We start from the raw sequence: 46716 nt of genomic DNA on the forward strand, positions 1-46716 counted from the left end.
CTGTTGGCCCGAGGAGGCTCGCCTGCCCGCCCCGTGGAAGCGTCTGCCTAGAGCACAAATCAGTGGTATCATACTAGAACCTACTCCTTCGAGAATACTGAATTCATGGCTTACTAATCTATATACATTCTTATTTTGTAAGAAAGCACAAATGATTTTATGCTCTTAATAGAAAAGGATTTATCAAACTGTATCTACTTTTGTTAACGGGTCGCTTTGAACGGAAAACGTACTATACTATGACCTTAAAATGAAAGAGATGGAGCGAAGTTTGGTCACTTCGCTCCATCTCTTTCTTACCGGCAATCTTGCATCAGGTTTGCGTCCGAAGCGCTCCTTCAACCTAGTGTTTTTAAAAAATGAGCAGCAAGTTTATACTTTTCATCTACTTAGAACTTTTCGCTCACTCAGATCAGATTTCCGCTCACTCAGAACAGTTTTTCGCTCACTCAAGACAATTTTTCGCTCACTCAAGACTACTTTCCGCTCACTCAATAGATAATAACCATTTATTACTAATTAAAATGCGTATACTTGCTAAAACAGCCGTTCCCATTATAGTCCACGGGCGGTCCGTGAGTCTCCTCGTCGCAGACGACTTGTTTTAGAATGTTAGTCTCTTTGCACTAAAACACCATACCCACAGGGTTCATGGCATCCTAGATTTATATGGTTTCTTAATTTTTTAAATAAGCGCACAAAAGCGTGAGGCATATGCCTCACGCTTTTTATTGTACCTCTCATACACTGAAATCAAAAAGAACATATCATTTACATTCAGGGCATTTTCCATATATCTCAAATTTGTGATTATCAATTTGATATGCAGGTAATTTTTCGTCTAACATATCCATTGGGCATAAATGAATTTCTTTGATTTTTCCACAAACCATACAGATGAAATGATGATGATGATGATCAGTTTCACATTGCATTCTAAAATGACGTTCCCCTGACAATTCAGTTTCATCTAATATATCTAACTCAACAAATGTACTTAAGTTTCGATAAATCGTGTCATAACTCATTCCAGGATAATCCCTCTGCATCACATCTAATAAATCTCGTGCTGTTAAATAACGATCATTATTATTAAATAATTCTAGTATTTGCTCTCGTTTACCCGTTTTTTTATACCCTTTTTCTTTTAGAAGGTCCCAAGCCTTTGTAATATTCATACAAGACTTCCCCTTTCTCTTTTTATTACGGCGCTTAACCAAATCTTTTTAACTAATAATACGATTAATAAAATTATAATAGATGTTACTACAATTGTACCACCTGGTGCAATATCTAAATAAAAAGCACTTACAAGACCAATAATTACTGCTGCTTCACCAAACAAAACTGATAAATAAATAGCTTGTTTAAAACCTTTAGCTAAACGCATACTTGCGGCTACTGGTAATGTCATTAATGAGGATACAAGAAGAATTCCAACGATTCGCATACTTGCAGCAATAACAAGAGCTGTGACAATCATAAATAAAAGATGTACCCATTTTGCGGGAAGTCCAGAAGCTTTAGCGTACTCCTCATCAAATGAAAGCAAGAACAACTCTTTGTAAAATAACAGTAAAAAAACTACAACTATAATAGCAATTACGATAACAATAAATAAATCTTGACGACTAACAGCTGACACAGAGCCGAATAAGTAACCAAATATATCTGAGCTAAAGCCATTTGCTAGCGATATAAAGATTGCACTAAATCCTATGCCTGCCGACATAATGATGGCAATAGCTAATTCTTCATAATGTTTGTACAACCTTCGAAATTTTTCAACTAGGACCGAACCGCTTACTGCTGCAATAATTCCTATATATAAAGGATTTAATAAAGCAAGAAAAGGGACGGACTGACTTAAAAATAAACTTCCTGCAATTCCTGCTAAAGTAACATGGCTAAGGGCATCAGCAATTAGTGACAGTCTTCTCACAATGATAAACACGCCAAGAAGAGGCGCAATAAGACCAATTATAAGTCCTGAAGCAAATGCATTTTGTAAAAATTGATAATTCAATATCGCTTCAATCATCTATTTCCCTCTTTTGTTAATGAATTTTTCTCACAGAATGGCCATACCATGCCTTTCTATCCTCATCGCTCAATTGTTGAAAGTCTTGTTTAAAACCATGAAAATGAATTGTTTGATTTAGACATGCCACATGACTAATTCTATCGGATACTGTATCTACGTCATGTGTTACAAGTATCAACGTGATATTTTGCTCACGATTTAATTTGGCTAGCATATCATAAAAAGATTGAACATGCTGATGATCAATCCCTACTGTAGGTTCGTCTAACACGAGACATTTAGGTTTACTGACTAAAGCTCTCGCAATAAAAATACGTTGCTGTTGCCCTCCTGAAAGCTCTCCTATTGAATGTTTCGAAAAACTTTCCATTCCAACTGATGTTAATGCGTCTACCACTAGATTTTTGGAGTTTTTAGGTAACTTTTTTAATAATCCGGTTTTCTTTACTAAACCACTTGCAACTACTTCATAAACAGTGGCTGGGAAACCTGAATTAAACGCATTTGACTTTTGAGAAACATAGCCTATCCATTCCTTTTGCTTAAAGTCACGACCCTTTTGACCGAATAAATGGACAGATCCTGACGTGGGTTTTAGTAAACCTAATATTATTTTTAACAAGGTTGATTTCCCAGATCCATTTGGTCCTAAAATAGCTAGAAAATCCCCTTGTTTAACCTGTAAAGAAATGTTTTTTAACACGACTGTTTGATCGTATTGAAATGATACTTGTTGAAGGTCTATATCGTATGTAGATTTCAAATTACCACCTCTTTCTAATACATAATCATTACGATTTACAAATGATTATTATAACTGAGAATTATATAAAAGTAAAATTTATTATCTTGAAAGGATGAAAAAATGGAAATATGGGAACTTATTCAAGCAACGAAAGAAAAATCAGATAAAGAAATTGCGAAAATGACACAGGCACTTCCAGTTCAACTAACACCTGAAGAAGTTAAATTAGTGCGGCCTATCTTCGATAAAGCTTCAATTCAATGGTTGCTCTTTGGGCCCCCAGCACATGTCAAAAAACAACTGACAGGGGTACTAGGAGCAGAACGTACTGAAACACTTTATAAGCATTTAGGATTATAAGAAAAGAGCATTTATAACATTAGACAATAAAAGACTCAAACAGATAACTGCTTGAGTCTTTTTAAATGTTATAATCGTAAATTATCAATTTTTTCAGGTTGAAACTCTTGTGCTTTGAACATTTCAATTTCGTGTAAATATGGTGGTTTTTTATTCTTTGCATCCAGTCCTACATAAGGTGTTTCCAATATTTTAGGAACATTAATTAATTGAGGATGATGTACAATTTTATTTAAACCTTTAAAACCTATTGCACCAAAACCAATATTTTCATGACGATCTTTTGCGGCTCCACGAACATTTTTACTATCATTGATATGAAGAACTTTTAAACGATCAATGCCAATCAAATGATCAAATTGGTTTAATACACCATCAAAATCCTCGACGATATTGTATCCTGCATCATGGGTATGACATGTATCAAAACAGACAGAAAGTCGCGCATTATTCTTAACACCATTTATAATCTGAGCAAGTTCTTCAAATGATCGTCCACATTCAGTTCCTTTGCCCGCCATTGTTTCTAATGCAATTTGAACTGGGAAATCATGTGATAACACTTCATTTAAACCTTCGATAATTTTTTCAATACCTTTATCTGCACCTGCTCCAACATGTGCACCCGGGTGTAAAACAATTTGTTTTGCACCCAATGCTGCAGTTCGTTCAATTTCTTTTTGTAGGAATTCAACGCCGAGTGCAAATGTTGCAGGTTTAAGTGAATTACCGATATTAATGATATACGGAGCATGAACAATGATGTCAGACATTCCATGTTCTTTCATATGAGCTTGTCCAGCATCGATGTTAAGATCTTCAATCGGTTTTCGTCGCGTATTTTGAGGAGCGCCTGTATAAATCATAAAGGTAGTAGCTCCATAAGACGCAGCTTCTTCACTAGCAGCAAGCAACATGTTCTTTCCACTCATTGACACATGTGAACCTAATAACATACCGAAAATCCCCTTACTTCTTACGGTTTTTAATACGACGTTCTCTTTTTTTAACCTTATCCATTTCCCATCTCATATTACGTTTATAACCCGGTTTAACTTTTTTAGGTTTTCTTACCATTGCTTTTGCTTTAATGTCAATCTCGCTGCTTTCACTCTTCTTACGATTTTTACGTTCGTGGCGTTCCTTAAGTTCTGACCACTCACCGTCTTTGATATCCACATGAACAAATGGAATTCCCATTTTTTCAATTCGAATAATCGCGTCTTCATCGGTTGGTTCATATAATGTAATAGCTGTGCCTTTTAATCCTGCTCTACCAGTACGACCAACACGATGAATAAAGAATTCCAAGTCGTCTGGAAGCTCAAAGTTAATCACGTGACTAACTCCTTGAATATCAATTCCTCTTGATGCAAGATCAGTAGCAACAATATATTGATATTCAAGATCACGAACTTGTTTCATCATACGTGTACGTTCACGTGGCGCTAAATCACCGTGAATACGTCCAACACGGTAACCAGCCTCAGCTAAATAATTAGCAACGTCATCTGCATTCTTACGAGTGTTTGTAAAAATAATAGCTAAGTATGGATTGATACCTTCCATAACTTCTACTAAACGTTTCTTTTTAGATTTACTACGAACAGGTACTAAATTAAAGACGATTCCTTCTGCTGTAGGACGCTTTTCTCCGATATGAATATGAACTGGTGCTACCATATATTTCTTTAAGAATGGCTGTAAACTTTCCGGAATAGTAGCAGAAAAGACGTACATTTCAAGCGTAGATGGCATTTTACCAGCAAATGCATCAATTTCTTCAATAAAGCCTAGGTCAAAAGCAAGGTCTGCTTCATCTACTACTAATATAGGTGCAGTATGAACAAGTAGGGCATTTTCTTTCACTAAGTCACGAATACGGCCAGGTGTTCCCACAATAATATGTGGTTGTGTTTTTAATTTATCAATCGCGCGTTGTTTATCAGTACCACCAATAAATAATTTGGATTGAATTTCAGTACCCTCAATTAGCTTGTTTAACTCTTCGAAAATCTGTGATGCAAGTTCGCGAGTTGGTGAAGTAATGATCGCTTGTAATTCAGGTTTTTCTGTTGTTAATCTCTCTATAATCGGAATTAGAAAACTATGCGTTTTCCCAGTACCTGTGTGCGCTTGGCCTATCGCACTTTTTCCTTTTAGAATTAGAGGAATCATTTCTTTTTGAATCGGTGTTGGTTTTGTAAAACCTAATTTACTAATAGCTTTTTGTAAAAAAGGTTGAAAATCATAATCTGCATATTTGGACATATTTGCCCCTCCTAACATCTTTCGTTCCATCATAACTTGTCTATTTGTTAAAGACCATTATCTTATCATAATTGTAGTGTGCCCTGTGCGTCAAATAACTATTTATTTAGAAAGGAAAATTCTATGCGTTATCAATCTTTTTATCCTTTTTCACAATCACAAATTCCAAATATGCCACAACGACAAGGTCCACCACTAGCACAACGACAATTACCACCACAAGCTCCACCACAAGCACCACCGACAAAAGGATTCTTAAGTAGCCTTTTCGGATCGAAAAATTCAAGTCCTCCACCTGCACCAGCACCAGTTCCTAACCAATATAGGGGAGCTCCTCAACAGATGCCTTTCGGTTTTCGAAATACCGGCATGCCACCAGCGCCTAATCAATTCCCTGGAGCTCCCTCTAACTTACCCTTAGGACAAGAAAATCTGGAGGCAGGAGCACCAAAACCTAACCGCATGGACCATTATTTACAAACCGCTGATCGCTTTTTATCAACCGCCGAACAAATAACACCTATGGTCCAGAGAGTCTCACCAATGTTTCAAAATATTCCTGCACTGTGGAAAATTTATAAAGGTTTTAAAAGTATGCCCAATGCAACGGCAGGTAGTAACGTAGCTAGCACGGCTACTGTCGCTGCCGCTGCTACTACTACTTCTGTTGTTCCTCCTACTACCGTTCCTTCTGGGGCATCAATTCCTAGTGCAAGTGGTAAATCTATACCCCGAATATTTCAACCGCCTCTTTGATTTTTGAATTCGGCACTCCACTCAGTTATACTAGAGGAGTAATAACTTATGAGAGGAGTGCTACATATGCAAGTACTCAAAATTTCCCCACGTGGTTATTGTTACGGCGTCGTTGATGCAATGATTATCGCACGTAATGCAGCCATGGACACATCTTTACCACGTCCAATTTATATATTAGGAATGATTGTTCATAATAAACACGTTACTGATGCCTTTGAGCAAGATGGCATTATTACCTTAGATGGTGATAACAGAAGAGAAATTTTAGAAAAAGTAAAGGGCGGTACAGTTATTTTCACGGCCCACGGAGTTTCACCTGAAATTCGTGAATTAGCTAGACAAAGAGGGTTTGTATCTATTGATGCTACATGTCCAGACGTTACGGTTACACACGATTTAATTAGTGAAAAGACCGCTGAAGGATACCAAGTTATTTATATCGGTAAAAAAGGACATCCTGAACCTGAAGGGGCAGTTGGCGTAGCTCCAAACGATGTTCACCTTGTTCAGTCAGTTGAAGACGTCGAGAAGTTGACTATTCAATCAGATAAATTAATTGTGACGAATCAAACCACAATGAGTCAATGGGATGTTGGTACTCTTATGGAAAAATTAAAACAAAAGTATCCACACATTGAAGTGCACAAAGAAATTTGTTTAGCGACTCAAGTTCGTCAAGAAGCTGTTGCGGAACAAGCTGGTGCTTCACAGTTGTTAATAGTAGTTGGGGACCCAATGAGCAATAATTCAAATAGACTCACACAAGTGTCAGAAGAAATAGCAAACACCCCATCTTACCGCATTTCGGATTTATCTGAGCTAAAATTAGAGTGGTTAGATGGAATTGATCGAATTGCGGTGACTGCAGGCGCTTCAACTCCAACACCTTTGGTAAAGGAAGTAGTTCATTTCTTAGAGAAGTTCGATCCTCTAGACCCAAATACACATAGTCTTGAACGAACAGTTACTCTTGATAAGATTTTACCTAAAATTAAAAAACTAAACCCTGTTAATCGAATTGAACCATATTCAATTTCATAAAGCAAAAAGAGGCTATCCAAAATTGGGTAGCCTCTTTTTTAAAAAATAAGAAATTATTCAAGTATAGGGTGCCATATACCTCGTGTTTCTGGTGTTTTTAGTTTATGTAGACTAACATTCTTAAATGGAATTTCTTTCATGTGAAGTTAATTCCGGGCAAACTATACCCGAATTTTTTTATTTGTTGGTAGGATTTGTCTTTTCTCAAAACTATACAAATCGAAATGGTTCTGTCGAAATACTTGAAGGAATAAATGAGCAAGCAAATTTCTTCTCTTTGCATAATCTATTCATTTTATCTGAAACACCCGTTTTCATAATCGATTCAACATGATGACCTGGATCAATAACGGATAACCCGAGAGCTTGAGCGTCTTGGGCTACATGGAAATATAAATCACCAGTCACTAAAACATCTGCACCTTCACGTTTTGCATTATTAATGTACTTGTTACCGTCACCACCGAGCACTGCTACTTTTCGAATGTTTGTTGTTGCATCACCTACCACTCGAACAAATGGCACCTTTAGTTGTTCTTTAACTTTATTTGCAAACGCATCAAGTGTCATTTCTTGTTTTAATATTCCTATGCGACCAATTCCTTGTTGTAGAGTTTTCGACTCTAGCGGCCATAAGTCAAAAGCCACTTCTTCATAAGGATGATGAGAATACATAGTCTTTAGGATTTTCGTTTTCCTAGAAGAAGGAAACACTACTTCTATTTTCTCCTCTTCCACTTCCTCTAAGAGATTTAAACTACCAATAACAGGATTAGAACCTTCTACAGGCTTAAACCGTCCAGTTCCTGAAGATGTAAAACTACAGCTCTCGTAATTACCAATGTGACCAGCACCTACCATTGCTAATTGCTCACGCAAACTCATTGCATGAGATTTAGGTACAAATATCGATAACTTCATCAACGCCTCTGAATAGGTTTCATCCAGGACCTTAATTTGTTGTAATTCAAGTGCTTCAGCTAATAAATCATTTACGCCGCCAGGAGCAACATCTAAATTTGTATGGGCTACGTAAACAGCGATATTATGTTTCATACAAAGCGAAAGCATGGCTCCTGTAGGTGTATCAGTCCGAAGGTTTACAAGAGGTCTATATATGGGAGGGTGATGAGCCATAATTAATTGACAGTTCTGATCGATGGCTTCTTGTACAACTGCTAATGTAACGTCAAGTGTTACAAGCACATTTTGGACTTGTCCATTTAATTGACCAATTTGCAAACCGATTGGATCATCTTTTAAAGCAAAAGACCTTGGCGACCAGGATTCAAATAGTTGAATAAGTTCATGTCCATTTGCTATTTTCATTTACTAATCGCCTCCTTAACAATCTTTAATTTCTCCTCAATTTCTTCTTTTTTCATTTGTACTTCCCTTGAAGACTGGGCAATACGAATTGCGCCCAATATTCGATTCCATTCAGCCGATTCTTTTGACCATTTCAAATAAAATGCTTCATTTCGAGCTTCCATTAAAAATGGACCTAGCAAAGTTTGAGCCTCTGATAACTTCATCTCTCCTCTTTCTAGCACAAGAATTTCGTAAATTTTATCCTCCTCTAAAAGAATTTCTTCGGCTATAAGGTTCCAGCCATTCGTCATGGCCCACTCACGAATTGCTTTCGCATGAATATTAGGCTGTAAAATCAATCGATTAACAGTTTTTAATTTTTCGAAACCCTGGTCTAAAATAGTAGTGATTAACGGTCCACCCATTCCTGCAATTGTTACTGTATCGACTAAATCATCCTGGGCAATTGCCGACAATCCGTTTGCAAGGCGGACTTCTATTTTATCATCTAATTGTTCTTCAAGAACCTGTCTCTGAGCGGATTCATAGGGACCTTTCGCAACCTCACCGGCAACTGCTTTTTTAGCAATTTGATGGTGAATTAAGTAACAAGGTAAATAAGCATGATCACTCCCAATATCTGCGACAATAGAACCTAATTGAACATATGATGCGACACGTGTTAAACGGTCTGAGAGACGTTGTGCGTTCAACGAAAACCTCTCCTTTCTTCTATATCAAAATTATATACACGAAAAGTAGGAATTGCCACTATTGCTCGCCCCCTATAGAAGAAGAGCTTTACTAAAAAAGGGCAATAAGAAAAACCCCTTATCCATTTTTAGGATAAGGGGTACGAATCACTATTTCAATGATAAAATATAATCTGCCATTTCATCCAAATGATCGCCCTCTACCAAACCACCAGGCATTCCTGCACCTTGTCCGTTAGCGAGAATATCAACAATCTCTTCTTTTGAAAGGTCAGTGCCTATTAATGATGGAGCATTAGCTTGACCACCTAAATCCCCACCATGACATTGGATACATTTCCCTTGTGCAACAGCTTCTGGATCAAATGCTTCAGCAGTATCTTCGCCTTCTGCACCTTCTGCACCTTCTTCATGTCCGGCTGCAATTTCTGCTTTTTGATCAACACCTTGAATTGATAAAAAGAAAATTAGACCAAGACCAAATACCATTATTAATAAGTAAGGAATTATTGGATTTTTTTGCATTATATTACCTCCTTCTTTTCGTTCATTCTATTTAAAAATAGAATAAGTCAACATTGTTATTGTACTGTATTCTATCACAAACGAAAAGTCTTTAAACAGTTGATTCACACATTGTGCCAAATTCGACAAATTCACATGGTTAGCAACCGATTAGACGAGCAATGACCATACGTTGAATTTCAGAAGTACCTTCCCCAATTTCGAGCAATTTGGCATCCCTCATATAACGTTCTACTTCATACTCTTTCATATAACCATAACCACCATGTATTTGAACCGCTTGATCAGCAACTTCCATGGCAATTTCTGATGCATACAACTTACACATTGAAGCTTCTTTAGTAAATGGTCTGCCTTGATCTTTCAACCAAGCAGCTTTGTAAACCATTGTACGAGCTAATTCAATTTTCATAGCCATATCTGCTAATTTAAATTGAGTTACTTGGAAATCAGATAATGGTTTACCAAATTGCTTTCGTTCTTTTGAATAACGGAGTGCTTTATCAAATGCTCCTTGAGCTATACCAACAGCCATAGCACCAATTCCAATTCGCCCGCCGTCCAGCGTCACTAAAAATTGACGGAAACCCTCTCCACGTTTACCTAATAAATTTGCTTTTGGTACTCGCACATTCTCAAGTACTAACTCTGTCGTATTAGAAGAATGTAAACCCATTTTTTCGTAGTTATCAATAACTGTAAATCCTTCAGCATCTGTAGGAACAATAATTGCACTAATTTCTTTCTTTCCATCCTTCATACCAGTAATTGCTGTAATAGCCAAATGCTTAGCGTGGCTTGCATTGGTTATATATACTTTGTTTCCATTAATAATAAAATCATCGCCATCTTCTACTGCTCGTGTTTGTGTACCACCTGCGTCAGAACCAGCATTCGGTTCAGTTAAACCAAAAGCTCCGAAAGACTCACCCGTACAAATAGGTGTTAAATATTTATGTTTTTGCTCTTCTGTTCCAAACAAGTTTAGTGGAGCCCCACCAAGTGATATATGTGCTGAATATGTAATGCCTGTAGATGCACAAACACGACTTAGTTCTTCTGTAACGATTGCAAAACTAATAGTATCTGCTCCTGCTCCTCCGTACTCCTCTGAAAACGGTAAACCCATCATCCCCATGTCGGCTACCTGTTTAAAGATTTCTTTAGGAAAAGCTTTTGTTCGATCACGGTCTATTGCACCTGGTGCAACAACTTTATCCGAAAACTCCCTCATTGTCTTACGAATCATTTGATGTTCTTGTGTTAAATCAAAATTCACTACAATCAACCCCTTTTGTTTTTAAAACGCTTTCTTTTTTATTATATCGGAAATAATCTAATATCCCAACTATTATTCTCTCATGATTTAAATTGAGTGAACCCTACTATAGTTAAAAATTCTAGTTTATTGGTTAAATATCGATGATTCTATGTTCTATTTCGGTAACTATATGATTTCTCTCTTTCTATTGATATTCTAGCAGTTCTATATCCGTCCAGTTTACGGACAGGTTATAGTCTTTGGACTTTAACAAATCAAAGCTTATGTCGCTATCACAAGGTTTTTCAGCAGCACCGATATGACAGGACACGATATTAAAATGAAGTAAAGACCAACTCGGTTGTATTAATTGAGATGGAAGAGTTTTTGATTTACAAGGAGGTTATTAAAATAAACGGTTCTTTCATGTCGGAATTATATTTCTTGATAATTTTATTTATTTTCTATCATTTCGGTTTATTCCTGTTCACCAAATCTCTCCAATAAACAACACAAAAACCCCCCGACATAAAATGTTGGGGGGTTAATATTATTCTAAAAAGTCTTTCAATCGTTTACTTCTAGATGGGTGACGCAATTTGCGTAAAGCTTTGGCTTCTATCTGACGAATACGTTCCCGAGTTACGCCAAAGACTTTTCCTACTTCTTCTAGCGTGCGTGTACGACCGTCATCAAGCCCAAAACGTAATCGCAATACATTTTCTTCTCGATCAGTTAACGTATCTAAAACGTCTTCCAACTGCTCTTTTAATAGTTCGTATGCAGCATGATCAGACGGTGATTGCGCTTCCGAGTCTTCAATGAAGTCTCCAAGATGAGAATCATCTTCTTCACCAATTGGCGTTTCAAGTGAAACTGGTTCTTGGGCAATCTTTAAAATTTCGCGTACTTTTTCTGCGAGCAACTCCATTTCTTCTCCAATTTCTTCTGGAGAAGGTTCACGACCTAAGTCTTGTAGCAACTGTCGTTGGACTCGAATTAGTTTGTTAATTGTCTCAACCATATGAACAGGAATTCGAATCGTACGAGCTTGGTCAGCAATCGCACGTGTTATTGCTTGGCGAATCCACCAAGTAGCGTATGTACTAAATTTAAATCCTTTACGGAAATCAAATTTTTCTACCGCTTTAATAAGACCCATATTACCTTCTTGAATTAAATCTAGGAATAACATACCACGTCCAACATATCGTTTTGCAATACTTACAACAAGTCGTAAGTTCGCTTCAGCTAAACGTTTTTTGGCTTCTTCATCGCCTAGTTCAATACGCTGTGCAAGGCCAATTTCTTCCTTTGCAGAGAGCAAGTCAACACGGCCAATTTCTTTCAAATACATACGCACTGGATCGTTAATTTTAACTCCTGGAGGTACGCTTAAATCGTTTAGATCAAATGAATCTTCATCTTGACCTTTTTTCATCATTTTTTCTAGATCTTCTTCATCACCATCTTTACGTCCTAGTTCGATGCCTTGTGCTTCTATCTGTTCGATAAACTCCTCGATTTGATCAGATTCCAATACATATGGAGATAGCTTTTCAGCTATTTCTGTAAAGGATAATTCACCCGCTTTTTTACCTGATTCGAGTAGAAATTTTTTGGCATCTTCAAATGTAACTTCTATTTCAACTTCTTTTGAACGTTCAGACTTGTCCGACATAAGTCTTCCTCCTTCTAAAACCAATCAAATTACATCGCTGATAACGATTTCTTCAATTCAATTATTTGTTTTGCAAGCATTAAAGCACGTGTCATATCTAAAGACTTTTCTGCTTCTCGAGATTCGTGCATTTTCTCTTGAATCTGAATCTCTATTCGGTGTTTATCTATTTGTCGCAAGCAGTCAGAGACTTCTTCACTTGCATGTTCTGGATCTCGTTCTGTTAACGTTGCTGCCATTACCAGCTTGCGTAAATCTATGTCCTCTAAAATTTCTAGAAAACGATGTTTATCTCCCTGAGGATATGTGTCGTAGAAACCTATGAGTCGAACAAAAATCGCTTCATATGAATCGTGGATGAATATGTGAAGGCCATGTTCTTGATGTAAACGATCGACAATATCAACTTCATTTAACATATGAGCGAGCAACAACTTTTCAGCCTGATCTATAGCTTGTCTCATTTTACGACTTACAGTCATATTTTGAGTAACTGGCGGTGTATTAGGTTGTTGTCTCGTGTTTTGTTTAATGGATCTACCTTCAATTTTTCGGAATTGTTGAATAATCGCCTCTGAAGAAATATTGGTTTCTTTTGATAATTGTCGAATGTATAAGTCTTGTTCAACAGGTGAAGTATTCCCCACAAAGTGCTCTAATACTTCTTGTACATATTGCAAAGTATCATTTTCGAATTGAAAATTCTTATTGCGTCGCGCTACCATCATCATAAAAGCCAAGTAAGCTTGAGGACGATTAATGATCTGTTTCTCAAAGGCTTCTGCACCATTTTGTTGAATAAAATCATCTGGATCCATTTGATTAGGTAAAATTGCAACTTCTGTTTTTATTTTGTTTTTTACTAAAAGCTGTGCAGCACGTTTAGCAGCTTCTAAACCAGCAGCGTCACCATCGTAACAAAGAGTGACGTTATCTGTTAAACGTTTTAACTTATGAATATGTTCCATTGTTAGTGAAGTTCCCATTGTTGCTACAGTATTCATGATGCCCGCTTTTGCGGCAGCTATAACATCCATAAAACCTTCCATGACAATGACTTTTTGCTTTTTACGAATAATCGGGCGCGAAACATCCAAATGATACAAAACTTTACTCTTTTGAAAGATAAGTGATTCCGGACTATTCATATATTTAGCATCTTGTGATTCTGTGTTTAAAACACGTCCTGAAAATGCAATTACATGACCTGCTTCATCATGAACAGGAAACATAATTCGTTCTCTAAATCGATCGAAGTACTCATTTTTATTTTCTTTTTGAATTACTAAACCACATTGTGCCATTTCAACTAAATTAAAACCTTTTCGTTCAAGCAAATTTGTTAAGGCATCCCACTTAGGAAGTGACCACCCAATTCTATATTGTTCAATAAGCTCTCGCGAAAACCCTCTTTCTTCTAAATAAAAGAGAGCTTTTTCCCCTTCTTCCGTGTTAAGGAGTAAGTGGTGGTAATAATTCATAGCAAATGTATGTGCTTCTTTCATACGCACTTCATCTTTAGAAACTTTTGGAGATTCACTAGTTTGTGGTTCAATATCAATATCGATTCCTACTCGAGAACCTAACTTACTAACAGCTTCTTGAAAAGATAGATTGTCTATATCCATTACAAAAGTGATAGCGTTCCCACCAGCTCCGCATCCAAAGCAATGAAATATTTGTTTGTCTTGTGAAACAGAAAACGATGGTGTTTGTTCGCCATGAAATGGGCAAAGGCCAAACCAGTTTCGTCCACGTTTAGTTAACTGAACATATTCGCTAATAACATCAACTACATCATTACTTGTTCGTATTTGTTCAATTGTTTGTTCTGGAATTCGTTGCATATGTCATCACCATCTTTACAGGCTATATATTAAATTCGAGATGGATGAAGAAAATCCTGCAAGTTTCGACAAAAAAATTTTAAAAACCAGTTTGCACACAAATTAGTGCAGACAAATGTTTTTTCAAACACTGATATCCGATAATCCACACTTCTTTCTTAAGTGTGGAAACTTGCGAATTGCACTCTTATTAAATATTTTTACCACAAATTTTCATTATAAAACATTTTACTGAAAAAATCTATAAAATATTAGTGTTCTAAAAGAAAAAACCTTCCCAACAAGGGATGGTTTTTACTGGATTTTATTTAATATCACGTTTGCAGTTTCTTCAACAGCCCGATTGGTCACGTCAATGACCTGACAACCAATCATAGCGACTACTTTTTCAAAATGTTTAATTTCTTTTTGAATACGATCTAATTTCGCATAACTGGCATCATCATTTAACCCTAGAGCAATTAAACGTTCTTTTCGTATAAAATTTAATTTATCTGGTGAAATGACAAGACCAAAGCATTTGGAGGGTTCTACTCTAAATAATTCTTCTGGTGGCTCTACTTCAGGTACAAGAGGTACATTTGCCACTTTAAATCGTTTGTGTGCTAAATACTGTGACAAAGGAGTCTTTGATGTTCGAGATACGCCTATTAATACGATATCTGCAAGGAGCAAACCTCTTGGATCTCGACCATCATCATATTTCACAGCAAACTCAATTGCCTCAATTTTCTTGAAATAATCTTCATCGAGTTTACGAACCAAACCTGGCTCTTCAAATGGAACTTCGCCCAAACAATCTTCTAGAGTATCCATTAAAGGACCCATTAAATCAATTGATTTTACACCTTGAGTTGCGCAGTCGATTTGTAAACTAACACGCATTTCTTTTTTTACTAGTGTGTATAAAATCATAGCTTCCTGAATTTTAGCTAAATGGACAATTTCTTTAATGTGATCTAAAGTTTCAATATGTGGAAAGCGTTTTAAAGAAGTATTTTGTAAACCAGGTCTAAACTGGCTGACCGCTGCTTTCGCAACTAATTCTCCTGTTTCTCCTACTGAATCAGAAACAATAAATATATGCAATGTTTTCATCGTTTTTCATCACCTCATAAATCATGATTTTCAGCTAAGGATAGAAAGGCACCTGTTATGTTAGTTTTAGTTATTCTTCCTATCACTTCATATCCGTCTGGATGTTCTTTTACGATTGGAAGTGCATCTATTTGTTTGTCAATTAATTTCTTCGCAGCATGAAGTAGGGAATCATGTTTAAAGCAAGACGTAATATTTGGCATTCGAGTCATTATAATATGAACTGGAATTTTATTTAAATCTTGTTGACCTAAGCTTGTGCGAAGTAAATCTTTTCGGGATAAAACACCTGATAAGTATGCTCTTTTATCAACAACGAATAAAGTTCCTACATCTTCTAAAAACATTTGACAAATGGCATCATATACCATCATATTTTCATCTATTACAATAGGTATTGACTGGAAGTCTCTTACTTTCATATTCATCATGCTATCGGTGACAGCTTGACCAGTTTTTTTGCCTGAATAAAAGTATCCTACCCTTGGCCTAGCATCCAAAAAGCCAGCCATGGTTAATATCGCTAAATCCGGTCGAAGTGTAGATCTCGTTAAATGTAATCGTTCTGCAATTTGTTCTCCTGTTATTGGACCATTTTCTTTTACAATGCCCAAAATTTCCTCTTGACGTTTGTTGAGTTCGATCGGACTCACCGCCTCAAAAAGTGTTATACTCAATGTTAAATAGTATATACTATTTAACTAACGTTATCTAGTATCTGAATTGAGTAGCTTTTTAAAAATTTATATGATACAATTTGGTCAATTATATAGACGAAGATGGGAAAATATATTGTTCATCTAAAGCGAGCAGAGATAGTGAAAGTCTGTAACGAACAAAAAAGGCGTCCTGGAGTCAGCATTTGAAAGTGGATTGAACTTCTCAATCAACTGGGGTGGAACCGCGGGTATTAAGCACTCGTCCCCGGACATTTATTGTCCGGGGACGAGTGCTATTTTTAATTTGGAGGGTTTTTTTATGACAATCACAATGGAAAAAGTAGTTAGTTTAGCGAAACACAGAGGTTTTGTCTTTCCTGGCTCAGACATTTACGGTGGCTTAGCCAACACATGGGATTATGGTCCCCTAGGAGTTGAACTGAAAAACAATATTAAAAAAGCTTGGTGGCGTAAATTTGTACAAGAATCTCCATATAATGTTGGATTAGATGCAGCAATATTAATGAACCCTAAAGTTTGGGTAGCTTCCGGCCATATCGGGAACTTTAATGACCCGATGGTTGACTGTAAAAAATGTAAAACTCGTCACCGTGCCGATAAATTAATTGAAAATGCATTAGAAGCAAAAGGCATTGAAATGATTGCAGATGGCCTTTCTTTTGAGAAAATGGAACAACTTATTGAGGAACACTCCATTATTTGTCCAGATTGCGGAGCACAAGACTATACGGATATCCGTCAGTTTAACTTGATGTTTAAAACTTCCCAAGGTGTTACCGAATCGTCTTCAAATGACATTTACTTGCGTCCAGAAACTGCACAAGGTATTTTTGTTAATTTTAGAAACGTGCAACGTTCCATGCGTAAAAAAATGCCGTTTGGTATTGCACAGATTGGTAAAAGTTTTAGAAATGAAATCACACCTGGTAACTTTACGTTCCGAACACGTGAGTTTGAGCAAATGGAACTCGAATTCTTTTGTAAACCTGGTGAGGATTTAGAATGGTTTACTTTTTGGCGCGATTATTGTAAAAACTGGTTGTTAAACTTAGGTTTATCAGAAAGTAACATACGATTACGTGATCATGACCCAGAAGAACTATCTCATTATGCATCTGCTACAACAGATGTAGAATACAAATTCCCATTTGGTTGGGGTGAACTATGGGGTATTGCAGATCGAACTGACTTTGATTTGAAACGACATATGGAACATTCAGGTGAAGATTTTAATTACATCGATCCTATAACAAATGAACGATATGTTCCTTACTGTATCGAACCATCTCTAGGAGCAGATCGAGTAACATTAGCATTCTTATGTGATGCATATTCTGAAGAAGCTCTAGAAGGTGACGATAAACGAACAGTGTTACGTTTCCATCCAGCTTTAGCTCCTATAAAAGCTGCAATATTACCTTTGTCAAAAAAATTAAGTGAAGGTGCTACTCAAGTCTTTACTGATTTGAGCAAACACTTTATGGTGGATTACGATGAATCTCAGTCAATAGGTAAACGTTACCGCCGACAAGATGAGATTGGTACCCCTTTCTGTATTACGTATGATTTTGATTCTGGAGAAGACGGTCAAGTAACTGTTCGTCATCGCGATTCAATGGAACAAAAACGTATGCCAATCAGTGAAGTAAAAGTATATATCGAAAAACGTTTAGAATTTTAAACATTAGACGTAAACGTACTTGATATATGCAAGTTCCAGGTTGCTTTGGACGCCAAACTTACTGCACCATAACCTGAAGAATAAAAGGGGCGAGCGAAGTTTCGCTCGTCCCTTTCTATTCATCAATCTAGCGGCGGGTTTTTGTACAACGCGACCTTTATGATTCACGAATAAAAAATCCGTCTTACGATTCAGTTTATGGAATCGTAGACGGATTTTCTTTTTTAGGAAAGTGTTGAGGTGATCGTTCGAGTTGATCAAGAAACGATTGGGACTTTAACCGAATTCCGGTTTGTTCTTCATAAATTGTTCGAATTATCTTTTTGATAAATGTTTTTGTTTCTTTTTTTAAGGTTAATTTACCCACTTGGTCAATTGGAACTGTATAAAATGTTCGAATGAGTTTGACCTGAGCTGGAGATAAACGAATAATATATGGATCAATATTAAAACAGCGATGACACAAGAATCCGATTTGTTGAAAGGAAAAAGCAAATTCACCATCAGTTGCACCACAATTAGTACATTGATGTAAAGTAGGATATATACCAGTGACCGGTAACATTTGCCATTCAACAAACAAAGCAATAGCTTCTGGGTCATATTCATCTGCAATTGCATGTAAAGCCTGTCGCAATAAATTGAATATTGCGGGTTGCGGGTTACGATCTTCCACCGCTCGATCTATTAATTCAACGACAAAACATGCATAAGCGGTTGCTTCAATATCTTCTCCAATATGTCGGAATGACTCCAACTGCTCCCCTTGTTGCATCGTACCCATTCCCGTGCCTTGTTGAATAAGAAACGATCCATGGGTAAATGATTGTGTGACTGAAGCTAAACGGCTTGTTGGTTTTTTTGCACCTCTGGCCATTGCTGTAATTTTGCCACCTTCTCGAGAGAAAAGCGTGACGATTTTATTGGCTTCCCCATAATCTTGGGTTTTTAAGACAATGCCTTCTATACGATTCAGCAACTGCCTACACGCCCCTTATTAATACTCGTCGTCGCGAAACCCGAAATCACGTAAATGGACTTGTTTGTTGCGCCAATCTCTTTGAACTTTTACCCACAACTCAAGGTATACTTTACTTCCCAATAACATTTCTATATCTTTACGAGCACGCATACCTACTTCTTTTAAAAGTGCTCCCTTTTTGCCGATGACCATGCCTTTTTGTGACTCACGTTCAACCATGATCGTCGCTGTTACACGAATTTTTTCACTATCTTCTTCTCTTTTAATTTTCTCAATAACAACAGCAATTGAGTGTGGGATTTCTTCGTGAGTTAAGTGAAGTACTTTTTCACGAATTAATTCCGAAATGATAAAACGCTCTGGATGGTCTGTTACTTGATCAGCAGGGTAATATTGAGGGCCTTCTGGCAAATATTTTGTTAACACTTCAAGTAACCCATCTATATTGATTCCTTCTAAAGCGGAGATTGGAATAACGTCTGCAAAATCGTATTCTTTGCGGAATGATTCCGTGACACTCAATAATTTATCTGGATGAATTAAATCAATTTTATTCATGACTAAAAATACTGGAGTTTCATTCCCTTTCAGCATCTCAAAAATATATCGATCTTGTTTCCCAATACGGTCGACTGAATCCACCATCAATAAAATGGCATCCACTTCACGTAGTGTATTTTTAGCCACTTTCAACATAAAATCACCTAGTTTATGTCTAGGTTCATTAATTCCTGGTGTGTCAATAAAAATAATTTGTTGTTTATCAGTCGTTAAAACACCTTGAACTTTATTTCTGGTCGTTTGTGGTTTATCACTCATAATGGCAATTTTTTGTCCAATTACTTTATTTAAGAACGTTGATTTACCAGCATTCGGTCGGCCAATAATTGATATAAATCCTGATTTATATCCTTTACTTACTTCTAACATATATTAGATCCTCCTGAGAAAATGCACCAGGTAACAGTTCTGCAACTGTAGTCTCCTGAACATCACCTTTTAAATTAGTTAAATACACAGGCATGTTAGGTTCACAAAACTCTGCAATTACTTGTCTACAAGCTCCACAAGGCGATACTGGGCCATCTGTGTCAGCAACGACAGTAAGTGAAGCAAAATCACGAACTCCCTCTGAGACCGCTTTAAACACCGCTGTACGCTCTGCACAGTTTGTCATACTATAAGCTGCATTTTCTATATTACAGCCATGGTACACTTTTCCTTCTTTCGTGACTAAAGCAGCGCCTACTTTAAATTTAGAGTATGGTACGTACGCATTTTCGCGTGCGATTTTTGATTCTTCAATTGCTTGTAGTTTATCCACTTTTCAAACACCTCAATTAAATATTTCCATCCACTTAGGTATAAAGATGAGTATTCCGATTATAGCACTTGCGCAGGCAAATACAAGAACTGCAGCAGCACTCATGTCTTTTGCTTGCTTCGCTAAAGCATGTATCTCCGGTGATGCTAAATCAACTACTTTTTCTATAGCCGAATTAACTAATTCCAAACTTATCATCCCTGAAATACAGAAAATTATAAAAATCCATTCATTTTTAGATAAATGACTAAAGGATCCAGACACAATAACAACAGTAGCAACAAATATATGTATCCGGAAATTTCGCTCTTTCTTACCTGCATTTAGTATTCCTTCAAGTGCATATTTAAACGAAGCAAAAAGATTATTGTTTTTCATCCTGTTCACGTCGCAATCCAAACGATTGTAAAATAGATTCTTGTTTTTCCGTCATCTCTTTTTCATCTACGCCATCCATATGATCATAACCAAGCAAATGTAGAAAACCATGAATAGCTAAAAAACCCAATTCTCTTTCTTCACTATGTCCATAGTCAACTGCCTGCTCTTTTGCACGTTCAACAGATATCACTATATCACCAAGAATTCGTGGGGTACCTTCTACTTCGATAGACATCTCACCTTCACTTAATTCTTCCATCGCAAATGAGATCACGTCAGTTGCAACATTTTTGTTTCTGTATTGGTTGTTAATTTGTTGAATTTCTTCATTGTCCGTAAATACAACAGACAACTCACTGCCTTGGGTGATACCCTCTACTTCAGCAGCATGATGTAACATTTTTTCAATTAACTCAATATTTTTAGGTGATAATAACTGAGTACGATCGATTAAGTCGATTTCTAAATACATAAAAATTCTCCCTTTTTATTCTGGGTATTCAATTCTTGAATGAAAGATACCATTTAATGTTTCACACAAAACTAGTTCGATTGTTTTTAGCTCTTTTATTGTCAAGTCACAATCATCGAACTGACCATCGTGTAATCTATCTTTAATAATTGATGCAACAATTTCTTTTATTTTTTCAGCTGTCGGTTGTTTCATCGAGCGAACAGCTGCCTCCACGCTATCTGCTATGGATATAATTGCTGTCTCTTTCTTTTGAGGTTTTGGACCTACATAACGATAGTCTTCTTCTTTAACTGGTTTTCCTTCCTCTTTTGCCTTGTGATAGAAATATTTCAATAAAGTTGTTCCATGGTGTTGTTCTGCAATGTCGATTATTTCTTTAGGCATTTTGTGTTTTCGTAATAGTTTCGCTCCGTCACTACCATGAGATAAAATAATATCTTTACTTTTTTCTGGAGGCAAAGAATCATGGGGATTTGCATGATTTATTTGATTCTCAATAAAAAAACCAGGTCTTATTGTCTTACCGATATCATGATAATAACAACCTACACGTGCTAATAATCCATCAGCACCAATTGACTCACATGCTGCATCAGATAAATTAGCAACCATCACACTATGATGATAAGTCCCAGGTGTTTCAGTTAATATTTTTTTCAATAATGGATGATTTGGGTTTGATAATTCGATTAATTTCATTACAGAAATCATCCCAAATGCTGATTCGAAGAAAGGTAGTAAACCAATGGTCAGTGCACCTGATAATAATCCAGATGTAATGGCAGCTATCCCATAAAACATAAGTTCACTAAGCCCGTAATCAGATTGTGTCATTAATATATAAAATGTCATAAAAACAATGTTGGCAACAGCTACTCTTACACTTGTTTGGAGTAAGTGTGACCTTTTTTCCGCCCCTTCAATCATATATAAACCAGCCAACCCACCAAATAAAATATAGAGGGTGATTTCCATTTGCAGAACCATTGAGTAGCCTTCTTGAAAGACTAGACCTCCAACAGCAGCAGTTAAAAACGTAACCAAAACAGCAAAACGCTCATTGATTAAGGATCGGACAAGCATTGGGGCTAAAGCTGTCGGAAATAAGAAAGCTATATTTACATCAAAATTTTCCGATACTAAACTAATTAACTTCATACTAACGACACTTAAAATGAAGATGAGCAGGACAACTACTAATGCTCGTTGACGCTCTTCTTTATTAGCCCTCCATTTCATCATGTGCATATGTACAAGCCACATACACAAAGAAATAAAAAGAATTAACCCGACAATAGGTTTTAATGATGATTGATTAGTTAACATTCCAGCTAGTCCGAGTTTACGATATACTTCACGATCGATGACCTGTCCCTCTTGGACAATTACTTGTCCCTGAAGAATGCGTGTTGGTTCAATACTTGCCCTAGCCTGGTCAATTCTAACTTGAGTTAGTTGCTCGTTTAAAATTTCATTCTCATTAATACTATATCGACCTATTAATATCGCTGTTGATAATATACTTTCTGGGATAGATGGATATCCAAGAATACGATTTTCAATTTCGTTTTTGGCACTCGCTACCTGTTCAGAACGAATTGGTTTACTCATAATATCGTTAATAGATGCTGTAAGGGAATTGCGTAACTGAAGTAAAATACTGTTATCTACTTCCAGTAATACGGTCAAGGTTGCATCTGTGAATCGGATTCCTTCACCATCTGTCTCAAGCACACTTAAGTTTTCCTTTAAGACATTTAATTGTTCTTTAATTGGTAGTAGCTCTTCATCTGATTGCGCTTTTATTTCCAATACATAATCAAATATTGATGTGACAATTGCAGCACGGTTTTCCCCATTTTCTTCAGAGAATTGATAGACACTTCTCACTTCAGCTGCCGCTCTATCACGTTCTTCTTCCGTCTTCACAGGATCTTCAACAGTTTTTACTGAGCGTATCGTGTCTTTGGATAGTTGAAATTGTACAATATCATACTTCTCAGGTCGTACGCCATTCAACAATAGTAAGAAAAGGAGTAATCCAGTAATCACTATTATTAAAATGGTAAATGTTCTATGGCCTTCTAGGAGTTTAAGATTTTTAAACCAATTAATCACTATGACACCCCATTTTCTTCCTACTATCATATCAAGAATTTTCAAATATTACATTTAAATTTGTAAAAAATAAGAAAAATCGGGTAAGTGCGCCCGGTTCTTTAGAAAGAACACAGTATCAACTTTGGTTTACGGGATGATAACCGTTACAGGCGGACGCTTTCCGTGAGACTCCTCGTCGTTTGAAAAAGCTGCTCCTGCATCGCCTTCTCTAGCTTCATTGCAAACGAATTGAGCATAATAGCTTTTGCCCAATTCGTTGCCTATGGGGTCTCACCGAGGGCACTGAAAAAGTCCACCAGTATAGACTTGACTATGTATTCCCTATACTACACGATTCGGCGCTTAGTGGATGCCTCCCTCGAGAAGCCAGTCAGAAAACCACTGCCAGTCTTCTCGCTCCGGCTACCACTTGAAAGGCGCCTGTGCTTAGTTCTTCCATATTGATTACATCTAAAGCAGATGTAAGGAGTCATGGCCATATTCGTAGTAATACCTCAAACGAATTATGACTTTACTAAAGAAATCAGAATAAAGAATACGAAAGTAAATGTGTTATTTTGTACAAAATCGAATGAAATGCAGCTTTTTAAAAATGAAAGTACACATACAACTATTAAAAATGTTGCTTTCCCCCTGGAGTCGCCGTCTTTCACTACAAACATTCACTTGGTTATAAATCAACAGTGAAAACAATATTTTTAAAAAATAATTATAAAAAATCGTCCTATTTTTTATATGAAAGTACTCACACCTATAAGATTACTAAACAAGAATTTATCACTGAACAAAATTAACTTTAACTTCTCCGGAAAATTTCAGAGGTAACTTGTTGAAAAAGGAAATCACGACTTTGCATTGATCGGATCCACTCGCGAGAGTTTCACCAAACAAATTCCACTTTAGAATGTTAGTCTCCGTATGCTGAGATCATGGCACATCAATTTTATATACATTCTTAAGATGAAAAAGTGTACAGCAACTCATCGTTAACTCTCTGAATGGACTTCTTTTCATTCACTTAGAACTTTTCGTCCACTCAAGACATCTTTCCGTCCATTCAATATCACTTTTCATCCACTCAAGACTACTTTTCATCCACTCAGCATCACTTTTCATCCACTCAGCATCACTTTTCATCCACTCAAGACTACTTTTCGTCCACTCAGCAGGAAATAACCATTATACTCCAACTGAAATGCGCATACTTACTGAAACATTTGCCCTCGATATAGTTGTCAGCTTGGAAATTCTTCTTTTTCATTTAAATAATGTGAAAAATTCTATATTTGGATGATCAATAGTCAAATAACCTAAGAAAAACCGGGCAGAATACGCCCGGTCCTTAAAGAAAGCACACAGTATCCACTTTGGTTTATGGTATGATTTCCGTTACAGGCGGACGCTTTCCGCGGGCGAGCGCCAAGCCTCCTCGTCCGCTAGCGCTACCTGCGGGGTCTCGTCTGTCTCGCTTTTTCCGCTGGAGTCGCCACCTTCCACTACAATCATTCTTCTTTTAAAATCAACAATGATAACAATATATAAAAATAAAAATAAAAATTCGTTTTATCTTGTAAAAAGAAAGTACCAAACCTATATAGAATGATTTTTTATGTACAACCCAAATATTACTAACCAAGAATATATCACTGAACAAAATTCACTTTGACTGAGGGAAACTTGGATTTCTAAAAAAGTAAATCACGACTTCTTATTAATTGAATTACGAGAGTCACATTAAAGAAATACCGTTTTAGCATGTTAGTCTCCATATACTAAAAACACGATGAACACTGGGTTCTTGGCAATCTATAGTCATATAATTTCTTATCTTGTAAGAAAAACCTGGCAAAGTACGCCTAGTCCTATTAAGAAAGTACAAATGATTTTATGTTTAGTTGAAAAAGATATATCTAAATGTATCTCCTTCTGTTTCCGGGCCATTTTAGGACGGCATTCTAGAGGAAACTTGCGTTTGTAAAAAAGAAAATTACGCCTTCACTTTAATCAGATTAACAATAGTCTCACTAAAGAAATTCCCTTTTAGAATGTTAGTCTCCGTAATACTAAAAAACATCATGATTATATGTTTCCTTATCTTTTTTTAAAAAACACAATGCGTTTCTCTAGCCCGGAGACGCCTTTGGAAGGACGAAAGACCAACGTCTCGTCTTTCTGACCCCATAAAGAGGCCGACGTGGCTCTAGGAGCTAGACATAGCGAGTGCAAGATCAAAGATCTAACTCGAAAAAACATATACTCTCTTATATCGTAAAAAAAGCAGCAGTCTTAATCTGACTGCTGCTCCTCGTATGCTTGAATAATCTTTGCTACCAGTGGATGACGAACAACATCTCCTTGCTCGAGCATTTGAAAATGAATTCCACTGACGTTTTTTAAATAAGCCTCAGCAACTTTTAAACCTGACTCAGCACCACGTGGTAAATCAACTTGGGTCTTATCTCCTGTGATAACCATTTTCGAGCCAAATCCTAATCGAGTTAAAAACATCTTCATCTGGATTTTCGTGGTATTTTGAGCTTCATCTAAAATGACATAAGCATCATCGAGTGTCCGTCCCCGCATATAAGCAAGAGGTGCAATTTCTATTGTTCCTCTTTCTATAAAGCGAGCTGTTTGCTCTGTCCCTAAAACATCATGAAGTGCATCATACAAAGGCCGTATATATGGATCAACCTTTTCTTTTAAGTCGCCCGGCAAGAATCCTAAGCTTTCTCCTGCTTCAACGGCTGGACGGGTTAATATGATCTTTTTTACATGGCCATTCTTCAATGCTTGAGTTGCAAGTACTACAGCTAAATAGGTTTTCCCTGTCCCTGCTGGACCTATACAGAACACTAAATCTTTATGACGCATGGCTTGAATATATTCTCGTTGCCCAATGGTTTTGGCACGAATAGCTTTTCCTTTTACGTTTCGTGCAATTTCTTCATCGTACAACTCAGCAAAATACTCTAAAGTCCCAGCTGAATTCATTTCAATCGCTGTACTTACGTCTCGTTGGTTAATATTTATGCCTTTTCGAATAACCTTTAATAGTTGTTCAATAAGTTGTTTAGCTTTTGCTCTATTTTCCTCATCACCTACAAGGCGAATTGTTTCACCTCTAGTAATGACTTGAACAGCAAGCTCCTGCTCAATTATCTTTACGTTACCATCAGATATCCCTAGTAATAAGATGGCTTCATTTGGGTCTTGAACATGTAATTCAGTCAGTTGTTCTTCCTGCATTCTCAGTCTCCTTGGGAATCGGACTTTTGCCTGCGATATTATCATTCATGTAGTACAATACTTTCCCTTTTACTGTATCATTTGACCATGTTAAATGTAAAATCTTTTCATCTTTTATCTTTCCTTTTGGAGTCAAAGTTGACGCTGTTCTAATTCTCAACATAGGAAGAAAAGCTTCTTTAATCCACTGCTCATCCAATGTCTGTGTAGATTTTTCAACAACCGTATGTTTCTCGATACGAAAGATGCTTTTGAATACCTCTACAAAATTATCAAGAGTTTGTTGTTTTACAAACTGTTTCCATGAAGGGGATATTTGTAGTATTTTTAATTGTTCAGATGAAAATTTATCATAAACAACTTTTGTATTTAATTGAAAAGAGGTTTCACGCCAAAAATCAGCAAATACTTGACCCTCTGCACCAACAATTATATCTTTTTTCCCCTGCTTCAAAACACCTGTAACAAGCATATCTCCCTTATTAACGGTACTGTTGATACGAATTAGACGTTCACCAGACCTTAAATCATAATTCGTTATTATCCCCTTCCGTAACGCAACTAAATTTGAAGGTACCTGCTGGTCAGTTTGTTCTCGAGTTATTACAGGAGCCGGTACAGAAGTAATATGCATTTTAGAACCAGAGCGTTTAATGTGAATCCATGAAAGATCATGATTATTTGACAAAAGAACTTGTCTAATTTTCATATCGGTTGCAAGAGTATCTATCAATTTCCTTTCTACTACACTTAAATTTTTCAACTCACGTTCAAGTTTAACTCTTCGTTCATCTGAAACATCTTCAATAGATATTTGCCATAAAAATAACGAGCATAAGAAAGGAAGTAAAATAAATCCAAGTAATCCAATTAACACTGTCCACTTGAATTGTAGTATTCGATTTTCATGTAACCGTGTAATGTGTATAGGTATCTTATATTTTTTTCGTATACGTCTGACAATTGGTAAATCTTTTTCTAAGATTGTAAAAATTGTACCCTTACTATTTGTAGATAATTTTATTATGTAAACTCCATTTTCTTTTAAAGATTGTATAAACGAATACGTATGATTATGAGTCTTAATATGGCATGTGATCTTTCTACCTGGATGAATAGTTCCCATTAAACTATCTCCATTTTCCGAAGCTCAAGCCTCTTTAATTCTTGGACATTAATTATAACTTCTTCAACATTCATTGATGAAATAAGTGTATTTTCAGATTCAATAATCAAAATATATCCGTTTCCACTCAACTGACAAGAATGTGGACTAAGTACAGTTAACTCAAAAGGTCCATTAATGCGGATTTGTTGAAAGTCATCAATATGGATAAATGGGGTCAAATGCAAATGATTGTTAAACAAAAAAAGACCTCCTTTCCATTAGCATATGCTGATGGAATGGAGGTCATGATTTACCGTTTAGATTTTGGTGATGATATTATCTCGGAAAAAATAATTGCTTGAATCAAATTCTTTTCAGTTGTAGGTACAAGGAAAGAAGGATTTGATTCTTTAACAACGGTTTCAACTGGATTATGTGTTGAAAGTCTTCCCGATCTTCTTGTTTTTTGAATTTTTTCTAATTGTTCTTTTAACGTTGGAGCTTGCACTTGACTCATTGGTTCTCGAGCGTCAGGTGCTGTTTGTGTTCTAGACTGTAACTCTCGAGCGTTAGGTGCTGTTTGTGTTCTAGACTGCAACTCTCGAGCGTTAGGTGCTGTTTGTGTTCTAGACTGCGACTCTCGAGCGTTAGGTGCTGTTTGTGTTCTAGACTGTCTATCAGGTATCTGTTTTTCTTCATAAGTTTCTTTTGCATAACCTTCATCTCTTGTTTCATTCCGTTGATCCAAAGGTTTTGACATGGATGGTTCATCAACCGGTTTTTTACGTTTAGAGATCACATTAATGATAAATGCAATAATCGCAAAAATAATAATTTCCACTATTAAATCCCTCCTTCAAGGGCTTCCTGATCAGTATTAATCTTCCGTTAGATCAGTTTTTGATTTATCGCCACCAATTTTACTAATTGAATCGCGCATACTCGTATCAGATTGTATATTTTTATAATTCATATAATCCATTACACCAATATTACCACTGCGTAATGCTTCTGCCATTGCAAGTGGTATTTCGGCTTCTGCTCCAACCACTTTAGCACGCATTTCTTGAACTTTGGCAATCATTTCTTGTTCAGTAGCAACAGCCATGGCACGACGTTCTTCAGCTTTTGCTTGAGCAATTTTCTTATCTGCTTCAGCTTGTTCTGTTTGAAGTTCTGCACCAATGTTTTTACCTATATCAACGTCCGCGATATCAATGGATAGGATTTCAAAAGCAGTACCTGAATCAAGTCCTTTAGATAAAACGGTTTGAGAAATCAAGTCCGGGTTTTCAAGTACTTTTTTATGAGTTACACTAGAACCGATTGTCGATACAATCCCTTCACCTACACGGGCTACAATTGTATCTTCTCCTGCTCCACCGACCAAACGATCAATGTTTGCACGAACTGTAATTCGAGCTTTTGCTTTCACTTCAATACCGTCCATCGCCACACCAGCAATAAATGGTGTTTCAATCACTTTCGGGTTTACGGACATTTGTACAGCTTCTAATACGTCACGACCAGCTAAATCAATTGCTGCAGCACGTTCAAATGGTAATTCTATGTTTGCTCTATGAGCGGCAATCAATGCATTAACCACACGGTCAACATTACCACCTGCTAAATAGTGACTTTCTAACTGATTAATTGTTACAGAAAGACCTGCTTTTCTTGCTTTAATTAACGGGTTTACGATTCGTGCAGGAATAACTCGGCGTAATCTCATCCCCACTAGTGTGAATATGCTAACTCGAACTCCAGCTGCTATTGCAGAAATCCATAACGCGATTGGAACAAACGTTAAAAATATCGCTAATAAAATAAATGCAGCTATTACGGCAAAGATTATACCAATTGCGCTTCCTGTAATTCCTTCAATCATTCTTCTTCGACTCCTTCTGTGACTTCTCGAACTACAATCCGAGAGCCTTCAACTTTTATAACTTTTACTACTTTAACCGAATTGATATACCCACCTTCAGTAACTGCATCAAGTCGTTCACCATTTAACATAATCGTGCCCGAAGGACGAAGAGGTGTCATACTTATTCCCATTTTACCAACTATTTCTGAACGGTTAACGTTCGAAACATAACCTTGATCCGATTGTGTTGAATCCTTCAAAATTATCTTGTTGAATAGGTTCATGTTCTTTCCAAAGAACTTCATTAGGATCACCATTCCCACAATTGCGACAACTAACGCGATTATCACGGCTATTCCCATGTGAACCACATTACCACCCGCAAGAAGTATACTACCAATAATTAATGCTAAGCCTATTATACCTAAAATTCCACCTGGGAGGAAAAGTTCTACCACCACAAGTCCTAGTCCGAGAACAAACAGCAGTATGGATTCATAACCAGCAAGACCTGCGACCATATGACCAAAGAAGAAGAGGCCAATAGAGGATAATCCCATGATACCAGCAATACCGAAACCAGGCGAATACAATTCTACAATCAATCCTAGACTAGCAATGGACAAAAGAATAGGAACGATAATTGGATTTGTAATAAAACGAGCTACCTTTTCAGCCATTGTTTCATTTACTGAAGTAACGTTTGCATCTGACAAATTTAACTCTTTGAGTAATTCTTTGAACGAAGCAACCGTACCCTCTGAATACCCCACTTCTAAGGCTTCACTTGCTGACAATGTTAGTAGTTTTCCAGTCGGTGCACGATATTGTGGTATATCTACTGATTTGTCTGCCATTGCAAGAGCATATTTGGGATCCCGTTTAGAAGACTCTGCTGCTGTTTTCATAGCCGTAGACCATGCACTAACCGCCTTATCCTCCGCAGCATTCCCCGCACCGTCTATGACTGCTGCAGCTCCAATACGACCGTTTGGTACCATGTAAATTTTATCTGCATATAAAGCGATAAAAGCACCAGCAGATAATGCATCACGATCTATGAAAGCAATAGTGGTTAAGGGAGTTTCATCCATTAACTGTGCAATGTCTGTTGCAGAGTCAACAAATCCACCAGGAGTGTCGATATCTAAAATAACTACATCGGCTCCAGTCTCTTCTGCTTCTTCAAAAGCTCGTTGTAAAAATGCATATAATCCCTTTTCAACTTCATCTTTAATTGGAATTCTATAAACTTCTGATGCGCTTACCGGTAAACTAGGCAAGATAAATAGAGCAGAAACTAAAAGCAATAGAAAGCCACTAATTACCCGCGTCCATTTCATAACGATCCTCCTTATCTATGTACAAATAGTTCTCCCTATAGTATGTACGGATTACTCACAAAAAAGTTTCATAAAATAAAATAAACCGAAAAATCAAAGGATTTTTCGGTTTACATATTGGTTTACTTTAATCATCAAGTAGTACGTGTTAAGAACGTAGGGACTATAGGGATTCGATCACTCACGTTTACGCGTAACTTCTGATTTTCTTTCTACGCTTGGGTTATTCATGAAATCACGATTATAAACCTTGGGTATATTCGTAAATTAGAATTTACGTTTACGCGCAGCTTCTGATTTCTTTTTACGTTTTACACTTGGTTTATCATAGAATTCGCGTTTTCTAACCTCTTGTATTGTTCCACTTTTAGAAACAGTACGTTTGAAGCGTCGAAGAGCATCTTCAAGCGATTCGTTTTTGCGAACGACAGTTTTTGACATCTCTTTTTCCCTCCCTCCGAACACACGTCAATACATAACCTAGTGTTATGTACTCTAAGATTATATCGTATCAAATCATTTTGGTCAATACATTATCAATATTTAATAGTCTGAATTAGAAACTAACCCTTGCATGATTTGAACCCCTGAGCTTGCACCAATTCTTGTAGCTCCAGCTTCAATCATTTTTTGAACATCTTCTAGACTACGAACGCCTCCAGAGGCTTTAACACCTAAGTCTGGCCCTACCACTTCACGCATAAGGGCAACGTCTTCAAATGTTGCTCCTCCCGTTGAAAACCCGGTAGATGTTTTAACGAAGTCCGCTCCAACTTCTTTAGAAATTTGACTTGCTATTTTTATTTCTTCTTTTGATAGTAAACAAGTTTCTAAAATAACCTTAACAATTGCTTTTCCTTTTGCTGCATTTACTACCGCTCCAATGTCACGTTTTACTAAATCCAGATCTTGTGATTTTAATGCACCAATATTTATTACCATATCAATCTCACCAGCACCATTATTAATTGCATCCGAAGTTTCAAATGCTTTCGTTTCGGGTGTTGAAGCACCTAGTGGGAAGCCAATAACTGTACATACTTTTACAGGAGTTCCTGTCAAAAGTTCAGCAGAAGTTTTTACCCAAGTCGGATTTACACAAACAGAAGCAAATGTGAATTCTTTCGCTTCTGCACAGAGCTTTTCAATTTGCTCTTTTGTTGCTTGAGGTTTTAATAAAGTATGATCAATCATTGAAGCAATATTTGTAGTCAAATGGTTTCACCCTTTCGGAAGTTGTCCGTACTTCTATACTTTACCACTATTTATGTTTCTATTCTTTAAAAAAGATCCAGTACAAGAAAATGTACTGGATATAAAAATTATTCGAATTCGTAAGATATTGCTGAGAGCACATAAAGAGGAGCAGTTTCTGCTCTTAGGATCCGGGGTCCTAATGAAATTGTTTGGAACCCCTGATCTATTAGCGCTTGTATTTCATTCCTAGTTAATCCACCTTCAGGTCCAAAGACTATACAAATGGACTGTTTATCATGCACTTTTGATAGTATTTCAGCAAATTGTGTTCTCTTTTCTTGTTTCGCATCTTCTTCATCAGCTACGAGTAATACATCATACTTATTGACCTGTTGAAGAAGCTCTTTGAAAGACAAGATATCATGAACTAACGGAATACTATTTCGATGGGATTGTTCCGCCGCTTCTTTGGCAATTTTTTGCAATCTTTGTTGCTTTTTCTGCCCTTTTTGTGCATCCCATTTTACGATTGAGCGTTCTGCTTCAAAGAGAATTAATTCGTGCATGCCGAGCTCAGTCGCTTTTTGTGTAATCAAATCTAATTTCTCACCTTTAGGTAAACCACAACAAATAGTAACAAGTTTCGGCAATTCATTCGAACGTAAAGAATCAGTTGATTTTTTCACTCGTACATCAAAGCCTTCATAACCTTCAATAATTGCTTTAAAGGCTTGACCTTCTGAAACGACAATTAGCTCTTGACCCTCTTGCATGCGCATGACTTTTTGAATATGTTTAGCATCATCACCTGAAATGATTGATATTCCTTCTACAAACGGTTGGGATATAAAGTATCTCTGCATCTAAAATTATTCCTTTAACGGTTTCATCGAAAGAATAGTAACCCAGTCTTCCATCATCATGACTTCCACAATAACAAATCCTGCTAACTCTAGGGATTCTTTTACATCCTCTTTTTTTGCTGCAATTATTCCAGATGTAATAAACATTCCGCCCTCTTTAACTACTTGAAATGCATCATTTGTAAATGACATAATAATTTCCGCTAATATGTTTGCTACTACCACGTCCGATGGTTCTTTGACAGTGTCGAGTAAGTTACCTTGGACAACATCCGTAGTTTCTTGAACTTTGTTTAGTTTGACATTTATTGTTGCAGAACGTACTGCTACTTCGTCTAAATCAATAGCATGGACATGTTTTGCACCAAGTAATGCCGCTCCAATAGCTAAAACGCCAGAACCAGTACCTATATCGGTAACATAGTCTCCTGGTTTAACGGTCTTTTCGAGTGCTTGAAGGCACATTACCGTGGTTGGATGTGTACCTGTCCCAAACGCCATACCAGGATCAAGTTCTATTATTAGCTCGTCAGTCGATACCGGTTCGTACGTTTCCCAAGTTGGCACTATGGTAAAGCGTTCAGAAATTTTCACAGGGTGATAGTACTTTTTCCATGCTGTGGCCCATTCTTCTTCATTCACTTCACTAATACTTAATTCATTTTCACCAATGTTGATATCATAGTTGATTAGGTTTTTGATCGCGAGCTTCACTTCTTCTACTGTTTCCCCAAGAAAACTTGTAACAGGTAGATAAGCTTTAAGAATGACACCTTCTGCTGGAAAATCATTAGGATCAAGATCATAAATTTCACCGAACATATCTTCACGTTCACGTGCAAATTCCTTTGAGTCCTCAATAACCACTCCACTAGCGCCTGACTCGTGCAAAATATTTGAAACTGCTTCTACTGCTTCATGTGTCGTATGAATGGTTAGCTCTGACCACTTCAACTACGTCAACTCCTTAATCACCTTTTATTGTACGTTTGATTTTTGCAAATAATGAACTATCTTGTTCTTCTGGAATATCTCCACTTATTTGAGCAAAATCACGAAGTATTTGTTTTTGTTTTTCAGTTAATTTAGAAGGTGTAATTACTTTTACCACAACGTGTTGATCACCTGTTCCATAACCTTGAACATTTTTAACACCTTTGCCTTTTAATCTGAAATTTGTACCTGATTGAGTACCTGCTGGAATTTTAAGTTTCACTTTTCCATGAATTGTTTGTACCTCAATTTCGTCACCTAACGATGCTTGAGGGAATGTTAATTTCAATTCAAAGTAAATGTCATCCCCATCACGTTCAAACCTTGCATGTGGTCTTACTCGGAATAAGACATATAAGTCTCCTGCTGGACCACCGTTTTTACCGGCTTCTCCTTGACCTGTCATACGTAATTGTTGCCCATCATCAACACCTGCAGGTATTGAGACTTTAATTTTTTTACGTTTTGTTACTTTACCTTGACCGTGGCAAGTAGAACATTTTTCTTTAATTAACTTGCCTGACCCTTGACAATGATGACACGCTCTACGATTAACCATACGACCAAATGGAGTATCTTGCGTGACGTTTAGTTGACCTGTCCCTTGACAATGGTGACACGTTTCTGGAGTTGTTCCAGGTTTTGCTCCATTCCCATGACAAGTTTCACAAGTCTCATCTTTTGGTATTTCTATTTCAGTTTCTTTTCCAAACACAGCATCTTCAAAATCAATGGTCATTGAATATTGCAAGTCTTCTCCTTTACGTGGTGCATTAGGGTCACGGCGTCGTGAACCCCCACCACCAAAGAATGAACTAAAGATATCGTCAAATCCGAAACCATCGGCTCCTCCGCCTCCAAATCCTTGATTTGGACTCGCATGACCAAATTGATCATATTGAGATTTCTTTTGACTATCACTTAATACTTCATAAGCTTCTGTAATTTCTTTAAATTTATCTACAGCATTTGATTCTTTATTAATATCTGGATGGAATTTCTTTGACAATGTACGATACGCTTTTTTTATTTCTTCTTTTGATGCACTTTTCGTAACACCAAGTACCTCATAATAATCTCTTTTACTCATTCGTCACACTCCTGCTTAAACTTTTCACAAAAAGTTGCCTCTCACTGAGGTTTCCCACTGAATAAGTCGCAACTATTCGGGATAATTTTGTAAATATTTTAATTTTTTATGTAGGTGCCTTTACGCAACCTATTATGCAATAAAGCTTATTGTAACACGTGTTTAACTTCAACGCCAAGGCATTCAGTAAAGCGTAAAGCGCATATCTAGCCCCACGCAGCGCTTGAAGGACCGAATCGAAAGCCTGCTTTTTGTATGAGTGTCTGAAGCTTAGGTACGGACTGGCAGTTGTAGCTAGACATAGCAAACCTTGAAAGATCGATAACCCATAAAAAGTTTATCTTTCTTGCAATGAAAAAGCCAAAGCTGGAAGTCCAGGCTTTGACTTTTTGTTGTCTTACTTGTTGACTTTGTCTTCGTCGTTTACTTCTTCAAATTCAGCGTCAACGACTCCATCATCTTCTTTTGAACCTTCAGCGCCTTCAGCTGCCTGAGCATCAGCTGCTGCTTGCTCGTACATTTTCATTGTCAATGCTTGAACAATTTCGTTTAATTTATCTTTTTTCGTGCGTAAGTCTTCTAAGTCTCCAGCTTCAATTGCTGCTTTTAATTCTTCTAAAGCATCTTCAGCTTGTTTCTTTTCTTCTTCAGAAACTTTGCCTTCAAGATCTTTTAATGTTTTTTCAGTCATAAACAACATTTGATCAGCTTCGTTTTTCAACTCAGCTTCTTCTTTACGTACTTTATCCGCATCAGCGTTTGCTTCCGCTTCTTGTACCATACGCTCGATTTCTTCGTCTGTTAAAGCTGTGTTAGATTGGATCGTAATATTTTGTTCTTTTTGTGTTCCTAAATCTTTTGCTTTAACTGTAACAATACCGTTTTTATCAATATCGAATGTTACTTCGATTTGAGGAGTCCCACGTTGTGCTGGTGGAATGTCCGATAGTTGGAAACGGCCTAATGTTTTATTATCTGCTGACATTGGACGTTCACCTTGAAGTACATGAATATCAACTGCCGGTTGATTATCTGCAGCTGTTGAGAATGTTTGAGATTTAGACGTTGGAATTGTTGTGTTACGTTCGATTAACTTAGTAAACACACTTCCCATTGTTTCAATACCAAGTGAAAGTGGAGTTACGTCAAGAAGAACTACGTCTTTTACGTCTCCTGATAATACGCCCGCTTGAACTGCTGCACCTAGTGCTACAACTTCATCAGGATTAACACCACGATGCGGATCTTGACCTGTTTCTTTCTTGATTGCTTCTTGTACAGCTGGAATACGAGTAGAACCACCAACTAGAATTACTTTGTCAATTTGTGCAGGCGTAAGATTTGCATCTTTTAAAGCTTGACGTGTAGGCACCATTGTACGTTCAACTAGAGAAGCAGTTAATTCATCAAATTTAGTGCGGCTTAATGTGATTTCTAAGTGAAGAGGTCCTGATTCTCCAGCAGTGATAAATGGTAATGAAACTTGTGTTGATGTTACACCCGAAAGATCTTTTTTCGCTTTTTCAGTTGCATCTTTCAAACGTTGCATTGCCATCTTGTCTTTAGACAAATCAATACCATTATCTTTTTTGAACTCTTTTACTAAATAGTCCATTATCAGTTGGTCAAAGTCATCTCCACCAAGACGGTTATCACCAGCAGTTGAACGGACTTCAAATACTCCGTCACCCAGTTCTAGAATCGAAACGTCAAATGTACCGCCACCAAGGTCAAATACTAAAATCGTTTGGTCTACATCCATTTTATCTAAACCATAAGCAAGTGCAGCAGCCGTTGGTTCGTTAATGATACGTTCTACTTCAAGACCTGCAATACGACCAGCATCTTTTGTTGCTTGGCGTTCAGCATCGTTGAAATATGCTGGAACTGTAATAACAGCTTTTGTAACTTTTTCACCTAAGTAATCTTCAGCGTAGCCTTTTAAGTATTGAAGAATCATAGCAGATACTTCTTGAGGTGTATATTCTTTATCTTCAGCTTTTACCTTATAATCTGTACCCATGTGGCGCTTAACAGACTGAATCGTATTTGGATTAGTTATAGATTGACGTTTTGCCACTTCTCCTACTTGACGCTCGCCGTTTTTGAATGCAACAACAGATGGCGTTGTACGGTTACCTTCTGGATTTGGAATTACTTTTGGTTCTCCACCTTCAAGAATTGCTACACATGAATTAGTTGTCCCTAAATCAATACCGATAATTTTACTCATTTTCTATTTCCTCCTAGTTGATTGAAAGTTAATGTTATTCGTTTACTTTTACCATAGATGCTCGAAGCACCCGTTCTTTGTATTTGTACCCTTTTTGTAACTCTTGTAACACAATTCCTGATTCTTTTAAGGCATCAGTTTCAGTCAGTACCGCTTGATGAAGATTTGGATCAAACGCCACACCTTCCGCTTCAATTACTTGCAAGCCTTCTCTTTCAGTAGCATCAACTAATGTTTTGTAAACCATTTCTAAGCCTTTTCGGAGTGAATCTGATTCTTCAGAGACAGATTCAACTTGCATTGCACGCTCGAAATTATCAAGTACTGGCAACAAGTTTGATAGCAAACTCTGTGCTTTATATTTATCCGCGGTTTCACGGTCTAATTGCGTACGACGTTTAAAGTTCTCATAATCGGCACGCAACCGTAAATGGCGATTTGTTTCTTCATCCAATTTTTGTTGAAGTAATTCAATTTCGGTTGGTTCTACAATTTCTTCAGGAATAATTTGTTCTACTACTACCTCTTCCTCTTCTGTAAGTGGAGTAGTATCTTGATTTTCTTCGTTTATTACAGCTTCTTTTTGTTCAGATTTCGACACGGTTTATTTCCTCCTTCATGATCGTGGGCCACCCAAAATTCGGGTTAATTCACGAGACAAATCTCCACTCATAAGATCTAATAAAGTGACTACTCGTCGATAATCCATTCTTGTAGGACCAATAATTGCAATCGACCCCATTTGTTCTTCCCCTACGGTATAGGAAGCTGTTATGACACTACAGTCTTCCATTTCCAAAAGGGTATTCTCAGAACCAATACGAATATGAATACCGACTTGGTTCGGTGAAAACAATTTAGAAATTTGATTAGCTTGATCCATCATGGTAATTAAACCTTGTGCTTTATGCAAGTCACTAAACTCTGGATAATGGAGCAATTTTGTTTTACCACCGTAAAATACTTTTTCTTCTTGAGGACTTGAAATTGCTACACCAAATGACGACATCAGTTCACCATAACGACCGATATGTCGCTTTAATAACACGGCCGTTTCTTTTTCAAGAACACGTTGAATATCATGCAAATGAACACCAACTAACTGTTCATTTAAAATATTAACCGTTTTCTCAATATCCGAGGTTGTTAGTCCTTCGGGCAATTGAAACAATCGGTTTTCAACGTGACCAGAATCAGTGATGATGATTGCGACTGCAGAATCACTCGATAACGGCACTATCGAAAATCTTTTGACTCGATGCTTACGTACATCAGGCCCAAGTAAAATTGATGTATAACTTGTCAGTTCTGACAAAATCATGGCCGTTTTCTGAATTACTTTTTCAGTCTCGGAAATACGCTCTTTAAAAACGGATTGTATTTGTTTCATGTCTTCTGTTGTAGCAAGTTGAGGAATAAGTAAATGGTCAACATAAAATCTATATCCTTTTTCAGAAGGAATTCGACCTGAAGACGTATGCGTTTTTTCCAAATAACCCAACTCTTCGAGATCAGCCATTTCATTTCGAATTGTTGCTGGACTAAAAGGAACTTCCTTTTTTTTCGAAAGTTGCCTTGACCCCACAGGTTGAGCAAATTGAATAAATTCATCTACTGTTACTTGTAGTATGAGCAATTGTCTGTTAGTTAACAAAATTATCACCTCTGTTAGCACTCATCTCATGCGAGTGCTAATACTATACATAAATTATCAAATCCATGGATAAAAGTCAACGAATACGATGAGCTATTTCATTAAAAAAGATTGGAAAATTTCATTTCCAATAAATCTTCCTTTTCTAGTCAAAGCAACTGCATCGTCTGTACTTACCAGAGAACCACTAGAAATGTGCTTGGAAAGTGCTTGTCCATATACATTTTGCATGGACACACCGAATTTTTCTTCAAACTGAATTTTATTAACTCCTTCGACTTTTCTCAAACCTAAAAACATTTCTTCTTCCATGCGTTCGTCTGCTGTTACTTCATGTGTTGTATTTATAGGGAAATCTCCCATTTCAACTGCATTTATATACTTTTTTATTGGGCCAATGTTTGCATAACGAATTCCTTTTACGTAACCGTGAGCACCTGCACCAAATCCTGCATACGAAACATTATCCCAGTACAAGTTATTATGTCTTGAATGATAATCAATATGTGCAAAATTACTTATTTCATATTGATGAATATCTTTTGATTTCATTACTGTCATTAACTCTTCGTACATATCAGCTTCCATATCCTCACCAGGTAAAATTAACTTCCCTCTCGTCATCAAGTTATAAAAAACGGTTTTGGGTTCAACAATTAATGAATACGCTGAGTAATGGTGCAAATCAAGTTCCAGTGCTTTGTTTAATGTATCTTTCCATTGATCCATTGTCTGACCAGGTAGTCCATACATTAAATCGATACTAATATTTGTAAAACCAATGTCTTTTGCCATCTGAATTGTTTTATACACATGGTCGTTGGAATGAGTTCTGCCTAGACGCAATAAAATATCTTCATCAAAACTTTGTACCCCTATACTTAAGCGATTAATGCCATTGCTTTTCATCACCATTAATTTTTCAACTGTTAATTCGTCAGGATTTGCTTCAGAAGAAAATTCAATAAGATTATCTTTAGGGATATATTGATCAATTAACTCAAACAAGCGTTGTAATTGTTCTGAACTCAGAGCAGTGGGTGTTCCTCCTCCAAGAAAGATCGTTTCAATATGTAATTGATCTCGATACTTTTCTGCAAACATTTTCATTTCCATACCAAGCGCTTCAATATAAGCATCCACAGGTTGATTTTTAAAGAATACTTTATTGAAGTCACAATAATGACAAATTTGATGACAAAAAGGAATATGAATATATGCTCCTTTGATCACTATCTTTCCTTCTTTCTGTTTACTAGTTCGAGATGGCTATTGTGACATCAAAGAAAAAGGAGACTAATAGGTAGTCTCCTCTTATCCAAACTATTTTTTATCAATCATCATCCATCTTAAGAACAGCCATGAAAGCTTCTTGAGGAACTTCTACTGACCCTACTTGTTTCATACGTTTCTTACCTTCTTTTTGTTTATCAAGAAGTTTTCGTTTACGTGAAATATCTCCACCATAACATTTTGCAAGAACATTTTTACGGATTGCACTTATTGTAGATCGAGCAACAATTTTTTGTCCAATAGCTGCTTGTATAGGAACCTCAAATTGTTGTCTAGGAATTAATTTCTTTAATTTCTCTACAATAATTTTTCCTCGTTCATAAGCAAAGTCATTATGCACTATAAAGCTTAAGGCATCCACTTGTTCTGCATTCAATAAAATATCGATCTTCACAAGTTTAGACGGTTTGTAACCAATTAACTCATAATCGAATGAGGCATACCCTTTAGTCCCAGACTTCAATTGGTCAAAGAAATCGTATACCACTTCAGAAAGTGGGATCTCATAAATAATATTCACACGTGTTTTATCCAAATAATCCATGTTAATAAAATTTCCACGTTTTTTCTGACAAAGTTCCATTACCGTTCCAACAAAATCATTGGGCACTATAACAGTTGCTTTTACATATGGTTCTTCAATCCGGTCAATCTTTTGTGGTTCTGGCATCATGGCAGGGTTGTCCACTTTCTTTATTTCACCATCAGTCATATGAACATCATAAATAACACTTGGTGCAGTAGTAATTAAATCGATGTTAAATTCACGCTCAAGACGTTCTTGAATAATTTCCATATGCAGTAAACCTAAGAATCCACAACGATATCCAAATCCAAGCGCTTGAGAAGATTCAGGTTCAAATTGAAGCGCTGCATCATTTAATTCAAGTTTCTCAAGTGCATCACGTAAATCATTGTATCTTGCAGTATCAATCGGATACAAACCACAGTAAACCATCGGGTTTAAGCGTCTATAACCAGGTAAAGATTCTGTAGCTGGTGTTATGGCACTAGTGATAGTGTCACCAACTCGCGTATCTCCTACGTTTTTGATTGCAGCTGTTAGGAAACCTACGTCTCCAACAGTTAACTCATCGCGAAGTGTTGCTCTCGGTGTAAAAACTCCCGCTTCAACTACTTCAAATTCTTTACCTGTCGCCATCATAAGAATTTTATCCCCTGGGCGGACTGTTCCTTCCATCACACGGATATAAGCGACTACACCTCGGTAAGGATCGTATAGCGAATCAAATATCAATGCTTTTAAGGGTGCTTCTGGATCTCCAGTTGGCGGAGGTACTTTTTCAACAATTTGTTCAAGTAATTCTTCAATACCAATGCCAGACTTTGCAGATGCAAGGACAGCTTCAGAAGCATCTAAACCAATCACTTCTTCAATTTCAGCCCTTACACGTTCCGGGTCCGCTGCAGGTAAATCGATTTTATTAATTACTGGCAAAATTTCTAGATTATTATCCAATGCTAAATAAACGTTTGCTAATGTTTGTGCCTCAATACCCTGTGCTGCATCGACAACTAGAATAGCCCCTTCACATGCAGCTAAGCTTCTAGATACTTCATATGTGAAATCTACGTGTCCTGGAGTATCAATTAAATGGAATGTATAATCTTCACCATCATTTGCTCGATAATTCAATTGTACAGCGTTTAACTTAATAGTAATGCCTCGTTCACGCTCTAAATCCATTGAATCAAGAAGTTGTGCTTTCATTTCTCTTGAAGTCAATGCTTTTGTTTGTTCTAAAATCCGATCAGCTAATGTTGATTTCCCGTGATCGATATGGGCGATTATAGAAAAGTTCCTAATATTTTGTTGACGTTTGTTACGTTCTTCTCGATTCATACGATGTCCACTCCTACTTAAACTAATTAAGATTATACTACTAACAACACGCAAACTACAACATAAAAACGCAAGAAATACAGTTGTATCAATAACTTTGTATTTTTTCAACATTAATCTACAATGCAAAATAAAGCATATTAGAACATTACATTGGGGCTAATTTGGGCTAATGAAAAAATATTTTTTGTTAGCTATAATTAACTGTTTGGTTGTTTCAATAATTGGTGGAATCATTGCAAACCTTTACTATATAAAACACTCATTAGACATAGGTGGAATATTGATTAACATGCTATTCCATTTGAAACTATGCTATTTGATATTTTTTGTTTTTATCATGATATCCATAGAAAAGAAGACCTTTCATATTTCTTACGGAAGGTCTCCTTTAATAAAAAAATATGTATTATTTAAATTCTCTTAGTACTTTTCTGAAGTCAATAGAATGCATTTTACCAACATATTTATATACTCCAGTTGTGAACAAAGTGGCTAATGCATCAACTTGCACATAAGATTCACTGGCTAATCCTGCATCTCTCCATCTTTCAACCTTTATTCTACGGGGATAATCGTTCGTAGGTCCAGAACGGGTAATCTTTAATCCCACAGCAACCGCAAGACCAGCATCAACGGTAATTATAAGAGCAGGACGATTCTCGAATTCGTCCTGCAATGGTGGTGCATAATGAAAATCCACATAATATATTTCACCTGGTTTCATTTGTCATTTAGCCAAACATCATGAACCGGGTTTTTCGGATCTATAATTACTTGCCCTTTTTTATCAACTTCTAACACACGATTTCCGTGTTTAGCTAGTAGAGAAGATATATCAATACTTGCTGCTAATTTTTGGTTTTCTTTATCATATTTGTCCCATATACTTTGAGATGGTACTACTTTGAATGTGTCATCAGTATTCGAGCGATGGAGTGTTGGCGTTTCCATGATTTCCTTCTCCTCCTCTTCATTCATTTTGTCACCACCTCGCTTAAAACAGTCGTTTTAATATTATATGCAAGTATGGTTAAAAACAAACGTACAGTTACTGATGTAATATTAAAGCCAAAAAAGATTAATGTCAATAAATACCTAAAAGTAAGTTAAATCTTATTAACTTATAACCTCAAAAATATACAATTAAACACTAAATCACATGAGTTGCATATCTGATGCCGACCCAGTATTATTTACTTCCTAGAATCCTTCTCCCTTCACATATTCAGATACCCAATCTGCATGATTGATTTAGCTAGATTAAACACTAAATTAAACATACCCACTAAAAAGTGGTTACTTGTTGACTAAGTTTTGCCTGTTCGCATCATTAGTGTTTCTTTTAACGGGTGGTTACTTTGTATAAGATATTCGTTTCATTTGTTTAATCTATGTAAGAAATATATTTCAGGCAGTCTTGCGAATTTACCGTTTTTCTCCCCTATTACATCGTCAAGTTACGACTTGATTACAAATACCATATAAATACTGGATACTTAACACCATTTTACTCATATAATTCTCACCAAGTCTCATACTTCCAAAAATATGTTGTTGTGTTCCTATGAGTCATTTTAAGTATCTCCATATAGATGCTTCTTTCGTTTGTCCATCCAACTTAGAGATGATTTATAAAATCTATGGTCATATTGAAAGAACAGGAAACGGAATCCGTTGCATTATTTAGTCAGAGTTTGCAAAGTGGGGCTAAAATTGGGGCTAACGAATAGCCCCACCCCCGCAAACCGTTGATGTATATAGTATTTCCAACGTTTTAAACTAATTAAGTTTATAGCAGTGAACACGTGTTACTTCAATGTTAGATTGCTTTGTTATTTTCAAAAACAATAGAAATAGCCTTTGCAATAACTGCTAATGTCCGATTAATCTCTTCTTCTGTATTCTCAATCCCACCTAATTCAATCAAAATTGATCGCGGTGACAAATCTTGATTATATATTCCATTCCCATCATCCTTGGTCTTTGTCATGACTCCACGAGAAATATTAGGGATAATTTTATTCACCTCTGCAGACAATGACTTTGCGTAAGCCTCGTTTAACTTATAGTTTGGATGTCCGGCACCCACAACCAAAATAACTCTAGCAAATGACTCATTGTTTGACTCAATAGTTGTAATCTTATGCTTCGCAGAGTCACGGTGTATATCCAAAACTAGATCATACGATTTAGCACTTAACTGTTTTTGTAAGACTGGACGAATTGCTGCATACGCTTCGGGAAATTTCCGATTTGTTTTGCTCATTTCTGTCATATTATCAAACGGTAAAATATCCACTTGAACATTATTTAGTGAAAAATGTTGTGTGACTAAAAGGCTAATGTCTGTAATATTTGATTGGGAATGATAGTTAGCATTTACACCAATTACTTTTTTAACAATAGGATGATACGCCTCGTGAGAATGTGTATACAATAGTAAAGCGTTTATCGGAGACTTCTCTTCAATTACAGGTACAGGTACAGGCATAGGTATTTCTTTTGTTGTATTTGCAGCATATGCTACCGGCTGTGTTTCAACATTTTGTGGTCCTTCTACTCCGAAAGCTAACATGGGAACTTTAATTATTAAAATAGGAACTAAAAATAAGAATAGATAGAATATCATGACCTTTTGTAGGATTTTGCGCATTATTCACCCTCCTCCTACAACTTACGTAGAATCAGGGTGAAATAGAACCAAAAACATCGTCTTGCAACCAATTCAAAATTCCTGTCTGAATTAAATCTGCATGCATGATTACCCATGCATCAGATTCTTTTGGTGTTACAAACAATTGTTGATGACGAGGTGGTAATACTTCATCTAATAATGCATGTAGTTCCTCAGAACTCCAAGCTGTCCATTCGCCAAAAATTGGTTTGATTGCATCTACATTGATTGGCTCATCTGTACTCCTTAGCCAAGGTCCTACTGAAAGTGCAGATGATGGTTTTGTGGTCTCTCCGATTTGACTGGAAATCACTTTAAACACCGTCTCGATCGCTTCCACAACTAGAACTGGTGCATCTACAACCATCGGGACACCGATTGCAGTTACTGGAACCCCAAGTGATTCAAAAGAAATTTCATTGCGCGAATTCCCAACTCCTGAACCGGGATGAATGCCAGTATTCGTTATTTGAAGCGATTTACACAAACGGTCTTGATTCCGAGCTGCTAATGCATCTATTACGATAATTAAATCAGGTTTCACTCGTTCCGAAATAGCCCTAACAAACTCACCAGTTTCTAAGCCGGTTTGGCCAGTAACACCCGGTGCATAATATACAACTTGTCCGAATTCGATTGGTGATGAAAAGATTGCCTCATGGAATCGATCAATTGCTACAGGACCAATAGCATCAGGGGTAATTGTACGATTCCCTAAACCTATCACTAGAATTTTCGATTGATCCGTTAACATTAATGCTTGATGAATATCTTTTAATGATGAAATAAGTTGCTGATTTAGCTCCTGAAAACCTTGTGCATCTTCAACAGTTAACGTAGGCACAGTGAGCGTAATATACGTTCCTTTTTTCTTGCCAATTGATTCTGCTCCACTTTCATCTACATCAATATGTGTGATGTGGACACGTCCATTACGATCTTCCTTCATCTTAATTCCAGGAGTCTCATGTAACGTATCTTTCTCTTTTTCCGTCCGGTGTTGCACCACTTCTTTTGCTTCGTCTATTAAATCTGAACGCATAAACTTAATTTTACTCATTCATATCACCTCAAGAAAAAGTTTACCCAAGATGTAAAGTAAATATTCTTTGCGCTAATCTATTGCAATTTGACTATTGATTTGGTAAAATAACTCTTGTTGTATTGAAAATTATCAACTAATACTTTAAGCAAACAGCACTCTTTATTGTGCGAACTTTTTACTCGAGGATCTATGTATCTTGAATTCTTTTCTAGAAACGGAGCAAATCGAGATAGTTAGTGAGTGAATAGCTCAAGAGTACTTTGATGCGTAAGCATATAATCTCCCTAACTGACGAAGAGATGCTAAGTATATTGGAAAGAATTATTGTTTAATGGAGGTGAAATAATAGATGCCAAACATCAAATCTGCAATCAAACGCGTAAAAACGAATGCATCTTCACAATCTCAAAACGCTCAGACTAAGTCTAAAATGCGTACAGCAGTTAAGAAAGCTGAAACTGCTACAGATGAGAATGCAAAAGAACTTCTACAATCTGCAATTAAACAAGTAGATAAAGCAGCTTCTAAAGGATTAATTCATAAAAACACTGCTGCTCGTAAAAAAGCTCAGTTAATGAAAAAAGCATAATATATAAAAGACCAGATTTCGATATTCGAATCTGGTCTTTTTTTTCGTTCTATTTTATGTGGTGGGGGTTTTATAAAAACTTAGGTTTTTTAAGAATAAACTCCTTCGAAAGTAAATCTATCATGGCTGAAACTTCTCATAATGAAGAAGGTAACCTGTCTTCTTCTCCAGCAATCCATTTTTCTTCGTCTTTTATTCGAAAAAGAATCGATACACTTGTTCCCTCTATTTCAAAAAACTGTGTTTCCTAGCATTCTGAATAGTTTAGACAACTAACTAGTGATATCACTGGGAAGTTTACATTTAGTCTATTAAAAGAGGGCTCAGTTGAGTCAATTTCATAATAAA

At 36.6% G+C, this 46716-nt stretch carries 46 protein-coding genes; 5 read left to right on the forward strand and 41 right to left on the reverse strand.

The genetic code is table 11. The features are described from left to right. Positions 1-767: 767 nt before the first annotated feature. Genes B371_RS0118650 through B371_RS0118660 form a run of 3 tightly spaced genes read right to left on the reverse strand, consistent with a single transcriptional unit; the run spans position 768 to position 2807 of the window. A complete protein-coding gene (locus tag B371_RS0118650; protein ID WP_019415841.1) occupies positions 768-1178 on the reverse strand; it encodes a Fur family transcriptional regulator in 411 nt (136 codons plus the stop codon). Next, positions 1175-2041 (reverse strand): metal ABC transporter permease, encoded by an 867-nt coding sequence (locus tag B371_RS0118655; RefSeq protein ID WP_019415842.1) that lies wholly within the window; start codon positions 2039-2041, stop codon positions 1175-1177. Before B371_RS0118655 ends, B371_RS0118650 begins: the two co-directional genes overlap by 4 nt. A 16-nt stretch (positions 2042-2057) precedes the next feature. Then, positions 2058-2807 carry a metal ABC transporter ATP-binding protein gene (locus B371_RS0118660; RefSeq protein WP_019415843.1) on the reverse strand — a complete coding sequence of 250 codons (750 nt, stop codon included), beginning with the start codon at positions 2805-2807 and terminating at the stop codon, positions 2058-2060. A 102-nt stretch (positions 2808-2909) separates the two neighbouring features. Between B371_RS0118660 and B371_RS0118665 the strand changes: the two genes are divergently transcribed. After that, on the forward strand, positions 2910-3149 hold the full coding sequence (locus B371_RS0118665; protein WP_019415844.1) for a hypothetical protein: 240 nt from the start codon (positions 2910-2912) through the stop codon (positions 3147-3149). Positions 3150-3217: 68 nt separating this feature from the next. Here the strand turns inward: B371_RS0118665 and B371_RS0118670 are convergent, their stop codons facing one another. Together B371_RS0118670 and B371_RS0118675 are read right to left on the reverse strand one after the other, a co-directional pair. Then, positions 3218-4105, reverse strand: coding sequence for a deoxyribonuclease IV (locus tag B371_RS0118670; RefSeq protein WP_019415845.1), 888 nt, complete (start codon positions 4103-4105; stop codon positions 3218-3220). Between the two features lie 13 nt (positions 4106-4118). After that, positions 4119-5420 (reverse strand): DEAD/DEAH box helicase, encoded by a 1302-nt coding sequence (locus B371_RS0118675; protein ID WP_019415846.1) that lies wholly within the window; start codon positions 5418-5420, stop codon positions 4119-4121. A gap of 123 nt (positions 5421-5543) precedes the next feature. Here B371_RS0118675 and vrrA point away from each other — a divergent pair, with 123 nt between their 5' ends. Together vrrA and B371_RS0118685 are read left to right on the forward strand one after the other, a co-directional pair. After that, a complete protein-coding gene (gene vrrA, locus B371_RS0118680) occupies positions 5544-6176 on the forward strand; it encodes a VrrA/YqfQ family protein (protein WP_019415847.1) in 633 nt (210 codons plus the stop codon). A 66-nt stretch (positions 6177-6242) separates the two neighbouring features. Beyond that, positions 6243-7220: a 4-hydroxy-3-methylbut-2-enyl diphosphate reductase gene (locus tag B371_RS0118685; protein ID WP_019415848.1), complete on the forward strand. Its 978-nt coding sequence runs from the start codon at positions 6243-6245 to the stop codon at positions 7218-7220. Positions 7221-7430: 210 nt separating this feature from the next. Here B371_RS0118685 and B371_RS0118690 read toward each other — a convergent pair whose 3' ends face one another. The 8 genes from B371_RS0118690 to B371_RS0118725 all read right to left on the reverse strand — a co-directional run bounded on the left by B371_RS0118690 (position 7431) and on the right by B371_RS0118725 (position 16309). Further along, positions 7431-8549 (reverse strand): Nif3-like dinuclear metal center hexameric protein, encoded by a 1119-nt coding sequence (locus B371_RS0118690; RefSeq protein ID WP_019415849.1) that lies wholly within the window; start codon positions 8547-8549, stop codon positions 7431-7433. Continuing rightward, positions 8546-9244 carry a tRNA (adenine(22)-N(1))-methyltransferase TrmK gene (locus B371_RS0118695; RefSeq protein WP_019415850.1) on the reverse strand — a complete coding sequence of 233 codons (699 nt, stop codon included), beginning with the start codon at positions 9242-9244 and terminating at the stop codon, positions 8546-8548. The genes B371_RS0118690 and B371_RS0118695 overlap by 4 nt, the downstream gene beginning before the upstream one ends. A gap of 150 nt (positions 9245-9394) precedes the next feature. Further along, positions 9395-9769, reverse strand: a complete 375-nt coding sequence (gene cccA, locus B371_RS0118700) for a cytochrome c550 (protein ID WP_019415851.1) — start codon at positions 9767-9769, stop codon at positions 9395-9397. Positions 9770-9908: 139 nt separating this feature from the next. Next, on the reverse strand, positions 9909-11048 hold the full coding sequence (locus B371_RS0118705) for an acyl-CoA dehydrogenase (RefSeq protein ID WP_019415852.1): 1140 nt from the start codon (positions 11046-11048) through the stop codon (positions 9909-9911). A 532-nt stretch (positions 11049-11580) separates the two neighbouring features. After that, on the reverse strand, positions 11581-12711 hold the full coding sequence (gene rpoD / locus B371_RS0118710; protein WP_019415853.1) for an RNA polymerase sigma factor RpoD: 1131 nt from the start codon (positions 12709-12711) through the stop codon (positions 11581-11583). Between the two features lie 29 nt (positions 12712-12740). Further along, entirely contained in the window at positions 12741-14558 is a 1818-nt protein-coding gene (dnaG, locus tag B371_RS0118715; RefSeq protein ID WP_019415854.1) for a DNA primase, read from the reverse strand. A 294-nt stretch (positions 14559-14852) separates the two neighbouring features. Then, positions 14853-15656 (reverse strand): pyruvate, water dikinase regulatory protein, encoded by an 804-nt coding sequence (locus B371_RS0118720; protein ID WP_019415855.1) that lies wholly within the window; start codon positions 15654-15656, stop codon positions 14853-14855. 14 nt (positions 15657-15670) lie between these two features. Continuing rightward, entirely contained in the window at positions 15671-16309 is a 639-nt protein-coding gene (locus B371_RS0118725) for a helix-turn-helix transcriptional regulator (protein ID WP_026023132.1), read from the reverse strand. Between the two features lie 325 nt (positions 16310-16634). Between B371_RS0118725 and B371_RS0118730 the strand changes: the two genes are divergently transcribed. After that, complete coding sequence (locus B371_RS0118730; RefSeq protein ID WP_019415857.1) at positions 16635-18017, forward strand: glycine--tRNA ligase; 1383 nt, start codon at positions 16635-16637, stop codon at positions 18015-18017. 196 nt (positions 18018-18213) lie between these two features. Here B371_RS0118730 and recO read toward each other — a convergent pair whose 3' ends face one another. The 28 genes from recO to gpr form a co-directional block, all read right to left on the reverse strand. Next, positions 18214-18996: a DNA repair protein RecO gene (gene recO, locus B371_RS0118735; RefSeq protein ID WP_019415858.1), complete on the reverse strand. Its 783-nt coding sequence runs from the start codon at positions 18994-18996 to the stop codon at positions 18214-18216. A gap of 18 nt (positions 18997-19014) precedes the next feature. Next, a complete protein-coding gene (era, locus tag B371_RS0118740; protein ID WP_019415859.1) occupies positions 19015-19929 on the reverse strand; it encodes a GTPase Era in 915 nt (304 codons plus the stop codon). Next, entirely contained in the window at positions 19913-20323 is a 411-nt protein-coding gene (locus B371_RS0118745; RefSeq protein ID WP_019415860.1) for a cytidine deaminase, read from the reverse strand. The genes era and B371_RS0118745 overlap by 17 nt, the downstream gene beginning before the upstream one ends. 12 nt (positions 20324-20335) lie before the next feature. Continuing rightward, positions 20336-20701, reverse strand: a complete 366-nt coding sequence (locus B371_RS0118750; RefSeq protein WP_019415861.1) for a diacylglycerol kinase family protein — start codon at positions 20699-20701, stop codon at positions 20336-20338. After that, positions 20688-21176: an rRNA maturation RNase YbeY gene (gene ybeY, locus B371_RS0118755; RefSeq protein WP_019415862.1), complete on the reverse strand. Its 489-nt coding sequence runs from the start codon at positions 21174-21176 to the stop codon at positions 20688-20690. Before ybeY ends, B371_RS0118750 begins: the two co-directional genes overlap by 14 nt. Positions 21177-21191: 15 nt before the next feature. Next, complete coding sequence (locus B371_RS0118760; RefSeq protein WP_050995816.1) at positions 21192-23327, reverse strand: HD family phosphohydrolase; 2136 nt, start codon at positions 23325-23327, stop codon at positions 21192-21194. Positions 23328-23426: 99 nt separating this feature from the next. After that, positions 23427-23552, reverse strand: a complete 126-nt coding sequence (locus B371_RS24325) for a hypothetical protein (RefSeq protein WP_255348679.1) — start codon at positions 23550-23552, stop codon at positions 23427-23429. Positions 23553-24314: 762 nt separating this feature from the next. Beyond that, entirely contained in the window at positions 24315-24437 is a 123-nt protein-coding gene (locus tag B371_RS24330; protein WP_019415865.1) for a hypothetical protein, read from the reverse strand. Between the two features lie 1149 nt (positions 24438-25586). Continuing rightward, positions 25587-26549 (reverse strand): PhoH family protein, encoded by a 963-nt coding sequence (locus B371_RS0118775; protein ID WP_019415866.1) that lies wholly within the window; start codon positions 26547-26549, stop codon positions 25587-25589. Further along, positions 26527-27675, reverse strand: coding sequence for a sporulation protein YqfD (locus B371_RS0118780; RefSeq protein ID WP_019415867.1), 1149 nt, complete (start codon positions 27673-27675; stop codon positions 26527-26529). The genes B371_RS0118775 and B371_RS0118780 overlap by 23 nt, the downstream gene beginning before the upstream one ends. Then, positions 27675-27917, reverse strand: coding sequence for a hypothetical protein (locus B371_RS0118785; RefSeq protein WP_019415868.1), 243 nt, complete (start codon positions 27915-27917; stop codon positions 27675-27677). The genes B371_RS0118780 and B371_RS0118785 overlap by 1 nt, the downstream gene beginning before the upstream one ends. A gap of 50 nt (positions 27918-27967) precedes the next feature. Beyond that, on the reverse strand, positions 27968-28498 hold the full coding sequence (locus B371_RS0118790) for a hypothetical protein (protein ID WP_019415869.1): 531 nt from the start codon (positions 28496-28498) through the stop codon (positions 27968-27970). Between the two features lie 36 nt (positions 28499-28534). Further along, the gene (floA, locus tag B371_RS0118795) at positions 28535-29545 is read right to left on the reverse strand and encodes a flotillin-like protein FloA (RefSeq protein WP_019415870.1); all 1011 of its coding nucleotides are present in this window, start codon (positions 29543-29545) and stop codon (positions 28535-28537) included. Continuing rightward, positions 29542-30870 (reverse strand): nodulation protein NfeD, encoded by a 1329-nt coding sequence (locus B371_RS0118800; RefSeq protein ID WP_019415871.1) that lies wholly within the window; start codon positions 30868-30870, stop codon positions 29542-29544. Before B371_RS0118800 ends, floA begins: the two co-directional genes overlap by 4 nt. Before the next feature lie 267 nt (positions 30871-31137). Next, on the reverse strand, positions 31138-31311 hold the full coding sequence (gene rpsU, locus B371_RS0118805; RefSeq protein WP_019415872.1) for a 30S ribosomal protein S21: 174 nt from the start codon (positions 31309-31311) through the stop codon (positions 31138-31140). A gap of 102 nt (positions 31312-31413) precedes the next feature. After that, positions 31414-32064: a deoxyribose-phosphate aldolase gene (gene deoC, locus B371_RS0118810; RefSeq protein WP_040681347.1), complete on the reverse strand. Its 651-nt coding sequence runs from the start codon at positions 32062-32064 to the stop codon at positions 31414-31416. 128 nt (positions 32065-32192) lie between these two features. Beyond that, complete coding sequence (locus tag B371_RS0118815; protein WP_019415874.1) at positions 32193-32930, reverse strand: 16S rRNA (uracil(1498)-N(3))-methyltransferase; 738 nt, start codon at positions 32928-32930, stop codon at positions 32193-32195. 6 nt (positions 32931-32936) lie between these two features. After that, positions 32937-33884 carry a 50S ribosomal protein L11 methyltransferase gene (prmA, locus tag B371_RS0118820; RefSeq protein WP_019415875.1) on the reverse strand — a complete coding sequence of 316 codons (948 nt, stop codon included), beginning with the start codon at positions 33882-33884 and terminating at the stop codon, positions 32937-32939. A 13-nt stretch (positions 33885-33897) separates the two neighbouring features. Continuing rightward, complete coding sequence (gene dnaJ, locus B371_RS0118825) at positions 33898-35013, reverse strand: molecular chaperone DnaJ (RefSeq protein WP_019415876.1); 1116 nt, start codon at positions 35011-35013, stop codon at positions 33898-33900. 397 nt (positions 35014-35410) lie between these two features. Further along, positions 35411-37246 carry a molecular chaperone DnaK gene (gene dnaK / locus B371_RS0118830; RefSeq protein ID WP_019415877.1) on the reverse strand — a complete coding sequence of 612 codons (1836 nt, stop codon included), beginning with the start codon at positions 37244-37246 and terminating at the stop codon, positions 35411-35413. 34 nt (positions 37247-37280) lie between these two features. Continuing rightward, positions 37281-37847: a nucleotide exchange factor GrpE gene (grpE, locus tag B371_RS0118835; RefSeq protein ID WP_019415878.1), complete on the reverse strand. Its 567-nt coding sequence runs from the start codon at positions 37845-37847 to the stop codon at positions 37281-37283. Between the two features lie 15 nt (positions 37848-37862). Further along, positions 37863-38900, reverse strand: coding sequence for a heat-inducible transcriptional repressor HrcA (gene hrcA, locus B371_RS0118840; protein WP_019415879.1), 1038 nt, complete (start codon positions 38898-38900; stop codon positions 37863-37865). Between the two features lie 93 nt (positions 38901-38993). After that, complete coding sequence (gene hemW, locus B371_RS0118845; protein ID WP_019415880.1) at positions 38994-40133, reverse strand: radical SAM family heme chaperone HemW; 1140 nt, start codon at positions 40131-40133, stop codon at positions 38994-38996. 100 nt (positions 40134-40233) lie between these two features. Then, a complete protein-coding gene (gene lepA / locus B371_RS0118850; RefSeq protein WP_019415881.1) occupies positions 40234-42057 on the reverse strand; it encodes a translation elongation factor 4 in 1824 nt (607 codons plus the stop codon). A gap of 409 nt (positions 42058-42466) precedes the next feature. Then, the gene (locus B371_RS0118855; RefSeq protein ID WP_083845012.1) at positions 42467-42784 is read right to left on the reverse strand and encodes a type II toxin-antitoxin system PemK/MazF family toxin; all 318 of its coding nucleotides are present in this window, start codon (positions 42782-42784) and stop codon (positions 42467-42469) included. After that, positions 42781-43038 carry a hypothetical protein gene (locus tag B371_RS0118860; RefSeq protein ID WP_019415883.1) on the reverse strand — a complete coding sequence of 86 codons (258 nt, stop codon included), beginning with the start codon at positions 43036-43038 and terminating at the stop codon, positions 42781-42783. Before B371_RS0118860 ends, B371_RS0118855 begins: the two co-directional genes overlap by 4 nt. An 841-nt stretch (positions 43039-43879) precedes the next feature. Then, positions 43880-44713: a stage II sporulation protein P gene (gene spoIIP, locus B371_RS0118865; protein WP_019415884.1), complete on the reverse strand. Its 834-nt coding sequence runs from the start codon at positions 44711-44713 to the stop codon at positions 43880-43882. A gap of 31 nt (positions 44714-44744) precedes the next feature. Continuing rightward, entirely contained in the window at positions 44745-45794 is a 1050-nt protein-coding gene (gene gpr, locus B371_RS0118870; RefSeq protein ID WP_019415885.1) for a GPR endopeptidase, read from the reverse strand. A 334-nt stretch (positions 45795-46128) separates the two neighbouring features. Between gpr and rpsT the strand changes: the two genes are divergently transcribed. Continuing rightward, positions 46129-46368, forward strand: coding sequence for a 30S ribosomal protein S20 (gene rpsT, locus B371_RS0118875; RefSeq protein WP_019415886.1), 240 nt, complete (start codon positions 46129-46131; stop codon positions 46366-46368). The last annotated feature ends 348 nt before the right edge of the window (positions 46369-46716 follow it).

The sequence above is a fragment of the Paenisporosarcina sp. TG20 genome (assembly GCF_000286315.1).
Lineage (GTDB): Bacteria > Bacillota > Bacilli > Bacillales_A > Planococcaceae > Paenisporosarcina.

What these genes read in the sequence shown, in the direction of transcription:
- B371_RS0118650 (WP_019415841.1), bottom strand. Translation starts at nt 1,178, where the DNA reads ATGAATATTACAAAGGCTTGGGACCTTCTAAAAGAAAAAGGGTATAAA.
- B371_RS0118655 (WP_019415842.1), bottom strand. Translation starts at nt 2,041, where the DNA reads ATGATTGAAGCGATATTGAATTATCAATTTTTACAAAATGCATTTGCT.
- B371_RS0118665 (WP_019415844.1), top strand. Translation starts at nt 2,910, where the DNA reads ATGGAAATATGGGAACTTATTCAAGCAACGAAAGAAAAATCAGATAAA.
- B371_RS0118670 (WP_019415845.1), bottom strand. Translation starts at nt 4,105, where the DNA reads ATGTTATTAGGTTCACATGTGTCAATGAGTGGAAAGAACATGTTGCTT.
- B371_RS0118675 (WP_019415846.1), bottom strand. Translation starts at nt 5,420, where the DNA reads ATGTCCAAATATGCAGATTATGATTTTCAACCTTTTTTACAAAAAGCT.
- vrrA (WP_019415847.1), top strand. Translation starts at nt 5,544, where the DNA reads ATGCGTTATCAATCTTTTTATCCTTTTTCACAATCACAAATTCCAAAT.
- B371_RS0118685 (WP_019415848.1), top strand. Translation starts at nt 6,243, where the DNA reads ATGCAAGTACTCAAAATTTCCCCACGTGGTTATTGTTACGGCGTCGTT.
- B371_RS0118690 (WP_019415849.1), bottom strand. Translation starts at nt 8,549, where the DNA reads ATGAAAATAGCAAATGGACATGAACTTATTCAACTATTTGAATCCTGG.
- cccA (WP_019415851.1), bottom strand. Translation starts at nt 9,769, where the DNA reads ATGCAAAAAAATCCAATAATTCCTTACTTATTAATAATGGTATTTGGT.
- rpoD (WP_019415853.1), bottom strand. Translation starts at nt 12,711, where the DNA reads ATGTCGGACAAGTCTGAACGTTCAAAAGAAGTTGAAATAGAAGTTACA.
- dnaG (WP_019415854.1), bottom strand. Translation starts at nt 14,558, where the DNA reads ATGCAACGAATTCCAGAACAAACAATTGAACAAATACGAACAAGTAAT.
- B371_RS0118720 (WP_019415855.1), bottom strand. Translation starts at nt 15,656, where the DNA reads ATGAAAACATTGCATATATTTATTGTTTCTGATTCAGTAGGAGAAACA.
- B371_RS0118730 (WP_019415857.1), top strand. Translation starts at nt 16,635, where the DNA reads ATGACAATCACAATGGAAAAAGTAGTTAGTTTAGCGAAACACAGAGGT.
- era (WP_019415859.1), bottom strand. Translation starts at nt 19,929, where the DNA reads ATGTTAGAAGTAAGTAAAGGATATAAATCAGGATTTATATCAATTATT.
- B371_RS0118750 (WP_019415861.1), bottom strand. Translation starts at nt 20,701, where the DNA reads ATGAAAAACAATAATCTTTTTGCTTCGTTTAAATATGCACTTGAAGGA.
- ybeY (WP_019415862.1), bottom strand. Translation starts at nt 21,176, where the DNA reads ATGTATTTAGAAATCGACTTAATCGATCGTACTCAGTTATTATCACCT.
- B371_RS0118760 (WP_050995816.1), bottom strand. Translation starts at nt 23,327, where the DNA reads ATGATAGTAGGAAGAAAATGGGGTGTCATAGTGATTAATTGGTTTAAA.
- B371_RS24330 (WP_019415865.1), bottom strand. Translation starts at nt 24,437, where the DNA reads ATGAAAAGTGATGCTGAGTGGATGAAAAGTGATGCTGAGTGGATGAAA.
- B371_RS0118775 (WP_019415866.1), bottom strand. Translation starts at nt 26,549, where the DNA reads ATGCAGGAAGAACAACTGACTGAATTACATGTTCAAGACCCAAATGAA.
- B371_RS0118780 (WP_019415867.1), bottom strand. Translation starts at nt 27,675, where the DNA reads ATGGGAACTATTCATCCAGGTAGAAAGATCACATGCCATATTAAGACT.
- floA (WP_019415870.1), bottom strand. Translation starts at nt 29,545, where the DNA reads ATGATTGAAGGAATTACAGGAAGCGCAATTGGTATAATCTTTGCCGTA.
- B371_RS0118800 (WP_019415871.1), bottom strand. Translation starts at nt 30,870, where the DNA reads ATGAAATGGACGCGGGTAATTAGTGGCTTTCTATTGCTTTTAGTTTCT.
- rpsU (WP_019415872.1), bottom strand. Translation starts at nt 31,311, where the DNA reads ATGTCAAAAACTGTCGTTCGCAAAAACGAATCGCTTGAAGATGCTCTT.
- deoC (WP_040681347.1), bottom strand. Translation starts at nt 32,064, where the DNA reads ATGATTGATCATACTTTATTAAAACCTCAAGCAACAAAAGAGCAAATT.
- B371_RS0118815 (WP_019415874.1), bottom strand. Translation starts at nt 32,930, where the DNA reads ATGCAGAGATACTTTATATCCCAACCGTTTGTAGAAGGAATATCAATC.
- dnaJ (WP_019415876.1), bottom strand. Translation starts at nt 35,013, where the DNA reads ATGAGTAAAAGAGATTATTATGAGGTACTTGGTGTTACGAAAAGTGCA.
- dnaK (WP_019415877.1), bottom strand. Translation starts at nt 37,246, where the DNA reads ATGAGTAAAATTATCGGTATTGATTTAGGGACAACTAATTCATGTGTA.
- lepA (WP_019415881.1), bottom strand. Translation starts at nt 42,057, where the DNA reads ATGAATCGAGAAGAACGTAACAAACGTCAACAAAATATTAGGAACTTT.
- B371_RS0118855 (WP_083845012.1), bottom strand. Translation starts at nt 42,784, where the DNA reads ATGAAACCAGGTGAAATATATTATGTGGATTTTCATTATGCACCACCA.
- B371_RS0118860 (WP_019415883.1), bottom strand. Translation starts at nt 43,038, where the DNA reads ATGAATGAAGAGGAGGAGAAGGAAATCATGGAAACGCCAACACTCCAT.
- spoIIP (WP_019415884.1), bottom strand. Translation starts at nt 44,713, where the DNA reads ATGCGCAAAATCCTACAAAAGGTCATGATATTCTATCTATTCTTATTT.
- gpr (WP_019415885.1), bottom strand. Translation starts at nt 45,794, where the DNA reads ATGAGTAAAATTAAGTTTATGCGTTCAGATTTAATAGACGAAGCAAAA.
- rpsT (WP_019415886.1), top strand. Translation starts at nt 46,129, where the DNA reads ATGCCAAACATCAAATCTGCAATCAAACGCGTAAAAACGAATGCATCT.